The 53,954-nt window shown below is 67.7% G+C and carries 64 protein-coding genes (1 of these 64 running past the window's edge); 33 read left to right on the forward strand and 31 right to left on the reverse strand.

Features of this window, described 5'->3' with window-relative positions:
- Positions 1–313: 313 nt before the first annotated feature.
- The 10 genes from C1A30_RS07795 to C1A30_RS07850 all read left to right on the forward strand — a co-directional run bounded on the left by C1A30_RS07795 (position 314) and on the right by C1A30_RS07850 (position 10,830).
- Positions 314–1,246: a hypothetical protein gene (locus C1A30_RS07795; RefSeq protein ID WP_101947727.1), complete on the forward strand. Its 933-nt coding sequence runs from the start codon at positions 314–316 to the stop codon at positions 1,244–1,246.
- Between the two features lie 80 nt (positions 1,247–1,326).
- The gene (locus C1A30_RS07800; protein WP_101947728.1) at positions 1,327–1,713 is read left to right on the forward strand and encodes a nitroreductase/quinone reductase family protein; all 387 of its coding nucleotides are present in this window, start codon (positions 1,327–1,329) and stop codon (positions 1,711–1,713) included.
- Between the two features lie 227 nt (positions 1,714–1,940).
- Positions 1,941–3,704 (forward strand): beta-propeller fold lactonase family protein, encoded by a 1,764-nt coding sequence (locus C1A30_RS07805; RefSeq protein ID WP_101947729.1) that lies wholly within the window; start codon positions 1,941–1,943, stop codon positions 3,702–3,704.
- A 63-nt stretch (positions 3,705–3,767) separates the two neighbouring features.
- Positions 3,768–5,072: a glutamate-1-semialdehyde 2,1-aminomutase gene (gene hemL, locus C1A30_RS07810; protein ID WP_101947730.1), complete on the forward strand. Its 1,305-nt coding sequence runs from the start codon at positions 3,768–3,770 to the stop codon at positions 5,070–5,072.
- Positions 5,069–5,677 (forward strand): histidine phosphatase family protein, encoded by a 609-nt coding sequence (locus C1A30_RS07815; RefSeq protein WP_101947731.1) that lies wholly within the window; start codon positions 5,069–5,071, stop codon positions 5,675–5,677. Before hemL ends, C1A30_RS07815 begins: the two co-directional genes overlap by 4 nt.
- The gene (locus tag C1A30_RS07820) at positions 5,674–6,291 is read left to right on the forward strand and encodes a TlpA disulfide reductase family protein (RefSeq protein WP_101947732.1); all 618 of its coding nucleotides are present in this window, start codon (positions 5,674–5,676) and stop codon (positions 6,289–6,291) included. The genes C1A30_RS07815 and C1A30_RS07820 overlap by 4 nt, the downstream gene beginning before the upstream one ends.
- Positions 6,288–7,055 carry a cytochrome c biogenesis CcdA family protein gene (locus tag C1A30_RS07825; protein WP_101947733.1) on the forward strand — a complete coding sequence of 256 codons (768 nt, stop codon included), beginning with the start codon at positions 6,288–6,290 and terminating at the stop codon, positions 7,053–7,055. The genes C1A30_RS07820 and C1A30_RS07825 overlap by 4 nt, the downstream gene beginning before the upstream one ends.
- The gene (locus C1A30_RS07830; protein ID WP_101947734.1) at positions 7,052–8,629 is read left to right on the forward strand and encodes a cytochrome c biogenesis protein ResB; all 1,578 of its coding nucleotides are present in this window, start codon (positions 7,052–7,054) and stop codon (positions 8,627–8,629) included. The genes C1A30_RS07825 and C1A30_RS07830 overlap by 4 nt, the downstream gene beginning before the upstream one ends.
- Positions 8,626–9,726 carry a c-type cytochrome biogenesis protein CcsB gene (ccsB, locus tag C1A30_RS07845; protein WP_235009734.1) on the forward strand — a complete coding sequence of 367 codons (1,101 nt, stop codon included), beginning with the start codon at positions 8,626–8,628 and terminating at the stop codon, positions 9,724–9,726. Before C1A30_RS07830 ends, ccsB begins: the two co-directional genes overlap by 4 nt.
- 18 nt (positions 9,727–9,744) lie before the next feature.
- Positions 9,745–10,830 carry a MinD/ParA family protein gene (locus C1A30_RS07850; protein WP_101947735.1) on the forward strand — a complete coding sequence of 362 codons (1,086 nt, stop codon included), beginning with the start codon at positions 9,745–9,747 and terminating at the stop codon, positions 10,828–10,830.
- On the opposite strand, the gene C1A30_RS35760 is transcribed toward C1A30_RS07850, so the two are convergent.
- A complete protein-coding gene (locus tag C1A30_RS35760) occupies positions 10,831–11,004 on the reverse strand; it encodes a hypothetical protein (protein WP_200828211.1) in 174 nt (57 codons plus the stop codon).
- Between the two features lie 48 nt (positions 11,005–11,052).
- Here C1A30_RS35760 and C1A30_RS07855 point away from each other — a divergent pair, with 48 nt between their 5' ends.
- From C1A30_RS07855 to C1A30_RS07865, 3 genes are all read left to right on the forward strand, one after another.
- Positions 11,053–11,370: a DUF4229 domain-containing protein gene (locus C1A30_RS07855; RefSeq protein WP_101947736.1), complete on the forward strand. Its 318-nt coding sequence runs from the start codon at positions 11,053–11,055 to the stop codon at positions 11,368–11,370.
- Positions 11,367–12,404 carry an aminotransferase class V-fold PLP-dependent enzyme gene (locus tag C1A30_RS07860; protein WP_101947737.1) on the forward strand — a complete coding sequence of 346 codons (1,038 nt, stop codon included), beginning with the start codon at positions 11,367–11,369 and terminating at the stop codon, positions 12,402–12,404. Before C1A30_RS07855 ends, C1A30_RS07860 begins: the two co-directional genes overlap by 4 nt.
- Before the next feature lie 111 nt (positions 12,405–12,515).
- On the forward strand, positions 12,516–12,749 hold the full coding sequence (locus C1A30_RS07865) for a hypothetical protein (protein ID WP_101947738.1): 234 nt from the start codon (positions 12,516–12,518) through the stop codon (positions 12,747–12,749).
- A 16-nt stretch (positions 12,750–12,765) separates the two neighbouring features.
- Here C1A30_RS07865 and C1A30_RS07870 read toward each other — a convergent pair whose 3' ends face one another.
- The gene (locus C1A30_RS07870; protein WP_235010028.1) at positions 12,766–14,988 is read right to left on the reverse strand and encodes a DUF4118 domain-containing protein; all 2,223 of its coding nucleotides are present in this window, start codon (positions 14,986–14,988) and stop codon (positions 12,766–12,768) included.
- Positions 14,989–15,217: 229 nt separating this feature from the next.
- Here C1A30_RS07870 and C1A30_RS07875 point away from each other — a divergent pair, with 229 nt between their 5' ends.
- Entirely contained in the window at positions 15,218–15,595 is a 378-nt protein-coding gene (locus C1A30_RS07875; protein WP_101947740.1) for a response regulator, read from the forward strand.
- Here C1A30_RS07875 and C1A30_RS07880 read toward each other — a convergent pair.
- On the reverse strand, positions 15,573–16,226 hold the full coding sequence (locus C1A30_RS07880; protein WP_101947741.1) for a response regulator transcription factor: 654 nt from the start codon (positions 16,224–16,226) through the stop codon (positions 15,573–15,575). The genes C1A30_RS07875 and C1A30_RS07880 overlap by 23 nt on opposite strands.
- A 175-nt stretch (positions 16,227–16,401) precedes the next feature.
- Between C1A30_RS07880 and C1A30_RS07885 the strand changes: the two genes are divergently transcribed.
- The gene (locus C1A30_RS07885) at positions 16,402–17,031 is read left to right on the forward strand and encodes an aquaporin (protein ID WP_101947742.1); all 630 of its coding nucleotides are present in this window, start codon (positions 16,402–16,404) and stop codon (positions 17,029–17,031) included.
- An 87-nt stretch (positions 17,032–17,118) separates the two neighbouring features.
- Positions 17,119–17,463 (forward strand): ester cyclase, encoded by a 345-nt coding sequence (locus C1A30_RS07890; protein ID WP_101947743.1) that lies wholly within the window; start codon positions 17,119–17,121, stop codon positions 17,461–17,463.
- On the opposite strand, the gene C1A30_RS07895 is transcribed toward C1A30_RS07890, so the two are convergent.
- The 7 genes from C1A30_RS07895 to C1A30_RS07925 all read right to left on the reverse strand — a co-directional run bounded on the left by C1A30_RS07895 (position 17,460) and on the right by C1A30_RS07925 (position 23,322).
- Positions 17,460–18,176, reverse strand: a complete 717-nt coding sequence (locus C1A30_RS07895) for a hypothetical protein (RefSeq protein WP_200828212.1) — start codon at positions 18,174–18,176, stop codon at positions 17,460–17,462. The genes C1A30_RS07890 and C1A30_RS07895 overlap by 4 nt on opposite strands.
- Positions 18,170–19,075 carry a hypothetical protein gene (locus C1A30_RS07900; RefSeq protein ID WP_101947744.1) on the reverse strand — a complete coding sequence of 302 codons (906 nt, stop codon included), beginning with the start codon at positions 19,073–19,075 and terminating at the stop codon, positions 18,170–18,172. Before C1A30_RS07900 ends, C1A30_RS07895 begins: the two co-directional genes overlap by 7 nt.
- Positions 19,072–20,052, reverse strand: coding sequence for a hypothetical protein (locus C1A30_RS07905; RefSeq protein WP_101947745.1), 981 nt, complete (start codon positions 20,050–20,052; stop codon positions 19,072–19,074). Before C1A30_RS07905 ends, C1A30_RS07900 begins: the two co-directional genes overlap by 4 nt.
- Positions 20,043–20,516 carry a hypothetical protein gene (locus C1A30_RS07910; RefSeq protein WP_101947746.1) on the reverse strand — a complete coding sequence of 158 codons (474 nt, stop codon included), beginning with the start codon at positions 20,514–20,516 and terminating at the stop codon, positions 20,043–20,045. Before C1A30_RS07910 ends, C1A30_RS07905 begins: the two co-directional genes overlap by 10 nt.
- A complete protein-coding gene (locus C1A30_RS07915) occupies positions 20,506–21,378 on the reverse strand; it encodes a DUF58 domain-containing protein (RefSeq protein ID WP_101947747.1) in 873 nt (290 codons plus the stop codon). Before C1A30_RS07915 ends, C1A30_RS07910 begins: the two co-directional genes overlap by 11 nt.
- An 8-nt stretch (positions 21,379–21,386) precedes the next feature.
- A complete protein-coding gene (locus C1A30_RS07920) occupies positions 21,387–22,379 on the reverse strand; it encodes a MoxR family ATPase (protein WP_101947748.1) in 993 nt (330 codons plus the stop codon).
- 73 nt (positions 22,380–22,452) lie between these two features.
- The gene (locus C1A30_RS07925; RefSeq protein ID WP_101950047.1) at positions 22,453–23,322 is read right to left on the reverse strand and encodes a 1,4-dihydroxy-2-naphthoate polyprenyltransferase; all 870 of its coding nucleotides are present in this window, start codon (positions 23,320–23,322) and stop codon (positions 22,453–22,455) included.
- Between the two features lie 25 nt (positions 23,323–23,347).
- On the opposite strand from C1A30_RS07925, the gene C1A30_RS07930 reads away from it, so the two are divergent.
- Genes C1A30_RS07930 through C1A30_RS07940 form a run of 3 tightly spaced genes read left to right on the forward strand, consistent with a single transcriptional unit; the run spans position 23,348 to position 26,306 of the window.
- Entirely contained in the window at positions 23,348–24,133 is a 786-nt protein-coding gene (locus tag C1A30_RS07930) for an S-methyl-5'-thioadenosine phosphorylase (protein ID WP_101947749.1), read from the forward strand.
- Positions 24,130–25,161, forward strand: a complete 1,032-nt coding sequence (locus C1A30_RS07935; protein WP_101947750.1) for an NAD-dependent epimerase/dehydratase family protein — start codon at positions 24,130–24,132, stop codon at positions 25,159–25,161. Before C1A30_RS07930 ends, C1A30_RS07935 begins: the two co-directional genes overlap by 4 nt.
- 26 nt (positions 25,162–25,187) lie before the next feature.
- Entirely contained in the window at positions 25,188–26,306 is a 1,119-nt protein-coding gene (locus C1A30_RS07940; RefSeq protein ID WP_101947751.1) for a nitronate monooxygenase family protein, read from the forward strand.
- Positions 26,307–26,311: 5 nt separating this feature from the next.
- Here C1A30_RS07940 and C1A30_RS35580 read toward each other — a convergent pair whose 3' ends face one another.
- The 4 genes from C1A30_RS35580 to C1A30_RS07960 form a co-directional block, all read right to left on the reverse strand.
- Complete coding sequence (locus C1A30_RS35580) at positions 26,312–26,725, reverse strand: hypothetical protein (RefSeq protein WP_160112709.1); 414 nt, start codon at positions 26,723–26,725, stop codon at positions 26,312–26,314.
- A 36-nt stretch (positions 26,726–26,761) separates the two neighbouring features.
- Positions 26,762–27,199 (reverse strand): nitroreductase/quinone reductase family protein, encoded by a 438-nt coding sequence (locus C1A30_RS07950; protein ID WP_101947752.1) that lies wholly within the window; start codon positions 27,197–27,199, stop codon positions 26,762–26,764.
- A gap of 163 nt (positions 27,200–27,362) precedes the next feature.
- Complete coding sequence (locus tag C1A30_RS07955; protein ID WP_101947753.1) at positions 27,363–28,382, reverse strand: cell wall metabolism sensor histidine kinase WalK; 1,020 nt, start codon at positions 28,380–28,382, stop codon at positions 27,363–27,365.
- Positions 28,372–29,055 (reverse strand): response regulator transcription factor, encoded by a 684-nt coding sequence (locus C1A30_RS07960; RefSeq protein WP_101947754.1) that lies wholly within the window; start codon positions 29,053–29,055, stop codon positions 28,372–28,374. The genes C1A30_RS07955 and C1A30_RS07960 overlap by 11 nt, the downstream gene beginning before the upstream one ends.
- A 105-nt stretch (positions 29,056–29,160) precedes the next feature.
- Here C1A30_RS07960 and C1A30_RS07965 point away from each other — a divergent pair, with 105 nt between their 5' ends.
- From C1A30_RS07965 to C1A30_RS07975, 3 genes are read left to right on the forward strand one after another with little or no spacing between them, the layout of a single operon-like run.
- The gene (locus C1A30_RS07965; RefSeq protein ID WP_101950048.1) at positions 29,161–29,811 is read left to right on the forward strand and encodes a glycosyltransferase family 2 protein; all 651 of its coding nucleotides are present in this window, start codon (positions 29,161–29,163) and stop codon (positions 29,809–29,811) included.
- Positions 29,808–30,479 carry a DUF2064 domain-containing protein gene (locus C1A30_RS07970; protein ID WP_101947755.1) on the forward strand — a complete coding sequence of 224 codons (672 nt, stop codon included), beginning with the start codon at positions 29,808–29,810 and terminating at the stop codon, positions 30,477–30,479. Before C1A30_RS07965 ends, C1A30_RS07970 begins: the two co-directional genes overlap by 4 nt.
- Positions 30,469–31,104 (forward strand): class I SAM-dependent methyltransferase, encoded by a 636-nt coding sequence (locus C1A30_RS07975; protein ID WP_101947756.1) that lies wholly within the window; start codon positions 30,469–30,471, stop codon positions 31,102–31,104. Before C1A30_RS07970 ends, C1A30_RS07975 begins: the two co-directional genes overlap by 11 nt.
- A gap of 3 nt (positions 31,105–31,107) precedes the next feature.
- Here C1A30_RS07975 and C1A30_RS07980 read toward each other — a convergent pair whose 3' ends face one another.
- Positions 31,108–31,593, reverse strand: coding sequence for a carboxymuconolactone decarboxylase family protein (locus C1A30_RS07980; protein WP_101947757.1), 486 nt, complete (start codon positions 31,591–31,593; stop codon positions 31,108–31,110).
- Between the two features lie 96 nt (positions 31,594–31,689).
- On the opposite strand from C1A30_RS07980, the gene C1A30_RS07985 reads away from it, so the two are divergent.
- Positions 31,690–32,577 (forward strand): RNA polymerase sigma-70 factor, encoded by an 888-nt coding sequence (locus C1A30_RS07985; RefSeq protein ID WP_200828213.1) that lies wholly within the window; start codon positions 31,690–31,692, stop codon positions 32,575–32,577.
- Here C1A30_RS07985 and C1A30_RS07990 read toward each other — a convergent pair whose 3' ends face one another.
- Positions 32,578–33,933 (reverse strand): hypothetical protein, encoded by a 1,356-nt coding sequence (locus tag C1A30_RS07990; protein WP_101950049.1) that lies wholly within the window; start codon positions 33,931–33,933, stop codon positions 32,578–32,580.
- A gap of 46 nt (positions 33,934–33,979) precedes the next feature.
- Here C1A30_RS07990 and C1A30_RS07995 point away from each other — a divergent pair, with 46 nt between their 5' ends.
- The 3 genes from C1A30_RS07995 (at position 33,980) to C1A30_RS08005 (ending at position 36,625) form a co-directional block, all read left to right on the forward strand.
- Positions 33,980–34,816, forward strand: a complete 837-nt coding sequence (locus tag C1A30_RS07995; RefSeq protein ID WP_101947759.1) for a GNAT family N-acetyltransferase — start codon at positions 33,980–33,982, stop codon at positions 34,814–34,816.
- Between the two features lie 39 nt (positions 34,817–34,855).
- A complete protein-coding gene (locus tag C1A30_RS08000) occupies positions 34,856–35,446 on the forward strand; it encodes a TetR/AcrR family transcriptional regulator (RefSeq protein ID WP_101947760.1) in 591 nt (196 codons plus the stop codon).
- A 96-nt stretch (positions 35,447–35,542) separates the two neighbouring features.
- The gene (locus C1A30_RS08005) at positions 35,543–36,625 is read left to right on the forward strand and encodes an IS110 family transposase (protein ID WP_200828214.1); all 1,083 of its coding nucleotides are present in this window, start codon (positions 35,543–35,545) and stop codon (positions 36,623–36,625) included.
- Between the two features lie 303 nt (positions 36,626–36,928).
- Here the strand turns inward: C1A30_RS08005 and C1A30_RS08010 are convergent, their stop codons facing one another.
- The 3 genes from C1A30_RS08010 to C1A30_RS08020 are packed head-to-tail and all read right to left on the reverse strand — an operon-like array spanning position 36,929 to position 38,984.
- A complete protein-coding gene (locus C1A30_RS08010) occupies positions 36,929–37,543 on the reverse strand; it encodes a pyridoxamine 5'-phosphate oxidase family protein (RefSeq protein WP_101947762.1) in 615 nt (204 codons plus the stop codon).
- Positions 37,544–37,545: 2 nt separating this feature from the next.
- A complete protein-coding gene (gene menE, locus C1A30_RS08015) occupies positions 37,546–38,685 on the reverse strand; it encodes an o-succinylbenzoate--CoA ligase (protein ID WP_101947763.1) in 1,140 nt (379 codons plus the stop codon).
- A complete protein-coding gene (locus C1A30_RS08020) occupies positions 38,682–38,984 on the reverse strand; it encodes a DUF3349 domain-containing protein (RefSeq protein WP_101947764.1) in 303 nt (100 codons plus the stop codon). Before C1A30_RS08020 ends, menE begins: the two co-directional genes overlap by 4 nt.
- Before the next feature lie 188 nt (positions 38,985–39,172).
- Here C1A30_RS08020 and C1A30_RS08025 point away from each other — a divergent pair, with 188 nt between their 5' ends.
- From C1A30_RS08025 to C1A30_RS08035, 3 genes are read left to right on the forward strand one after another with little or no spacing between them, the layout of a single operon-like run.
- A complete protein-coding gene (locus C1A30_RS08025) occupies positions 39,173–40,420 on the forward strand; it encodes an inorganic phosphate transporter (RefSeq protein WP_101947765.1) in 1,248 nt (415 codons plus the stop codon).
- 4 nt (positions 40,421–40,424) lie between these two features.
- Positions 40,425–40,706 carry a hypothetical protein gene (locus C1A30_RS08030; protein WP_101947766.1) on the forward strand — a complete coding sequence of 94 codons (282 nt, stop codon included), beginning with the start codon at positions 40,425–40,427 and terminating at the stop codon, positions 40,704–40,706.
- Positions 40,707–40,716: 10 nt separating this feature from the next.
- Positions 40,717–41,022, forward strand: coding sequence for a DUF3349 domain-containing protein (locus tag C1A30_RS08035; RefSeq protein ID WP_101950050.1), 306 nt, complete (start codon positions 40,717–40,719; stop codon positions 41,020–41,022).
- A gap of 2 nt (positions 41,023–41,024) precedes the next feature.
- Here C1A30_RS08035 and C1A30_RS08040 read toward each other — a convergent pair whose 3' ends face one another.
- Genes C1A30_RS08040 through C1A30_RS08055 form a run of 4 tightly spaced genes read right to left on the reverse strand, consistent with a single transcriptional unit; the run spans position 41,025 to position 44,924 of the window.
- Positions 41,025–41,396: a VOC family protein gene (locus C1A30_RS08040; protein ID WP_101947767.1), complete on the reverse strand. Its 372-nt coding sequence runs from the start codon at positions 41,394–41,396 to the stop codon at positions 41,025–41,027.
- Positions 41,397–41,419: 23 nt separating this feature from the next.
- Positions 41,420–42,967: a long-chain-fatty-acid--CoA ligase gene (locus tag C1A30_RS08045; RefSeq protein WP_101947768.1), complete on the reverse strand. Its 1,548-nt coding sequence runs from the start codon at positions 42,965–42,967 to the stop codon at positions 41,420–41,422.
- Between the two features lie 2 nt (positions 42,968–42,969).
- On the reverse strand, positions 42,970–43,848 hold the full coding sequence (locus tag C1A30_RS08050) for an SDR family oxidoreductase (RefSeq protein ID WP_101947769.1): 879 nt from the start codon (positions 43,846–43,848) through the stop codon (positions 42,970–42,972).
- 44 nt (positions 43,849–43,892) lie between these two features.
- Positions 43,893–44,924: a hypothetical protein gene (locus tag C1A30_RS08055; RefSeq protein WP_101947770.1), complete on the reverse strand. Its 1,032-nt coding sequence runs from the start codon at positions 44,922–44,924 to the stop codon at positions 43,893–43,895.
- A gap of 238 nt (positions 44,925–45,162) precedes the next feature.
- Between C1A30_RS08055 and C1A30_RS08060 the strand changes: the two genes are divergently transcribed.
- Complete coding sequence (locus tag C1A30_RS08060; RefSeq protein WP_101947771.1) at positions 45,163–46,149, forward strand: TerC/Alx family metal homeostasis membrane protein; 987 nt, start codon at positions 45,163–45,165, stop codon at positions 46,147–46,149.
- Positions 46,150–46,160: 11 nt separating this feature from the next.
- Here C1A30_RS08060 and C1A30_RS08065 read toward each other — a convergent pair whose 3' ends face one another.
- The 6 genes from C1A30_RS08065 to C1A30_RS08090 all read right to left on the reverse strand — a co-directional run bounded on the left by C1A30_RS08065 (position 46,161) and on the right by C1A30_RS08090 (position 50,787).
- On the reverse strand, positions 46,161–47,072 hold the full coding sequence (locus C1A30_RS08065; protein ID WP_101947772.1) for a 1,4-dihydroxy-2-naphthoyl-CoA synthase: 912 nt from the start codon (positions 47,070–47,072) through the stop codon (positions 46,161–46,163).
- Positions 47,069–47,521, reverse strand: a complete 453-nt coding sequence (locus C1A30_RS08070) for a nitroreductase/quinone reductase family protein (protein ID WP_101947773.1) — start codon at positions 47,519–47,521, stop codon at positions 47,069–47,071. The genes C1A30_RS08065 and C1A30_RS08070 overlap by 4 nt, the downstream gene beginning before the upstream one ends.
- A 72-nt stretch (positions 47,522–47,593) precedes the next feature.
- A complete protein-coding gene (locus C1A30_RS08075; RefSeq protein ID WP_101947774.1) occupies positions 47,594–48,280 on the reverse strand; it encodes an HAD family hydrolase in 687 nt (228 codons plus the stop codon).
- Between the two features lies 1 nt (position 48,281).
- Positions 48,282–49,484 (reverse strand): RNA polymerase sigma factor, encoded by a 1,203-nt coding sequence (locus C1A30_RS08080; protein ID WP_101947775.1) that lies wholly within the window; start codon positions 49,482–49,484, stop codon positions 48,282–48,284.
- Positions 49,485–49,544: 60 nt separating this feature from the next.
- On the reverse strand, positions 49,545–50,198 hold the full coding sequence (locus C1A30_RS08085; RefSeq protein WP_101947776.1) for an enoyl-CoA hydratase-related protein: 654 nt from the start codon (positions 50,196–50,198) through the stop codon (positions 49,545–49,547).
- On the reverse strand, positions 50,170–50,787 hold the full coding sequence (locus C1A30_RS08090) for a TetR/AcrR family transcriptional regulator (RefSeq protein WP_101950051.1): 618 nt from the start codon (positions 50,785–50,787) through the stop codon (positions 50,170–50,172). Before C1A30_RS08090 ends, C1A30_RS08085 begins: the two co-directional genes overlap by 29 nt.
- Positions 50,788–50,888: 101 nt before the next feature.
- On the opposite strand from C1A30_RS08090, the gene C1A30_RS08095 reads away from it, so the two are divergent.
- Positions 50,889–51,098 carry a hypothetical protein gene (locus C1A30_RS08095; protein WP_067808567.1) on the forward strand — a complete coding sequence of 70 codons (210 nt, stop codon included), beginning with the start codon at positions 50,889–50,891 and terminating at the stop codon, positions 51,096–51,098.
- A 102-nt stretch (positions 51,099–51,200) separates the two neighbouring features.
- Here the strand turns inward: C1A30_RS08095 and fadD8 are convergent, their stop codons facing one another.
- Positions 51,201–52,835 (reverse strand): fatty-acid--CoA ligase FadD8, encoded by a 1,635-nt coding sequence (gene fadD8, locus C1A30_RS08100; RefSeq protein ID WP_101947777.1) that lies wholly within the window; start codon positions 52,833–52,835, stop codon positions 51,201–51,203.
- Positions 52,836–52,900: 65 nt separating this feature from the next.
- Here fadD8 and C1A30_RS08105 point away from each other — a divergent pair, with 65 nt between their 5' ends.
- On the forward strand, positions 52,901–53,146 hold the full coding sequence (locus C1A30_RS08105; RefSeq protein WP_101947778.1) for a DUF3253 domain-containing protein: 246 nt from the start codon (positions 52,901–52,903) through the stop codon (positions 53,144–53,146).
- A gap of 83 nt (positions 53,147–53,229) precedes the next feature.
- Here C1A30_RS08105 and C1A30_RS08110 read toward each other — a convergent pair whose 3' ends face one another.
- Complete coding sequence (locus tag C1A30_RS08110) at positions 53,230–53,688, reverse strand: YciI family protein (protein WP_101947779.1); 459 nt, start codon at positions 53,686–53,688, stop codon at positions 53,230–53,232.
- 132 nt (positions 53,689–53,820) lie between these two features.
- Between C1A30_RS08110 and C1A30_RS08115 the strand changes: the two genes are divergently transcribed.
- Positions 53,821–53,954, forward strand: partial view of an amidohydrolase gene (locus C1A30_RS08115; protein WP_101947780.1) — the beginning only. The gene runs 1,474 nt beyond the window's last position; only the first 134 of its 1,608 coding nucleotides appear in the window; the start codon lies at positions 53,821–53,823; its stop codon lies beyond the right edge, outside the window.

The following is a 53,954-nucleotide window of genomic DNA, read 5'->3' on the forward strand; positions in this document are numbered from 1 at the left end:
ACCGCCGGGCAGCCGGGAAGCGCGGGCCAACCCGGCAGCGCTGGCGGCGCCGATGGCGCGGGCGGTGCCGGCGGTGGCGGTGGTGCGGGCGGCGCCGGGGGCACGGGCGGACAGCCCTAGCAGCGGGTCGGCTGTCGCTGCAGCGCAGGCGGTTTCCGTCTTGCTTGGGTAGCGCTTCGGTGAAAGTTGCGTAGTCGACTACCCCAGTCGAGCCACGTCAGCGACCCTAGTTTGTTGGTAGGCAGATCGCGAACTCCCAACGGGGAGTGTGTGTTAGGGCTTCTGCCGCATCAATTCACCACAAGGGGTAATCATGGAACTGAAAGGCAAACTCCACCGCGTCACCGACTTGAAGAAGTTTGTGGCCAGTTTCGTCAAGACGGGCGGTAAACCGACGGAGGGCTTCGCCCCGATGGGCAAGACTCGCGTCCATCTGGCCACCGACTTGCCCGCAGGCAAGTTCGGCGGCAGCCTGCCCCCGTCCATGTCGTTCAAGACCGACTCGAATTCCGTTGGGGAGTTCTCGTTCTCGGTGCCCGACGGCTTCAAGGGGTTCCGTGGGCAGATCATCGCTTTCCGCACCTCCACCATGGCGGCGCCGCTGCCGGGAATGCCCCCGATACCTGTGCTTGATCCGATCTACCGGTGCGCGCCGTTCAAGTTCAGCGATGTGTCGTCGCAGGAACAGGCCACGGTGCAGAAGATCTACATTGCGCAGGAGACGACGCCGAACGATTCGGGCATCTCCCAGCAGGAGTTGAACGCCGAGATCTCGGGGCTCAAGAGCAAGCTGGCGCTGGACAGCTTGAAGGCCACCATCCTCAGTAACCGCGTGAGCGTCCATGCGACGAAATCCGGTGGCGATGTGAAGTTCTCGGCATTCGTCCGCGGCTCCACGTCGGACGATCTGGAGCGGGTGATCGAGGTCAAGGCGGGGGAGATCGACATCGACCTGCCGGGACCGGACTTCATCGTGGGCCTTTGTGTGGACGAGGACGAGATCGAGTCGCAGATCCGCAAGGGGCTGTCCGGGCTCTCCAAGAAGATCAGCCAGACGCTGCTCGCGGAATTCGAGAAGAAGGCGCCAGGCGTCGAGAACGTCGCGGCCGTCTCCGTGTGGAGAACACGGTTCGTCCAGACCGGCACGAAGACGATCAAGGTTCCTGGCACCAACCAGACGGTGCAGGTACCCGTGATGTCGGTGGTGCCGGACGCAGCGGCCGGTGTGCCGCGAAAGCTGTACTGACACAGCGAGGTGACGAGGCCGCTGCGGGCGAATCCACAGCGGCCTCGCCATCCAGACGGGCGCGGGTCAAACTGGTGGTCATGGCGTACCTCAAGCCTCCGTGGTTCACCCGCGCGGTGTTCAACAAGATCGCGATGGCGACCGGGATGAGTAACACCGAGAAGCTGACCGTGAGCAGGCGCCGAAGCAAGCGGCGGCAGGAAATCCCGGTCGTCACCGTGGATGTCGGCGGCGCCAAGTACCTCGTGTCAACCCGCGGCGAAGCCGAGTGGGTCAAGAATGTCCGGGCCGACCCGAATGTGGTGATCGGTGCGACGGCATACGTCGCGCGCGAGATTCCCGAACAGGACCGGCGACCGGTGCTCACCGCGTACCGCCAGAAGGCCGGCCGCGCGGTGGAAGGCTACTTTCGGAAGCTACCGCGCGACGTCGACCATCCCGTCTTCGTCGTCACACCGAAAGGATGACCCGACGGGTACGTCGAGGGCGTCGTTGAGGTAGTGCGCTACCCCATAGCCGGCGACCTGACGACGGACGCCGCGATGGCCGCGCGCCAGCGGCATGACCAAAAATCCGCTCCGGCAGCAACGTTCTCCGCGCCGAACCCGCCCAGAAGTCCGCAGCGACTGGGGTAGTCGTTTACGCCAGCCGCCTGGCCGCAGCAGACCTAGCGTCCCTGCTAGGAGGTGCCGTGATGGGTAACGCAAAATATGTCGGCCGCGTCGGTGCGCTGGCGGTAGCGCTGGGCATTGGGGCGGCAGTGGCCGCCACCCCGTGGGTAGCAGTCGCAGAGCCGTCGACCGACTCCTCGGCGGCGTCGGATTCCTCGCCTGCATCGGAGTCCGCGTCCAAAGACGACTCGAAACCAGCCACGTCGCGGGGCGTTTCGCGCAGCGTTGTCAAGAAGAAGCAGACAACCGGCGCCAAGGCGAACGCGTCGGCCAACGATGACGTCGCGGCTGACAAGGCGACACGGCACGCCACGGACCGCAAACCCGCCACGAAATCGAGGGGCGCCACCCGCCAAGCCAAGCGACCGCAGGCAGAGCCCGTCGCTGCCGCGCCCACGGAGGTCACACTGGCTGCGCCACCTTCGATGGGACAAGCGGATGCCGTTGAGAAGCAACTCCTTCCGACGGCACCCGCGCGACCCGCGCCGGCGCAGTCACCGCTGTGGGGCGTTTTGGAGTTGGCGCGTCGCCAGGTCCGGCACACGTTGTTCAACCGGACCCCGACCGTCGACTACCACCCGTTGGACAACAGCCAATTGACCGACGGGGTGATCACCGGAAACCTCCATGCGGTCGATCCCGACGGGGATCCGTTGGCGTTCAACGTCACCCAAGAGCCCGAACACGGCACCGTGGTGGTCAACCGCGACGGCACCTTCACCTACACCCCCGACGACGAGTTCGGTCGGATCGGCAGCGACTCGTTCACCGTCTCCGTCGACGACTCCGTCGCCTACCGGCTGGCCGGCCCGGTCGGGATCGTGCTGGACGCGCTGCACCGCGGCGCCCAGATCTTCGGCCTCTCCGGCCAGGACACCATCAATTCCCATCCGACGGTCAAAGCGACCCCGCAGGTGTTCATCGAAGTCGGGCCTCAACCCGCCGACGTTGCCGTCAGCCCCGACGGCGCCACCGCCTACGTCGTCAACCAGGGTGACAACACCGTTTCGGTGATCGACACGGCCACCAACACCGTCAGCCACACCGTGGCCGTTGGCGACAATTCGGTAGCTGTGGCGGCCAGCCCCGACGGTTCCCGCGTCTATGTGGTCAACCGCTTCGACGATTCGGTGTCGGTGATCGACACCGCGACCAACACCGTCACTGGCACCATCCCGGTCGGTTTCCTCCCCGGTGGTTTGGCGTTGAGTCCGAACGGCACGATCCTGTACGTCGCGAACAGCCAGGACCAGACTGTGATGAAGATCAACACCAACACCCAGACGGTTGTTGCCACCATCAGCGTCGTCGGCTTTCCGCAGGGCGTGGCCGTCAGCCCGGACGGCAGCCGCGTGTATGTCACCTGCGAGGGCCTCGGCGGTCAACAGGGTGTGGGCACGCTGGCGGTGATCGAAACCACCAACAACACGGTCATCGGCATCATCCCCGTCGGCGAATTCTTCCCGCGGGGCGTCGCGGTCACCCCGGACGGCTCCCGGGTCTATGTGGCCAACGACGACGGGCTGTGGGTGATCGACACGGCCTCCCTGACTGCCATAACGACCGTCCCCGTCGGTGCGGGCGCTGGCGTGGCCGTCAGCCCGGACGGCAAACGCGTGTACGTCGCCAACTACGACGAGGACACGATGTCGGTCATCAGCACTGTGAGCAACACCGTCACGTCCACGATCGCCGTTGGCAACTCCCCGCGTGGGGTCGCGGTCGGCTCCGACGGCCGCATCTACGTCACCAACGCAGGCGAGCACACCCTGTTCGTGCGAGGCTGACCCGAGCGCTGACCACTACACCCTGTAGTTGACCTGATCCGCGGGGCTGGAACACTAGAGGTCATGCACCGCACCGACCTGTCCGCGAAGCTGTTCAGCGACGCGTGCGCCGTGATCCCCGGCGGGGTGAACTCGCCGGTCAGGGCCTTTTCCTCGGTCGGCGGCACCCCGCGCTTCATCACCTCCGCGGCGGGCTACTGGTTGACCGACGCCGACGACAACCGCTACGTCGACCTGGTCTGTTCGTGGGGACCGATGATCCTCGGCCACGCGCACCCCGCCGTGGTCGAGGCCGTGCAGCGGGTCGCCGCCGACGGTCTGTCCTTCGGCGCGCCGACGCCATCGGAGACCGAACTCGCCGGGGAGATCATCAGCCGCGTCGCGCCGGTCGAACGGCTGCGCATGGTCAACTCCGGCACCGAGGCCACGATGAGCGCCATCCGGTTGGCCCGCGGCTACACCGGCCGCGCCAAGATCGTCAAGTTCTCCGGCTGCTACCACGGCCACAGCGACGCGCTGCTCGCCGACGCCGGTTCGGGGGTGGCCACCCTCGGCCTGCCGTCCTCACCGGGAGTGACGGGCGCCGCCACCGCCGACACCATCGTGTTGCCCTACAACAACATTCCGGCCGTCGAAGAGGTCTTCGGGCAGTTCGGCGACGAGATCGCCTGCGTCATCACCGAAGCCAGTCCCGGCAACATGGGCACCGTCGCGCCGCTGGGCGGTTTCAACGCAGCGCTACGCCGCATCACTGCCGCCCACGGCGCACTGCTGATCTCCGACGAGGTGATGACCGGCTTCCGGGTCAGCCGATCCGGTTGGTACGGCATCGATCCCGTCGACGCGGACCTGTTCACCTTCGGCAAGGTGATGAGCGGTGGCCTGCCCGCCGCCGCGTTCGGCGGCCGCGCCGAGGTGATGGAACGTCTCGCGCCGCTGGGCCCGGTCTACCAGGCAGGCACCCTGTCCGGTAACCCGGTCGCGATGGCCGCGGGCCTTGCCACACTGCGCGCCGCCGACGACGCTGCGTACGCCGCACTGGACGCCAACGCCGACCGGCTGACCGCGCTGATGAAGACGGCGCTCACCGAAGCCGGTGTGGCGCATCAGGTTCAGCGTGCGGGCAACATGCTCAGCGTGTTCTTCACCGACGAGCCCGTCCACGACTTCGCGTCCGCCCGCGCCACCGAGACGTGGCGGTTCCCGGCGTTCTTCCACGCATTGCTCGATGCCGGTGTCTACCCGCCGCCGAGCGCATTCGAAACCTGGTTCGTCTCAGCGGTTCTCGACGACGAGGCGTTCGAGCGCATCGCCGACGCCCTTCCCGGTGCCGCGCGCGCGGCCGCGGAAGCGAAGAAGCCTGCATGACGGAGAAAACCATCGTGCACGTGATGCGGCACGGCGAGGTGCACAACCCGGAGAAGATCCTGTACGGCAGGCTGCCGAACTACCATCTCTCCGAACGCGGGCGTGCACAGGCGCAGGCCGTCGCGGACTGGCTGGCGTTACGTGACGTCGTCTACGTCGTCGCCTCGCCGCTGGAGCGCGCGCAGGAGACCGCCGAGCCGATAGCGGCCGCCCGCGGCCTGTCGATCGACACCGACGACGACCTGATCGAGTCGACGAACATCTTTCAAGGGCAACGGGTCTCGCCCGGTGACGGTGCCCTGCGCGATCCCCGCAACTGGTGGTATCTGCGCAATCCGCGCAGCCCGTCCTGGGGCGAGCCGTACGCCGACATCGCCGCGCGCATGACGGCGGCGCTGCACAGGGCAAGGGCCAAGGCGGCCGGGCACGAGGCGGTTTGCGTCAGTCATCAGCTGCCGGTGGAGACCCTCCGCAGGGCGGTGACGGGCCAACCGCTGCACCACTTCCCGACCCGCCGGATGTGCAATCTGGCCTCGGTCACCTCCTTCTACTTCCACGGCGACGCCTATGTCGGCTGGGGATACTCGGAGCTGGCAGGGCAGTGAAGTGGCTGGTGGCCCTGGCAAGCGCGGCGGTGGTCGCGCTCGCTGGCTGCTCCACTGGTGACGACGCCGTCGCGCAGGGCGGCACCTTCGAATTCGTCGCGCCAGGCGGCAAAACCGACATCTTCTACGACCCGCCCGAAAACCGCGGCCGCCCAGGAGCGTTGAAGGGCCCCGAGTTGATGGACCCCGCCAAGACCGTGTCGCTCGACGACTTCGCAGGCAAGGTCGTCGTCGTCAACGTGTGGGGTCAGTGGTGCGGGCCCTGCCGCACCGAGATCACCCAACTGCAGAAGGTGTACGACGCCACCCGCGCCAAGGGGGTCGCGTTCCTCGGCATCGACGTGCGCGACAACAACCGCGACGCCGCACAGGACTTCATCGTCGACCGCAAGGTCACGTTCCCGTCGATCTACGACCCGCCGATGCGCACCATGATCGCGTTCGGCGGTAAATATCCCACCACCGTGATCCCGTCGACCGTCGTGCTGGACCGCCAGCATCGCGTCGCCGCGGTGTTCCTCCGCGAACTGCTCGCCGAGGATCTGCAGCCGGTGGTGGAAAGGCTGGCTGGGGAAAAGGACTCAGCACCGGAGCACCAAAAGGCCGGCGCATGACCGAGTTCACCGAGATCGCCGCGGCAGGACCGGTGCTGCTCGCCGTCGGTGTCAGCATCGCCGCAGGCTTCGTGTCGTTCGCCTCACCGTGCGTCGTGCCGTTGGTGCCGGGCTACCTGTCCTATCTGGCGGCCGTCGTCGGCGTCGAGGACAGGCCGGGTGACGTCGCCGCGGGCACCGCCCGACTCCGTGTCACGGGCGCGGCGCTGCTGTTCGTCGCGGGCTTCACCGCGGTCTTCTTGCTCGGCACCGTCGCGGTGCTGGGGATGACGACGACGCTGATCACCAATCAGCTTCTGCTGCAACGCCTCGGCGGCGTCATCACGATCGTGATGGGTCTGGTGTTCGTCGGGTTCATCCCGGTGCTGCAGCGCGAGGCCCGGTTCACTCCGCGCCAGGTCTCGACGCTCGGCGGGGCTCCGCTGCTTGGCGCGGTCTTCGGTCTGGGCTGGACGCCGTGCCTCGGGCCGACGCTGACGGGCGTGATCGCGGTGGCCTCGGCCACCGACGCGAGCGTGGCCCGCGGCGTGGCACTGGTGATCGCCTACTGCCTCGGGCTGGGAATCCCGTTCGTGCTGTTGGCTTTCGGTTCGGCCCGCGCCGTACAGGGCCTGGGCTGGCTGCGCAAGCACACCCGCGCGATTCAGATCTTCGGCGGCATCCTGCTGATCCTGGTCGGCACCGCGTTGGTGACGGGGCTGTGGAATGACTTCGTGTCCTGGGTGCGTGACGCGTTTGTCAGCGATGTGACGTTGCCGATATGACGAAACTGCTCGCGCTGATCCGGAACACCTGGCGGACCCTGACGTCGATGGGCACCGCGCTGGTGTTGCTGTTCCTGCTGGCGCTGGGCGCCATCCCCGGCGCACTGCTGCCGCAGCGCAGCCTCAACGAATCCAAGGTCGAGCAGTACCTCGCCGAGCACCCGACCATCGGCCCCTGGCTGGACCGCGTGCAGGCCTTCGAGGTGTTCTCGAGTTTCTGGTTCACCTCTGTCTACGTGCTGCTGTTCGTCTCGCTGGTCGGCTGCCTCACTCCACGACTGATCGAGCACGCCCGCAGCCTGCGGGCCACGCCGGTCGCGGCGCCCCGCAACCTGAGTCGGCTGCCCAAACACCACGCCGCCGAGATCAATGCCGACCCGCAACAGTTGACCGACCACGTCAACGGCCAACTGAAGGGCTGGCGCCGCGTCGTCCGCACAGAGGGCGAGGCCACCGAGATCTCTGCGGAAAAAGGCTATCTGCGTGAGTTCGGCAACATCGTCTTCCACTTCTCGCTGCTGGGTCTGCTGGTCGCGGTGGCCGCGGGCAAGCTGTTCGGCTACGAGGGCAACGTGATCGTCGTCGCCGACAAGGGGCCCGGGTTCTGTTCGGCGTCACCCGCGGCGTTCGACTCGTTCCGGGCGGGCAACACCGTCGACGGCACCTCCCTGTACCCGATCTGCTTGCGGGTCAACGACTTCCAGGCGCACTATCTGCCCAGCGGGCAGGCCGTCGGCTTCGCCGCCGACATCGACTACCAGGCGGGCGCCGACCTCGACAGCGACACCTGGCGGCCGTACCACCTGAAGGTCAACGAGCCACTGCGCGTCGGCGGGGACCGGGTGTACCTGCAGGGCCACGGCTACGCCCCGACGTTCACCGTCACGTTCCCCGGCGGGCAGACCCGCACCCAGACGCTGCAGTTCCGGCCCGAGGACCCGATCACCCTGCTGTCCTCGGGCGCGATGCGGTTCGACCCGCCCGGCGGCAGCTACCCCGACCCCGACCAGCGGCGCAAGAACCAGATCGCCATTCAGGGCCTGTTCGCGCCGACCGAACAACTCGACGGCACGCTGCTGTCGTCGAGCTTCCCTGCGATGAACGACCCGGCCGTCGCCATCGACATCTACCAGGGCGACACCGGCCTGGACACCGGCAAGCCGCAGTCGCTGTTCTCACTCGATCCGAAACTCATCGGGCAGAACCGGCTGACCAAGAAGGCCAGGGTGAACCTCAAGGTGGGACAAGAGGTCCGGCTCGACCCTGGTCCCGGGCCTGGCACTGTCGTCCGGTTCGACGGCGCCGTGCCGTTCATCAACGTGCAGGTGTCGCACGACCCGGCCCAGATCTGGGTGCTGGTGTTCGCGCTGACGATGATGGCCGGTCTGCTGGTGTCGCTGGTGGTGCGGCGCCGCCGGGTCTGGGTTCGGCTGACGCCCACGGGTGCAGGTACGGTAAGCGTCGAGCTGGGCGGCTTGGCGCGCACCGACAACTCGGGGTGGGGTGACGAGTTCGAGCGGTTGACGCAACGTCTGTTGGACGTCGACGCCCAGCGGTTGAAGGAGACCGTATGAACACCGAGCACATCGACATCGGGCTGGCGCGCTACTCCGACTGGGCGTTCACCTCGTCGGTCGTCGTGCTGGTGGCCGCGCTGCTGCTGCTCGCCGTCGAACTGGCCTACAGCCGCGGGCGCAAGGTCGAAGCCAGGGAACTGGTCGGAGCCGCAACGGCGGCGACATTCGGCACGGGAGCCGCAACGGCGGCGACGTTCGGCACGGGAGCCGCAACGGCGGCGACATTCGGCACCGGAGCCGCAACGGCGGCGACATTCGGCACGGGAGCCGCAACCGCGGCGACGTTCGGCACGGGGGCCACGGTGGGCGCCGACAGCGTCACCCCTGGGGTCGTCGCCGCGGCGCCGAAGCGCCCGCTCGACGAACGCGCAGGCACCGCCGGGCTGTCGCTGGTCTACGTCGGCATCGGGTTGCTGCTGGCGTGCATCGTGCTGCGTGGCCTGGCCACGTCGCGGGTGCCATGGGGCAACATGTACGAGTTCATCAACCTGACGTGTTTCTCGGGTCTGGTGGCAGGCGCCATCGTGCTGCGCAGGCCGCAGTACCGCGCGCTGTGGGTGTTCGTGTTGGTGCCGGTGCTGATCCTGCTGACGGTGTCGGGTCGCTGGCTCTACACCAACGCCGCCCCGGTGATGCCGGCCCTGCAGTCGTACTGGTTGCCGATCCACGTGTCGGTGGTCAGCCTCGGCTCCGGGGTGTTCCTGGTGGCGGGGGTGGCCAGCATCTTGTTCCTGCTGAAGATGTACCTGCCCGACAACGCTTTCGTGCAACGGCTGCCCGACGCGCAGACGCTGGACCGCATCGCTTATCGGACAACAATTTTCGCGTTTCCGGTGTTCGGGTTCGGCGTCATCTTCGGCGCGATCTGGGCCGAAGAGGCCTGGGGCCGGTACTGGGGCTGGGACCCCAAGGAGACGGTGTCGTTCATCGCGTGGGTGGTCTACGCGGCGTACCTGCACGCACGGTCGACCGCGGGCTGGCGCGACAGGAAGGCCGCATGGATCAACGTCGTCGGGTTCGTCGCGATGGTGTTCAACCTGTTCTTCATCAATCTGGTCACCGTCGGGCTGCATTCGTACGCTGGGGTCGGCTGATAGCGAGAGGGGTACGCGTTGTCTGACCAGTCGGGCGGGTTTCGCTCGCAGCAGCGGTTCAGCGATCCGGCGCAGTCGGTACCGGCCGAGTGGACCGCCCCGACACCGCCGAACGGTTTGCCGCTGGGGCACGCGTCACCTCCACTGGCCCCGCCGCCGGAGCAACCGACGCCGTACTTCGATCTGTCCACCGTCGCGCTGCTGGGGCAACCCAAGCGGGCGCCGTCGGAGGGGTGGCGCAAGTGGCTGTACTTTTCGACGTTCAAACTGCTCAACGTCGGCGAGAGCCCCAAGGTCACCCGCCGCAACGGCCTCGTCGCGCAGGTGCAGCGGCCGCTTCGTGGCTGCTACCGGATCGCGTTGCTGTCACTGAAGGGCGGCGTCGGCAAGACCACGATCACCGCGACGCTCGGGGCCACCTTCGCCTCTGTCCGCGGTGACCGCGTCATCGCCGTCGACGCCAATCCCGACCGCGGCACGCTCAGCCAGAAGGTGCCGCTGGAAACCCCGAACACCGTGCGGCACCTGCTGCGCGACGCCGAGGGGATCGAGGCCTACAGCGACGTCCGCGCCTACACCTCGCAGGGGCCCAGCCGGCTGGAGGTGCTCGCCTCGGAGAGCGATCCCGCGGTGTCGGAGGCGTTCAGTTCCGACGACTATGCGGCCACCCTGGAGGTGCTGGAGCGGTTCTACAGCGTGGTGCTCACCGACTGCGGCACCGGCATGTTGCACTCGGCGATGTCGGCGGTGCTGGACAAGGCCGACGTGCTCGTGGTGGTCAGCAGCGGTTCGGTCGACGGAGCCCGCAGCGCATCGGCCACCCTGGACTGGCTGGACGCGCACGGACATCAGGACATGGTGCGCAACTCGATCGCAGTCATCAACGCGGTGCGGCCCAGGTCAGGGAAGGTCGATCTGAAGAAGGTGGTCGATCACTTCTCGCGGCGGTGCCGCGCCGTCAAACAGGTGCCGTTCGACCCGCATCTCGAGGAGGGCGCGGAGATCAGCCTCGACCGGCTCAAGCCGGAGACCAGGGAGGCATTGCTGGAGTTGGCGGCGGTCGTCGCGGACGGTTTCCCGAGCGACGACCTGAAGCACGTCTGACTAGGGCCGCTCCGGTCGGGGATTGTTGTCCCCGTGGCCGAGCCGCCGCAGAAAATCGGGATCGTCGTCCGGGCCGATCACCCGCGTCTTCGGCCGAGCCGCAGTCATGCGGGTCAGCCGCCAACCGGCGTAGGCCAAACCGCCCAAGACGAGAACAAGGAGCAAATACGCCACCAAAAACCTCCTCTATCTGAATATACGCGCCGTGGGTAGGCTCGGGCCGTGTCTGATCGACCGCCTCGGTCCCGCCTGGTGCTCGACGTGCTGGCCTACGTCGCAGCCCGCCTGCTGCTTGTCGCCGTTCTGACGGCGGTGATCTTCGGTGCCGGACATCTGCTCGGCGTGCGCGATTTTCCGCTCGTGGTGGCGTTGCTGTTCGGTTTGGTGATCGCACTGCCGCTCGGCATCTGGTTGTTCGCCCCACTGCGGCGCCGCGCCACCGCGAGCATCGCCGTCTTCGACGAACGCCGCCGCAAAGACAAGGAGCAGTTGCAGGCCAGGCTGCGTGGTGAAGACACCGACGAACCCTCCGCCGGATGACGGCGCGCGAAGCGTTCGGCGCCGAATTCACCGGAGCGGATGGGTTTCTCAACTCACCCACCTACGGGTTGCCGCCGCAGTTCGTGGTCGACGCGCTGCAGGCCTGCATCGCCGAATGGCAAGCGGGAACCATGGATGTGCCGTCATTCGACGGCCGCGTCGGTGCCGGGCGTGCGGGTTATGCGGCGCTGGCGGGTGTTCCCGTCGCCTCTGTGGCGATGGCGGGCAACGTGTCCGCGGCACTCGGATTGGTGGCGGCGGCGATTCCCGACGGCAGTCGGGTCGCCACCTTGGCGGGCGAATTCACCAGCACCACCTTCCCGTTCGCCGCGCAGGCAAACCGCGGTGTCACGCTCACCGAGTTGACGCCCACGGACCTGATCGCGTCGGCCGCCGACTTCGACGTCGTGACGGCCAGCCTGGTGCAGTCCGCCAACGGCGCCGTACTCGACGTCGGCGCGCTGCGAAACACGTTGGCCGGCAAGGACACACTGACCGTCATCGACGTCACGCAGGCCCTCGGGTGGAAGCAGGTCGACCTCGGCTGGGCCGACGTCACCGTCGCCGCGGTCTACAAATGGTTGCTCGCGCCGAGGGGAACCGCGTGGATGTCGCTGAGCGACAGGGTCAGCCGGTTCGTCACACCACACGCGGCGAACTGGTATGCGGGTGAGGATCCCTGGCAGTCGATCTATGGCCTGCCGTTGCGACTGGCCCACGACGCCAGGCGCTTCGACGTTTCGCCGACGTGGTTCAGCGTGCTCGGGGCCGGGCTGACGTTGCCGTGGCTGGCGACGTTGGACAGCGCGACCGTCGAGTCGCACACGGTCGGATTGGCTCACCGAGCGCAGGCCGAACTCGGCCTCCCACAACATGATTCGGCCATCGTGTCGATACCCATCGCCGACGCGGCCGACAAGCTGGCCGCCGCGGGCATCCGCGCCTCGGTCCGGGCAGGTGCGGTGCGCGTCGGTTTTCATCTGTACAACACCGAAAACGACCTGGACCGGTTACTCGACGCGTTGCGTTCCTAGCCGGCGTCTGGGGGATAACTGCTACCCGCGGATGGGTGACAGCAGCGACGACATTCGCTCCTACCGGGACGATGCTGGATCGCAGATGCTGACAAAGGAGTAGCGCTGATCATGATGATTCGAAGGTTCGTACCGCTGGCGTTGGTGGCAGGTGCGGGCGCCGTGGCGATCGCGGTGGCACCGCTTGCCGAGGCGGCCCCGTCATGCACGTCCACCGGGCTGGCAAGTGTCTGTCAATCCGCCGGGAACACACAAGTCATCGCCACCCCGCCACCGGTCGACTATGGACCCGAGTATCCGTTCCTCGGGAACGTGCTGATCTTCCATCACGACGGCCGTCGCTGACGCCAGTGCGCGAGCGTCATTCGCACTGCAGCGGGATGGTCACCTCCAGGGTCGTCCCACTGCCGAGGGGACTGGAGATGGCCAGCGCACCGGCCAGCGCCTCGACCCGGTCCTTGAGGCCGATCAGCCCGGAGCCCGCCCCGGCCGTCGCACCGCCGATGCCGTCGTCGCTGATCTTCAGGTGCAGATCGAAGTCACCGGCGGTGGCGTACACCTTCACTTCGGAGGCCCGCGCGTGTTTGGCGGCGTTGGTCAGCGCCTCGGCGACGACGTAATAGGCCGCCACTTCAACCGATTCCGGTAACCGGCGATCGACGCTCAGGTCCAGTTCGACCGGCACCGCGGAGCGTCGCGCAAGTGTTTTGATCGCGGGTCCGAGCCCACCTTTGGAAAGGATCGCGGGATGGATGCCTCTGGAGATCTCCTGGAGGTCGGTAGACACCCCGACCAGCCCGTCGACGACGTGGGACAGCCGGTTGCGCAGTTCCTGCTGCTCGGCCGGCACCGCGGCCTCGACCGCACGCAGTTCGAGGCCCAGCGACACGAGTCGCTGCTGGGCGCCGTCGTGGAGGTCTCGTTCGAAACGACGCCTGGCCTGGTCACCGGCGGTGACGATGCGCGCCCTGGACGCGGTGAGTTCCGCGCGGGTCTCGGCGTTGGAGATGGCGGTCGCCACCAGATCCGCGAAATCCCCTATGCGGGCTTCGGTTTCGGCGGGCAGCGGCTCGGTCCGCACCGTCCCGATCACCAGCGCACCCCAGATCGTGCCGTTGATGATGATCGGCGCACCCACCGACGCGTGGATGCCGAGGTGACGCATGCGTTCGGCCGTGGGGCCGACGGCGGATTGGAACGAGTCGACTCGGGCCGGCTGCCCGGTCGCCAGGATCTTCGCCGCCGTGCTGTCACCTTCGAGCGGAAGACGTTCGCCGATGGACATTTTCGTCAGACCGCTGTCGTCGCGGGCGGCCAGCAGCACCAGCGCTTCGCCGGATTCATACCGCAGCAGCAACACATTGTCGATTCCGAGGCCGCGGGACAACTCGGTGACGGCGGCGGGATACACCTGGGCCGGTTCGACGCCGCGCGCCACCAGTGTCGCGACGCGCCGAAGCGCCGCTTGCTGTTCCGCCAGTGCGCTGACCTCGGCGTGGCTGGCCTCGACCATCCGTTGCGCCTCGCGCAACCGGTCCTGCTCGCGGCGGCGGTCGGTGACATCGCGCGCGGCGCCGTACAGCAGCCCGTTCACCGCCACGATGCTCCACTCCAGCCAGCGCACCGCACCGTCGGCGCGCAGACAACGGTTCTCGAATTGCGCCCTGCCGCCACTGCGGGCCAGCGTCTCCACCAACGACGTGGTGCGGTCGCGATCGTCGGGATGGACGAACTCGGTGTAGCGCCGGGACAGCAATTCGGTTCGCGGAGAACCGAATATGCGTTCTGCCGCCGGGTTGACCCTGCGGACTCGTTTGGCGTCGCCGATGAAGAACAGGTCCGAGGTCAGGTCGAAGAACCGTTCGAGTTCCGTACGGCTGGCTTCGAGTTCGGCATTGATGGCTTCGCGATCGCGGGCCGCGGCAAGCAACGCCTCCAGCGAAGGGACCATCCGTTGCACCCGATTTTGCGCCGCCTCCGGCAGGTCCGCGGGCACCGACAACGTGCCGAGCTCGGCGTGCCCGTCGCACAGCAGGAACACCACCGTGTGCTCGGTGGCGTCCACCCTCTCGGTCGCCAGCTTGACGAACGGCAGCCCGAGCACCTGCGCCATCCGCTTGCCCGCGGCGTCCAACGCAGGCCCCAGATCGCCCGCACGCAGCATCAGCCTGGCCAGATCGGCGGCCAGGTCGGCTTCCCGGCGACGCTGCTCCGACTCGGCGGCGCGCAACCGGGCCTGTCCGGCAAGGACGTTGGCCAGCAGCGCCACCGGAAGAAAGATCAGGATCGACACCGCATCCTGTGGATGTCTGGGGATCAGCGTCCCCATCGTCTCCATGTGGAAGTAGACGTAGACCACCGCACTGGCCAGCGACGTGGCCACGGCCAGGCGGAAACCCCACCCGGCCGACACCACCAACACGCCCAACAGGAACAGCGCGCCGAATGCGTTCTCAGGCGCGATCCGGTGCAGCTGTTTGACCAGCAGTGTTTCCGCGGTGATGAACGCGGCGGCCACCAATATGCCCAGCCACAGCGGAGGGGCCGTCGGCCGCACGACAAGCGCCAGCAGCCGCGCATACAGCGAACGTCCAGGTTCGGGCACGCGCGACCGCGGGGAAATGCACTGGTGATTCATCTGGTCTCTCCAACACAGGATGCCCCCCGGATTATTGCCGGTCCCAAGCGGTCCCGCGTTATGGGCGCTACGTTCGAGTTCCGGTTGGTTTCAATAGCAGGCATTCCGGCTAGCCGGAATGAAATGACGATTGACTTCTGCGAGGCTGAAGCAGTGTATTGCCGTGGGTTGCGATATGCGTTGTCTGATCGTTGACGACAGCGCCGACTTTCGCGATGCCGCGAGCGCCATGCTCGAGCGCGCGGGGATCGACGTTGTCGGAAAAGCATCGAATAGCGCTGAGGCGCTTCGATTTTACGAGGACATGCATCCCGACGTGGCGCTGGTCGACGTCGACCTCGGCGGTGAAGACGGCTTCGAGCTCGCAGAACTACTCGACCGCGTGAGCGCGGCGGCGAGCAGGCTGGCGGTCATTTTGGTGTCGACGTACGCCGAGTCGGACCTGGAAGAGATGATCCACGCCAGCCCGGCAGTGGGCTTCTTGCAGAAGTTCTCGTTGTCCCCCGACGCGATCCGAAATCTGCTGAAGGTCAGCGGGCCTCGAGGTAGGTGATCACCGCGCGGACGCGGCGGTGGTCGTCCCCGGTCTCCGGCAGATTGAGCTTGGTCAGGATGCTGCGGACATGCTTTTCGACGGTGCCCTCGGTGACCCAGAGTCGCCTGGCGATACCGGCATTCGACCGGCCCTCGGCCATCAGCATCAGCACCTCTTGCTCGCGCGAGCTCAGCACGGCCAACGGGTCGTCACGGCGGCGCGCCGACACCAATTCCTGAACCAGGGCGGGATCGACCACCGAGGCGCCCTTGGACACGCGTTCCAAGGTATCGACGAAGTCCGCGACATCGGTGACCCGGGTTTTCAGCAGATAGCCGATGGCGTGCCCGCTGGCCAGCAGTTCGGTCGCATGCTCGACCTCCACATGCGCGGACAGCACCAGAATGCCGGTATCGGGCAGTTCGGCGCGGATCACCTTGGCCGCGTCGAGCCCCTCGGTGGTGTGCGTCGGCGGCATCCGGATGTCGACGACGACGAGTTGCGGTTTGCGGTCGCGAACCAGGGCAAGCAATTCCGTCGCATCGGCGGCCTGCCCCACCACCTCGAAACCCGAACGTTCGAGCAGGCTGGCCAGTCCCTCGCGCAACAGCACGTCGTCGTCGGCGACGACGACCTGCACGGCAGACATGATGTTCCTTCCGGCGCCGGGATGTAACAGGGCGAACCCACCACTCTTGCACGGAACTCACAGTCCGGGCGGCAAGATTGGAGCTAGCAGGTACGGCGTTCTCGGGGTAGCGGGAATGCCGAATTGCGGTCAGCGTTGACGACTTCGAGGCACCCGGCCGCGAGAGTTGTACCCCATGACCACCGCCTCGCACTGGCTGGACGAGTCCCACACGACGAGCGCACTCGAAAATCCTCGCACGCTCGAAAGGTACCTCGTTGAGGCGGTCGGCACATTCGGGCTGGTCCTGACGGTCGGTGTGGCTCTGTGCCGCGGCCCATCCGTTGCGGCGCTGGGCCTCGGCGCGGTCGTGATGGTGCTGATCTACGCGGGCGGCTACCGCGTGGGCGCGCATCTCAATCCGGCCATCACCCTGGCCGCGACGTTGCGGGGCCGGATTCCGATCGGTGAGGCGGCCGCACGCTGGACCACTCAGCTCGCCGCCGGGTTGTGCGCGGCAATCGCCACCCGGCTGACTGTCGGAGCGGGGCAGTCGGCGGTGGGCATGATGTTGGGCGGTCGGGTGCTGGTGCTGGCGTTCGGCGCGGAACTGTTGTTCACTTTCGTCCTCGCATACGTGGTGTTCAGTTACGGCCAATCGCGGCCGGCGCCGAACAGTCTGTGGCACTTGAGTATTCCAGTGACGGTCCTTGCGGGCTCGGTGGACGTCGCGGCGTTGTTCGGCAGCGTCTACCTGGTCAGCCAGGTGATCGCCGGAGCGTTCACGGCAATCGCGTTTCTCGCCATCGGTGCGGCGGCCCGCTGATGTTTCTGGAGCTGCGCATCCTCGGCGCGACGATCGTCGTCACCTCGCAGCCGCATAATCGGCGTTGCCGCGGGGTAGTCGACGATCATGGATACCGCAAAGTCGCTGTACCAACGGTGGATCAACGAGTTGTGGGCGGGCAAGCCGGTCGCGGCTGAGCTGGTCTCCGACGACTTCGTCGGGCACTGGCCCAACCGCGAGGTCCGCGGCCCCGACGAACTGCAGTCAGTCGTCGACGAGACGCACGCGATGTTCACCGAGTTGCAATTCGTCATCGAGGTCGAACCGTTCGCCGAGCGCGATCTGGTCGCGGCGCGCTGGATCGGCACCGGCGCGACGGCACAGGGCCCCGCGCGGTTCACCGGAAACGACATCCTGCGCGTCGCCGACGACCGGTTCGTCGAGTACTGGACGGGCACGTCGACGGGCTAACCCGCCGCGTCCTGCAGCAGTTGACGCAACCGCTCGATCGGGTCCCCCGCGCCCGGGTTCAGCCGCAGCGGTCCGGTCGGCTCGTCGGGCCGCGGTGACGTCGTCGGGCCTCCCGGCGGCGCGGGTGGCGGCGCTGCGGGCGGGGGCGGTAGCGGTGCGGGAGGTGCCGTCCCGAGGTTCGCCATCTTGGTGTTCAGCCGGTTCGCCGCGTCGTCGCGGATGGCCCGGCGCTCGGGGTCCGGATCGGCGTTGCCGGCGAAGCACTCCTCCGGCGCGGCGCCGATGACGCCGAGCGCACCGCTGTAGAACGCATGTGCGGCGTCCGGTCGCCCCTCCCAGGCGGCCAGGTCGCCCTGGCGCTCGCGGACCAGTTCGAGGTTCACGCGTGCCTCACACGCCAGGCCGGAGTCGGCGCTGGCCAGCGTCTCGGAGAACTGGGTGTCGGCCTCGTCGAGGCGGCCCTCGAGCACAGCCAGCGTTCCCGCCGCGAACGACGCCTTCGCCGGTTCGATGACGTTGACGATCCGCATCGTCGCCACGTCCGTGCGAAGCGCAGGCACTTGGCCATCGGCGAAATGTGTGGCCGCGGCATGCCCCGCGATCACCGCCGAGATCAGCTTCGCGGCGGTCAGCAGCGCGACGACGACGACCGGCGCCGAGAACAGCAGCAGGCGCCGGCGCAACCGCAGCCGGGCGGGCACATGTCTCACCATGGCGTCGTCCGTGTCCTGCGAAGTTCGCGAACCGTGAGGAACAGTTCGAACAACAGCAGCACCGACGCCGGCAGCGTGAACACCCAGTACAGCTCCGTGGTCGCGGCCGTCGGGCTGACCGTATTCGGCTGTGTCCCGGCAGGATTCGATGTGACGGTGGTCTGGGGGAGCGGCTCACCGGGCTGCCGGTGCGCGTAGGGCACCCCGAGTTGTCCGGCGATGAGCTGCAGGCGGGCCTGGTCCAATCTCGGCGGGTCGCCGTAACCCAGTACCGCTCCGCCGTCGACCGTGCCCGCCACCGGCTCGAATTCGGCCTGCGGCGCACTGGATCCGCTGGCGCCCGACCCGAAGTAGAACACCAGGTTGGCCGAATCGCGGTACTGCTGTCCGGCGGCAATGAGTTGATAACGCAGCACATTCGCGGCGGCGCCCGCATCGGCGGTCGACTCCCCGTCCGGTTCGTTGTACGGCACCAGTCGGGCGGTCAGCGGCTGCAGGCTCCACACATCCTCGGAGAGCGGCCAATCCAGCGAGGCCCGCGACGAGAACGCGATCAGCGCGAACCGGGCGTGCGGGTAACGGGTGAGCAACCCGTTGATGTCGGAGCGGATGCCGTCCGTGTCGGCCTCCGGCGATCGGTCCACCACCAGGAACACATTGACGTTCTCACCGCCCGGCGTCGACGCCGCGGTCTGCTGACCGCCCGTCGCAAGGCTCGGCCGCATCGCGGCGATCATCATCAGCATGACCGCCAGCGTGAGTCCGCACCAGCGCCACACGGTGCCCCACCGCGCCCCCGCCGAGGTGTGCAACTGGTACATCGTGATCAGCCGAAGCGCGATCAGCGCCAACGCGATTGCGCCGAGCAGCGCCGGCGGCAGCACCGGGTCGAACCTCATCGCCGCAACACCGCCAACGAGACACACAGCAGCGCGGAGGCGATGACGGCGACGGCGAGCGGAAGGGCGGGCGCATCCGATCGCCACCCGAGCACCGTCGCGCCGCCGGGAAGGCCGGCCTCAGGTGGCCGCTGGCCGATGCGGTCCAAGTCAGCGGGCAGCGTGGATTCCAAGGGGTCGTAATAGAAGAACTGCCCGTTCGTGGCTTCGGTGATGGACCGCAGGCCGGCCTCTCGGCCGCGCGGCGAGGTGGTGACGGCGTTGATCTGAACGCCTGCCTTCGCCGCCATCTCGGTGACACGTTGGCCGACGAACAACGCGGGCCGACTCTCGTCGGGCGCCCGAATCGAACTGGGGCCCAGATAGATCACCGAACGGCCGTGGGTGCTCTTGGTATCGAACGACGGAAACCCGGTCATGCACAACGCGAGGACATCGTCGATGCTGGGCGCGTAGTCGACGTAGGACACCGTTGGGGCGAACGCGGCGGCGTTGGCTCGACCCGACGTGGCGAAGTTCCCGAATTGCCCTGCGGCGTACTGGTAGTCGCGGGTCAACGGCACCACGCGCCGCGTCGGTGAGGTCAGCCCGATGCGCTGGGTGCCGAACGTCTTGGCCTTGGCCGCGTAATAGGTGAGGAACTCGGAGGTGGCCGCGTCGGACAGCGGCGCCCCGACGCACAGCATGATGTCCTGCGGCACATCACCTTCCGGCGTCCACGACCATGCGGTGGGCCGCGCGCTTGCAAGCACAGCGGCGCAGAACACCGTCGACACCAGCCCGAGGGTGACGACCATGGCGAGCATTCGCATGCGCGCCAGCCGGGCGTAGTCCGGCAGCCGGGTCAACCGCGAGGTGTTGGCCAGCGGCCGCAACGTCCTGCGGGCATCCTCTTTCGCCGACAGCACCGCCAGGGCGACGGCCCCTGCCAGACAGCCGGATCCGACGACGGCGACCGGCCACCAACTCAGCTCCACGTCCGTATCAACTCCTCGGCCGTGTCCGCGAGATCGGCCATGTCCTCGCGTGACTGCGCGTTGAACCGGACATCGTTGAGCGCGGCGATCACCGGACCGGCGGCGGCCAGTTCGCTGGCCATGATCGCGCCGACGTGCATGTACTGGGCCGGTGTCCCGGTGGCCTGGTGCAGGAAGCTACGCAGCGAGGACCCGATCCGCGCGCCTGCCTCCGCTGCGGTGAGCGCGCCGGAGCGATGCCCGGCGACCGCTCGACGAATGCTGCGAGAGAACCTCCTGCGCAACACGTAGCCGTGCCACGACCGGATCACCGGGATCCGACGCAGCTGCCGTGACGGCAACGTCCAGACGAATACCACTGTGTACCAGGCGATCACCACCACGATCAGCGTCAGCGCCAACCACAGCCACCAGAGCGAATACGGCGGAGTGCCGCTGACGAACCGCAGCAGGTCATCCGGCACGGGCGAACACCTCCGTCATCTCGACGAGGCGGTGCCGGATATCCGTGCTGCCGGCGATGATGGTGTGCGGTATGGCGTTCGCGGTCATGAACTGGGTGAGCCGCTGGGCTCTTTCCCTTTCGGCGCGGCGATACGCGGCGATGATCCGGGGGCCCAGTGTGGCGCCGCTCATCACGAACTGCCCGGTGGCCACGTCGTAGCCGCTGCGGTCGTCGTCGGTGCCCGTCACCGCTGGCATATCGGCCACCATCGCCCACAACACGTCGTGGCGGGCACGCAGGCGCGCGACGGTGTCGGCGAGACGGTCGTCGACCTCGGGTTCGTCGGACACCACGACCAGCAGCAGCGGGTGCCGGTAATGCGTTGCGACATAGTCGAGTTGACACGCGATGTCACTGGGCCCCTGCTGTTCGCGGGTATGGGTTTGGAATCGGTGCAGCATGCTCTCGATGTGCGTTTCGCCGCGGCGCGCCGGGATGTTGACGCAGCCGCGACCGTCGCCGTACACCAGGCCGATCTGGTCGGCACGGCCGATGGTGATCAACCCGACCGCGCCCAGGATATTCGTGGCGACATCGCGTTTCGTCTCTCCGCTTGGCGTCGACGCCGACATGTTGCGGCCCGCGTCGGCGACAAGGAGGATCTTGTGGTGCTTCTCGGAGACGAAGCGCTTGATCAACACCGCGCCGGACCGGGCCGAGGCCTTCCAGTCGATGTCGCGGACGTCGTCGCCGGGGACGTACGGTCGCAACTCGTCGAATTCCATGCTGCGGGTGTGCAACAGGGCGTAGCGGCCGCCTTCCAACATGCCACGGGTGTCCGTGCCGAAATGCGCCTTGGCCCTGTTGAGATGCTTGCCCACCGCGACCTCTAGGGCACCCGCACCGCTTGCAGCACGGCATCGATGACCACATCCGGCGTGATGTTGGCGCTCACCGCCTCGAAGCCGAGGATCAGTCGGTGCCGCAGCACCCGGTGGGCGAGTCTGGCGATGTCGTCGGGGATGACGTGGGCACGACCGGAAAGCACCGCGAGCGCTCGCGCGGACTGGCACAGCGCAATGGTGGCGCGCGGGCTGGCGCCGTATTCCACAACGCGGCCAAGGTTTTTCGGCAGATATTGCTCGGGTGTGCGGGTTACGTTGACCAGTCTGCTGGCGTACAGCATCAAGGTTCGGTCCATGTGGACGTTGCGGACGACATGCTGCAGACGGCGAATGTCGTCGAGACCCACCACCGCGCGGGTGCGACGGTTGCGGTCGTACACACCGGCATCCATCCGTGCCATCACCTCGACCTCTTGCTCCGAGGACGGATAGCTCAGTACGTCTTTGAGCATGAACCGGTCGGTCTGCGCTTCGGAAAGCGGATAGGTGCCTTCCTGATCGACGGGGTTCTGGGTGGCGATCACCAGAAAGGGCTCCGGGATCGGATACACCCGGCCCGCGATGGTGGTCTGGCGTTCCTCCATCGCCTCCAGCATCGCGCTCTGCGTTTTGGCGCTCGACCGGTTGATCTCGTCGAGCAGCACGATGTTGCTGTGCACCGGTCCCAACTGCGTGACGAACGAATGCGTCTCGGCTTCGTACACCTGGGTGCCGATGATGTCGCTGGGCAGCAGGTCCGGTGTGCACTGGATGCGTTGGAATCCGCCGTGGATGGCTTCGGCGACGACCCGGGCCGCCGTCGTCTTGGCCAGCCCGGGAACGCTCTCGATCAGGATGTGCCCGCCCGCGAGCAGTCCGATCAGCAGCGACTCACGCAGGTGCTCCTGGCCGACCACCTTGGCCGAGAACGCGTCGGCGATCGCGCCGACGACGCGCTGGGCCTCGGCCACGTCGGACTGCACGCGTGCTGCGGTCATGGATGCCTCTCGAGGGGGGAACGAAGTGCGTTGAGTACCCGGGCCAGGGTATTCGCACACCGGCGTCAGGCGGTCAGCCGAACGCCAAGGCCAGCGCCACCGCCACGGCCCACACCAGCATCGTCAGGCCGGTGTCGCGCAACACCGGGATCAGGTCCTTATTACCGAGACCCCGCCGGACCGGACCGGACGCCCGAAAGGCGAACGGCGCCGCGATCAACCCCACCGCACACCACGGGGTCGCCAGCATCAGCACCAGCGTCAGCGCGAAGGCGACGAGCAGCAGCGCGTGGTACAGCACGCGGGTGCGGGCGTCGCCGAGGCGCACCGCGAGCGTGATCTTGCCGGACTCGGTGTCGGTCGGGATGTCGCGCAGGTTGTTGGCCACCAGCACCGCCGACGACAGCGAACCCATCGCCACCGCCAACGCCAACCCGACCCAGTCCACCCGCAGCGCCTGCGTGTACTGCGTGCCCAGCACCGCGACGAGGCCGAAGAACACGAACACCGCGACCTCGCCGAGACCGAGGTATCCGTACGGCTTGGACCCGCCGGTGTACAGCCAGGCCCCGGCGATGCATGCCGCGCCGACGGCGATCAGCCACGGCGCGGACAACCACGCCAGCACCAGACCGGCCACCGCCGCCACGCCGAGGCTCACCACCGCGGCCGTCAGCACCGCGCGCGGTGCGGCCAGTTTCGAGCCGACCAGTCGCAGCGGGCCCGCCCGGACGTCGTCGGTGCCGCGGATGCCGTCGGAGTAGTCGTTGGCGTAGTTGACGCCGACGATCATCGCGACCGCGACGACCAATGCCAGCAACGCCTTCCACCAGCACGCGGCATGCAGCCAAGCGGCGCCACCGGTGCCTGCGATCACCGGCGCGATCGCATTGGGCAACGTCCGCGGGCGGGCGCCCTCGACCCATTGCGCGAAACTGGCCACGAGCGTCATCGTCGCATGACGCAGAATGGTCGCCGTGTTAGGTGTCATCGGCGGCAGCGGTTTCTATACGTTCTTCGGTCCCGACGCCCGCAGCATCAATCTGGATACGCCGTACGGTCCGCCGAGCGCGCCGATCACGGTGGGCACCGTCGGCCAGCACGAGGTCGCATTCCTGCCGCGGCACGGCGTCAAGCACGAGTTCTCGCCGCACACCGTGCCGTACCGCGCCAACATGTGGGCGCTGAGGGCGCTGGGTGTGCGCCGCATCTTCGGGCCGTGCGCGGTCGGCAGCCTCACCGCCGAGTTGGGGCCGGGCGCCATGGTGGTGCCCGATCAACTGGTCGACCGCACCACGGGCCGCGCCGACACCTACTTCGACTCCGGCGGCATCCACGTGGCGTTCGCCGATCCGTACTGCCCGACGCTGCGGGCGGCGGCGGCCGATCTGCCCGGCGTGGTCGACGGCGGCACGATGGTGGTGATCCAGGGGCCCAGGTTCTCCACCCGCGCCGAGAGCCAGTGGTTCGCGTCTCAGGGCTTCACGCTGGTCAACATGACCGGTTATCCCGAGGCGGTGCTCGCCAGGGAACTCGAAATGTGTTACGCCGCCATCGCTTTGGTCACCGACCTGGATGCGGGCATCGATGCCGGGACGGCGGTGCGGGCGGTTGACGTGTTCGCCGAGTTCGAACGCAACTTGGTGCCGTTCAAGAAGTTGGTGCTCGAGGCCATCGAGAGTGTGACGACCGAACGCACCTGTACCCATTGCCTGCCGCATGAGGGTGTCGAACTGCCCTTCGAGCTGCCGTGAGGGTGCTGTTGACCGGCGCGGCCGGGTTCATCGGATCGCGGGTGGCCGCGGCGCTGACCGAGCAGGGCCACGACGTGGTGGCGGTCGACGCGATGCTGTCCGCCGCGCACGGGGCGAAAGCCGAGCTGCCGCAAGGTGTTCAGCGTGTCGACGTACGCGACGCCGCGGCGCTGGCGCCACTGCTCGACGGCGTCGACGTGGTGTGTCACCAGGCCGCGGTGGTCGGCGCCGGGGTGGATGCCGCAGACGCGCCGTCCTACGGCAGCCACAACGACTTCGGCACCGCGGTGCTGCTCGCCGAGATGTTCGCCGCAGGCTGTCAGCGGCTGGTGCTGGCGTCGTCGATGGTGGTGTACGGGCAGGGCCGGTTCGAATGCGCCGAACACGGACTCGTCGACCCGCCACCGCGGACCAGGGCCGACCTCGACGCCGGGATCTTCGAACACCGCTGCCCGATCTGCGGGCAGCAGGTGGGCTGGCGGTTGGTGGATGAGGATGCCCCGTTGCGGCCGCGCAGTCTCTATGCGGCGAGCAAGACCGCGCAGGAACATTACGCACTGGCGTGGGCCGAGTCGACGGGTGGCTCCGTGGTGGCGCTGCGCTATCACAACGTCTACGGCCCCGGCATGCCGAGGGATACGCCGTACTCGGGGGTGGCGGCGATCTTCCGCAGTCAACTCGAAGCCGGCGACGTGCCAAGGGTTTTCGAGGATGGCGGCCAGATGCGCGACTTCGTCCACGTCGACGACGTCGCCGCTGCCAACGTGGCCGCGGTCAACAGTGAACTGGGCGGGTTCTCGGCGTTCAACGTCTGCTCGGGGCGGCCGATCCCGATCCTGGAGGTGGCCACCGAACTGTGTGAGGCTCGCGGCGATGCGCTGCCGGTCGTCACCGGCCAATACCGCAGCGGCGACGTGCGCCACATCGTGGCCGATCCGGCCCGCGCCGCCGACGTGCTCGGATTCCGGGCGGCCGTCGATCCACGCGACGGACTGCGGGAGTTCGCGTATGCCCCGCTTCGGGCGTAGCAGTTTCACCTAGTACAACTGGTGGAATGAAGCCAGCGATCTGCGAGCAGTTCGGCATCGATTTCCCCCTGTTCGCGTTCAGTCATTGCAGAGACGTGGTGGCCGCGGTCACCAACGCGGGCGGGTTCGGCGTTCTGGGGGCGACGGCGTTCACCCCCGACTGGCTGGACAAGGAGTTGTCGTGGATCGACGAGCACGTCGGCGGCAAACCGTACGGCGTCGATCTGATCGTGCCCGCCAAGTTCGAGGGCAAGGGTGAGAAGCTCAAACCCGGCGAATTGGCGTCGCGGATTCCCGACGAGTACCGCGGGTTCATCACCGACCTGCTCTCGGCGCACGGCATCGAACCCGAGGAGGCGCCGCGGACCGGCCCTTCGTTCCTGTCGGGGGACACCGGTGCCGACCTGCTCGACGTCGCCTTCGGGCACCCGATCAAGCTGATCGCCAACGCGCTCGGGGTGCCGCCGGACTACATGATCGACGCGGGTAAGGAGCGGGGCGTACCGGTGGCCGCGCTGGTCGGCGCCAAGGAGCACGCGGCCAAGCAGGTGCAGGCCGGGGTCGACCTGATCGTCGCGCAGGGCACCGAGGCCGGCGGCCACTGCGGCGAGGTGACGACGCTGGTGCTGATCCCGGAGGTGATCGAAGCGATCGGCGGCGCGGTGCCGGTGCTGGCCGCGGGCGGCATCGTGACCGGCAGGCAGATGGCCGCCACCGTCGCGATGGGCGCCGACGGTGCGTGGACCGGGTCGGTGTGGTTGACCACGGAGGAGGCCGAGACCGCGCCGCACACCGTGCAGAAGATGCTGGCGGCCACGTCGCGGGACACCGTACGGTCGGCGGGCCGGACCGGAAAGCCTGCGCGACAACTGAAGTCGGAGTGGACCGACGCATGGCTGCCGAACGAAGGCGGTCAGAAGCCGCTGCCGCTGCCGCTGCAGTCGATGTTGAGCGAGCCGGTCATCCGCCGGGTCGACATGCTGGCGTCGCAGGGCCACGAAGGTGCCCAAGCGTTGGCCACCTACTTCGTCGGCCAGGGGGTGGGCCTCATGAACAAGGTGAAACCCGCGCGCGAAGTAGTGCGCGAGTTCATCGAGGACTACCTGGCGGCGACGGAGCGGCTGAGCAACTCGCTGCCGGACTGACCGCGTTACGGCACGCTGACGCAGCCCACACCTGGCACGCAACCGCCTCCGCCACCGGGGCCGCCGCCACCGGTCGGGCCGCCGGGAATCGAGCCGCCGCCGCCCCCAGGGCCACCGCCGCCGGTGGGACCGCCCGGAACGCCGCCGCCACCACCTTCTGGGCCGCCGCCGCCGGTGGGACCGCCGGGAACGCCGCCGCCGCCACCTTCTGGACCACCGCCGCCGGTGGGACCGCCCGGAACCGCGGTCCCGGTGGTCGTCGCCGGGGCGGGAGTGGTCGTTGAGGTGTCCGACGTGGTGGTCGTTGTCGTCGACGTGGTGGTCTCGCCGCCGTTGTCACCACCGCCGCAGCCGACCGCCAACACCATCGCCGCCGCGCCGCCGAACAGCGCCAGACTCGTTCTTGCACCCGATTTCATGGCGGCAGTGTTACCCGCTGCCACAGCGTCGAAACGCTAGTCGTCGAACGCGATGCGCACGGAGATCGGATCGCTCTCCATGGCGCGCATGGCCAGCGCGGAGGCCGTCTGGCTGAACTTGCTGTCGCCGCCGATGCTCCGGGCGCGGGCGCGTACGTCGTCGTTCGGCTCGAAAGTGGCTGTGCCGCTACGCCATTGGTTGTCGATCCGGACGCGTACCTTCGGATTGGCTGCGATGTTGTGAGCCCATCCGGCCCGGCGGCCGTGCTGCGAGATCACCCAGATGCCCTTGTCGTCGGCGCGTCCGGTGAGAGGTACGCGTCGCGGCTGGCCGGTCTTGGCGCCGGTGGTCTCCAATTCCACGACCAACGATGAGCGCAGTCCGATCCGGTCCATCGCCGCGACGAGCGGATTGACGACGGTGCGCCCCACCCGTCGCTCGAACTTGAACTTGCGCAGCCCTTTGCCGACCATGGGTACCGACGATAGTAGAACGATCACTCAAGTACAAGACGTGGCCCCGCGCCGGTGCCAAACCAGGTGCCGGATTGCCCGCGTACCGAGCGACAACGTAGCGACAACGAGATTGTCGCTACGTACGTGGGCAATTTGAGACGTGACCTCCGAGGACGCGGGCCTAGTCGGCCAGCGGCAACCGCACCTCGAAACGCGCGCCCGTGCCGAGGTTGTGCGCCGACAACGTGCCGCGATGTGCCTGCACCAACCCGGCGGCGATGGCAAGCCCCAACCCCGATCCGCTCGGCAGTGACGAGTCCGCCCGCGGCACCCGGTCGTTGGAACCGCGGTACGCGACGTCGAACACCCGCGGCAGATCGGCCTCGTCTATGCCAACCCCGGTGTCGTCGACGCGGGCCCATGCGCCGTGCTCGTCGGAACCCAGCGCCAGCAGCACCTTGCCGCCGGACGGCGTATGTGCGATCGCGTTCGCGACCAGATTGGACAGCACTCGCACCAGCGCCCGGTCGCTGCCGAGCACCTGCACCGGCTTGTCCGGCAACTCCGCCTTCAACAGCACCCCGGCCCGCTCGGCGGCGATCCGGTGTGCGGCAAGCACATCGTCGATAACCTCGTCGAGCGCGACCTTGTCGAGCACCGGTTCCACCGCGCCCGCATTGATCTTGGACATCTCGAACAGGTCGTCGACCATCTCGGAGAGCCGAATCGATTCCTGTTCAATGGTTTTCGCGTGTACCCGAACCTCGGAATCGGGAACCACGCCGTCGGCGATGGCCTCCGACACCGCCCGGATACCCGCCAGCGGCGTGCGCAGGTCGTGGCTGACGAACGCCACCAACCGGCGGCGGGAATGCTCAGCGGCGCGTTCGGAATCGCGAATCTCCTGCTCCCACACCGTCCTTCGCGCCTGATAGCGCGCCAGCATCACCGCGGCAGGAAGGGTCACCACCGACACAATGACCAGCACGACGGCGGTGCGCTCGAACGTCTCGGTGATCATGAACCCGCTGGCGCCCAGCACGCCGGTGAACGTCGCCAACACCGGGATCAGCACCAGTGCCACCATGCTGACCGCCAGCGACCACGACCGCGCCAACCGGATGATGATCGCCCCCGCGAGCACCACGGGCACCGAGCACGCCAGCGCCCACGCGGCGATCTCCCACAAGTCATTCGGCATTGTTGCCATCCCACAGGTATCCGCGGCCCCACACGGTCTGCACCCGATGGTGTTCGCCGAGTTTGGACCGTAGCCGCTTGACGTGCACGGTGACCGTCGACAGGTCGCCGAAGTCCCAACGCCACACTTCCTTCAGCAACTCCTCGCGCGAGAACACGGTGTCGCTATGGGTGAGGAAGAACGTCAGCAGATCGAACTCGCGGTTGGTCAAGCTGACGGGCTCGCCGGCGATAGTCACCGACCGCGCGGCGGTCGAGACGGTCATCTCGCCGACGGTGATGTCCATCTGCAGCGTGTTGACCGGTGAGGCGGCCCGCCGCAGCACCGAGCGCACGCGCAGCGCCAACTCGCGCGGGCTGAACGGCTTGGTGACGTAATCGTCCGCCCCGGCCTCCAGGCCCGCGATCCGGTCGTCCTCCTCGCCGAGCGCGGTCAGCAGGATCACCGGCATGGCGTAACCGCCGCGCTGCCGCAGGCTGCGGCACAGCGTGAGGCCGTCCGGCCCCGGCATCATCACGTCGAGCACCGCGACGTCGATGTGCTGGGAGCCGAGTAGCCGCATCGCCTCGGCGCCGTCGTGTGCGATCGAGACGTCCAGGCCGTCGCGCTCGAGGTACCGGCGCACGACATCACGCACGACCATGTCGTCGTCGGCGATCAGTACGCGCGTCATGGTTAAGACCTTAATCCGGCGATACCGCTACCTGCGCCTATGTCATTGTTCCGTCACTGTTCGCGCGTTGCCGACCGCAACCGCGACGGCCTAACGTCGGAAACCATGCCCGACGTCACGGTGGTGCTGCCCTGTCTCAACGAGGCGTCGTCGCTCCCGGGGGTCCTTGCCGCCATGCCCGACGGCTATCGGCCACTGGTGGTCGACAACAACAGCACCGACGGCACCGCGGACGTCGCGCGCAGGCACGGCGCCGAGGTGGTCGCCGAACAGCGGCCCGGCTACGGGTCTGCGGTGCACGCCGGGGTGGTGGCGGCCACGACGCCGATCGTGGCGGTCATCGACGCCGACGGCTCCCTCGACGCTCGCGAGCTGCCGGCCCTGGTGGACGAACTGGACCGCGGCGCCGATCTGGCCATCGGTCGCCGCCGCGCCGTCGCCGGGCTGCGCTGGCCATGGCATGCGCGCCTCGGCACCGCAGCGGTGTGCTGGCGGCTGCGCAACCGCTATGGACTCGCCGTTCACGACATCGCGCCGATGCGGGTGGTCCGCCGCGACGCGCTGCTGGCGCTGGGCGTCACCGACCGCAGGTCCGGCTATCCGCTGGAACTGTTGGTCCGCGCGGCGCAAGCCGGTTGGCGGGTGGTGGAACGCGACGTCGCCTACGGCCCGCGCACCGGAGGCAAGTCAAAGGTCAGTGGGTCGATACGGGGGAGTTTCATTGCTGCGCTTGACTTCTGGCGCGTGATCTCGTGATTCCGGTCGTGGTGCTGGTGGTGGCCAAGGCGCCCGTGCCTGGCCAGGCCAAGACCAGGTTGGCGGCCACCGTGGGAGACCGGGCAGCTGCGGACATCGCCGCGGCGGCACTGCTGGACACGCTGGACGCAGTGGTCGCGGCGCCCGTCGCCGCGCGGGTGGTGGCACTGACCGGCGACCTCGACAGCGCCGCCGCAGGAGCCGAAATACGTTCGCGCCTCGCCGATTTCACGGTGGTGCCACAGCGCGGCGAGGACTTCGCGGCCAGATTGGCCAACGGGCACGCCGACGCCGCGGCTGCGACCAACGGCTTGCCCGTGCTGCAGATCGGCATGGACACCCCGCAGGTGACCGGCGAACTGCTGGCCGAATGCGCCCGCGAACTGCTGGCCGCCGACGCGGTGCTCGGCCTAGCGCGCGACGGCGGTTGGTGGATACTCGGCGTCACCGATGCGGCAGCCGCCGACTGCCTGCGCACGATTCCGATGTCGCGATCCGACACCGGCGCGGTAACGCTGGCCGCGCTGTCCGACACCGTCGCGGATGTGAAAATCCTTGCGACGCTTGCCGATGTGGACACCGTCGACGATGTCGAGGCTGTCCGTGCCCGATGCGCGCTGGACAGTCGGTTCGCGCGCGCGACCGCCGGGGTCAGCCATGCTGGGTAACCTCTACGACCGCGCGCTGGACGGCGAGCGCTGCTGGCTTCGACACGACGACGGCCGCCTCGATCGGCTGCCGGTGCGCAGGTGGCTTGGCGGCCGGAACGCCGATGCACATTTCGATCGAACGCTGGTCGAGATGTGCAGCGGACCGACTATCGACTTAGGGTGTGGCCCAGGGCGTTTGGTTGCGACGCTGGTGCAGCGCGGAGTGCCCGCGCTCGGGGTTGATCAGTCGGCCACCGCGGTCACCCTGGCGCGCCGCAGCGGTGCTCCCGCCCTGCGCCGCGACGTGTTCGACCCATTGCCGGGGGCCGGGCGGTGGCACACCGTGCTGCTGGCCGACGGCAATGTCGGACTTGGCGGAGACCCGTGGCGGATCCTGCGGCGCGCTGGCGAACTGCTGCGTCAGGGCGGGCGCTGTCTTGTCGAATTCGATTCGGCTACCGAGGGAATCCACACCGGATGGGTTCGGCTCGAGTCGGCCCGTGCGATCGGCCCGTGGTTCCAGTGGGCATCGGTAGGTATCGACTGCGCAGCGCGACTCGCCGACGACGTGGGTCTCACGGTCGCGGGCATCCATCCGATCGGCCGCCGCGTGGTGGCCAGCCTGTCGGCGGGCGGGGCGTAGCACTCAACTGGTCATACCGGCGAACATCCCGGGCTGGTAGTTGCCTGCCGGATTCCGCACGATCACGTTCATCCGGTTGGCCGCATTGATCAGCGCGACCAGGCACACCAACGCCGCGATCTGATCGTCGTCGTAGTGCTTACGCACCTGCGTCCAGGTCTCGTCGGACACTCCCTCGTGAGCATCGGCAAGTCGGGTGCCCTCCTCGGCCAACGCCAGCGCCGCGCGTTCGGCGTCGGTGAACACGATCGCCTCACGCCACGCCGCGACCAGGTTCAGCCGCACCGCGTCTTCACCTGCGGCCGCCGCCTCCTTGGTGTGCATGTCGACGCAGACGGCGCAGCCGTTGATCTGACTCGCCCGCAGGCTGACCAACTCCTGGGTGGCCTTCGGCAGCGTCGACTGGTCGAGCACCAGGCTGGCGTTGACGAACCGCTTGGCGAACTTGCCTGCCACGTCGTTGTTCATCAGATCGAATCGGGCGTCCATTGCTTCCTCCTCTGTCGTGGTGCACATCAGATGTCGGCGGCCCGCCGTTTGTGACAACCGGGCCCGATGTCACAAATCGGCGGCCACTGGTGTCATATGGACATGTCCGACGTCGCAACCCAGGTCTTCCTGGCGCATCGCAACCTGCTTTTCACCGCGGCCTACGAATTGCTCGGCTCGGCCGCCGACGCCGAAGACGTGCTGCAGGAGACCTGGCTGCGGTGGGTGAACGTGGACCTCGACACGGTGCGCGATCAGCGCGCGTATCTGGTCCGGATCGCTACCCGGCAGGCGCTGGGCCGGTTGCGGACGCTGGGGCGCCGCAGGGAGGCCTACGTCGGGCCCTGGCTGCCGGAGCCGCTGCTGACCACGCCCGATGTGGCCGAGGACGTCGAATTGGCGGACAGCGTCTCGATGGCGATGTTGCTGGTGCTGGAGACGTTGACACCGACCGAACGCGCGGTGTTCCTGCTGCGTGAGGTGTTCGAATTGGAGTACGACGAAATCGCCGAGGCCGTCGACAAGACTCCGGCCGCGGTCCGCCAGATCGCCCACCGGGCGCGGTCACATGTAGCCGCACGCAGGCCGCGCGGCGTCGTGTCCTCCGACGAATCCCGGGATGCGCTGAAGGCGTTCCAACGCGCGATCGAAACCGGCGATCTGCAGGGTCTGGTCGATGTCCTCGCGCCTGACGTGGTGATGTTGAGCGACGGCGGCGGCGTCAAACAGGCGCTGCCGCGGCCCATCCGCGGCGCACACCGGGTGGCGCGCCTGCTGGGTGTGGGCCTGCCGAGGCTCGTCGGCGAGGTCTCTGTCGAACCGGTGCAGATCAACGGCGGGCCCGCGCTGATCATCCGGATCGACGGGGAGATCGACAACGTCGTCGCGGTGCGTATCGACGACGGGCTGGTCTCGGGGCTGTACATCGTGCGCAATCCCGAGAAGTTGTCGTACGTGAATCGCGAGACCGCGTTGGGCCGTTGACTACCAGTTCGTCAGGATGAAGTGGTTGAGCAGCAGTGCGCCGATGACGTTGAGTGCCAGCCACCAACGCTGTGACTGCGACGGCAACAAGGCGCCCGCGGCGGTGAGCCACACCATGAACGGCAACCAAATGCGTTCGGTCTCAGCCTTACTCAGCATCGACAGGTCTGCGCACAGGATCGACAACAGCGCGCCGAGCACCACCAGGTGCAGCCCGGAGCGGCGCTTGATCGCCGCGATGTCGAACACCCTGCCGATCCCGGCAACGCTGCCGAGCCCGATCGCGCACACCACCGACGCCAGGTTCGCCCACGACCAGTATTGGAACGGCCGGTCGTTCGCAATGCCCTGCCAATAACGGTGCTGCACCAGCGTGTAGCCGTCGAACCACCAGAATCCCGCCAGCGCGAACAGGCCGACGACCGCCAGTGCGGCAACCACCGCGGGCGCCAGGGCCGTGACTGCCGACCGCCAATTCGCCGCCGCGAGCAGCACGGCCACCGCAGGCAACGCCATCAGGCCGAGGCCATAGTTGAGGAAGATGCCCCAGCCGAGCAACAGTCCCGAACCAACCGCGGCCAGCACGGGCCATCGCACCGTGCGCCGGACCGCCAACGCCAGCAGCGCGATACCCCAGGCCGCCACCCCCGCGAAGTAGCCGTCCGCCGACACCGCGACCCAGATGGCCGTCGGCGCCACCGCGACGAACGGTGCCGCCGACCTGGCGGTGGCCTCGTCCGCCAACGTGCGCAGCGCGACGACGATCGCTGCCGCGGCACTCGAGCCGACGAGCAGGCACAGCAACCCCGCCCACGCACCACCGCCCAGCCCGATGCGGTCGAGCCAGACGAACGTCAACAATGCACCGGGCGGATGCCCGGACACGTGCGTGATCCACGAATTCGGTTGGAAGTCAGGGATTCTGCTCGCAAAAGTGCGCACCGCGGTTGGGATGTCGGTGATGGTGGGCACCTGGCGCAGGTATTCATTTTGTGCGGCGAGGCGATGCGCGAAGCCGCGGTACCAACCGTCGATCATCGCCAGCGAGAACGCCCACGCGCACGACGTGGCCCATGCGGCCCATGGCACAACACGCCACGGCAGACGCGCCGCGACGGCCTGCCCCCACAGCACCGCGGCGACGCCGATCACGATCGCCGGGCCGGTGCCCCACCCGATATGCGCGTTCCACCACCCGAAGATCGGCGCGGTGTCGGCGAAGCTGTGTAACCGGGCGGGCGACGCGCGGATCAGCGGCGTGACGATGCCCAGATGCAGATGCGGGACGACGAACGCCGCGACCACCAGAAGCGCGCCGACGGCGACCGCCACCGTCTCCTTGCGACCGATCCGCACGAACGCCAGCCTATTCGGCGCCCGCCGCAACTAATCTGACCATTCGATGACTACTGACGCGACGCCGCTCTTCGGCAGCACACGCCTGGCTGAACGCATCGAGCGCGCCGAGATGCAGATGATCACCAGCGCGACCGAGGTCGCCAGGCAACGCGTGGGCGCGACGGTGTTCGTGGTTCCGATCGCGGGCGGCGCCGCGTGCTACGCCGGGGACGGCTCGCCACTGAACAAGATCGTCGGTCTCGGCTTCGGCGGAGTGCCGGACGACGACGCGCTCGACGCGATCGAACAGGACTTCGCTGCGCGCGGCGCCGGGACACGGGTCGAACTGACCAACCTCGCCGACCCCGCGATCGGCGCGGCCATGACCGCTCGCGGCTACCAACTGGTGTCGTTCGAGAACGTGCTTGGGCGGTCGCTGGACGGCGACCTGGAGGCGGTCACGCCGCCTGGCGTCGAGGTCCGGCCCAGCGACGACCCTGCGGCGTGGCTCGAGGTCGTCGTCGATGGGTTCGCGCACCCCGACGACGAGGGCGTGCCCTCGCACGAGGACTTCCCTCGCGAGATCATCGAGAATGTGATCAGCGACACCGAACAGGCAGGCGCCAAACCGTATCTCGCGCGCCGCGACGGCGTGGTCGCCGGCGGCGGCAGCATGCGCATCTCCGACGGTGTCGCGCAGTTGACCGGTGCCGCGACGTCACCCGCGCACCGCAGACGCGGCGTGCAGACCGCGCTGCTGGCCGCGCGACTGGCCGACGCCGTGCGCGCCGGCTGCGACATCGCCGTCGTCACCACCGCGCCAGGGTCGAAGTCGCAGCAGAACGTTGCGCGCAGGGGCTTTCATCTGCTCTACACCCGCGCGGTGCTGGTCAAAGGCTGATTCGTACTAATCGGTCCATAACGCGCGTACACTGGCGGGATGCCTCGACCCCGCAAGTTCGACGAAGGCGACGTGATTGCCGCCGCACGCGACGAGTTCTGGTCGCGCGGGTACGCCGCGACTTCCGTCGACGACCTGACCTCGGCCACCGGTCTCGGCAAGGGCTCGCTCTACGGCGCGTTCGGCGATAAGCATGCGCTGTTCATGAGGGCTCTCGACGACTACATCGGCTCCGCGATGGACCGCGTTCGCGCTGCACTACGGGATCCCAGGTACAGCGCCTACGACCGACTGGTCCGGCACATCCGCGGGCAGGTTAAGGACATCAACGCAGACAAATCACGCCGCGGTTGCATGATGGCCAAGAGCGCGGCCGAACTGAGCGCCACCGACGACGTCGTGGGACATGCGATCGAAAACGCCTATGGGACATGGGCGTCCGAACTCGCTCAATGCATCGAAGAGGCCCAGCGCGACGGCGCCATCGACAAGAAGCAGAACCCGCAGGCGCTGGCCACCACGGTGCTGGCGTTCATGCGCGGCCAGGAGGCGCTGCACAAGGGCGGGGCCAAACCCGCTGCGCTCAAGGCCGCCGCCGAGCAGATGATCTCTCTGCTGTCGGCGGACTAGATCGTATGGGGAGGCTGGGGCCTCACTGCATGTGAACGTGGGTTGCCGACAGGAATCGGGTCCTGGCCGGTAGAGCCACAGATGTAGGAGGCCCCAGTGATACGTGAGCGTACGAGTGTTGGTTTGGATGTGCACGCACGTTCAGTCGTTGCGTGCGGTTTGGATCGGGAAACCGGTGAAGTCGTTGAGCGGCGGCTGACACCGGACCATCGCGGCATCCTCTCGTGGATCGAGGGTTTACCGGGACCGGTGGCGGTGACCTATGAGGCCGGTCCGACCGGATTCTGTCTGGCACGGGCCCTGGAGGCGGCGGGGATCGAGTGTCAGGTCGCGGCGCCCTCGAAACTGATCCGCCCGGCCGGGGATCGAGTCAAGACCGATGCTCGCGATGCCGCGCATCTGGCTCGGCTGTTGCATCTCGGTCAGATCACCGCGGTCACGGTGCCCACCGCTGAGCAGGAAGCGGCCCGCGATCTGGTGCGGGCACGGGAAGACTGCCGCGGCGATCTGATGGCCGCGCGGCACCGGCTGTCGAAACTGCTTCTGCGGCAGGGAATCGTGTATTACGACGGGAAGACCTGGACCGGACGTCATGAGGTGTGGTTGCGCCAGCAGCGTTTCGACAGGCCTGCATTGCAGTTGACCTATGACGCTGCGTTTGACGCCATGACGGCGTGTGTGGATCGACGGGAACGGTTGGAGGCAGCGATCGAGGCACTGGCCGCCGATAGCGAGTTCACCCCCGTGGTGCGACGGCTGGGATGTATCCGCGGGATCGCCACGCTGACGGCGTTCGGGTTGGCGACCGAGATCGGGGACTGGCACCGGTTGTCTGGCCGCACCATTGGTGCCTACCTGGGCCTGGTCCCGTCCGAATGCTCTTCCGGTAGCAGTCGAGTACAGGGCGAGGTGACCAAGACCGGCAACAAGCACGTACGACGGCTGCTGGTCGAAGCGGCGTGGCACCACCGCAGCCCGTACCGGCCGGGGCCGATGTTGCGTCGTCGTTGGGATCTGGCGTCCCCGGCGGCACGGGCTCGCGGACAAGCCGCCAACCGACGCCTGCATCAGCGGTGGACCAATTTCGATCAACGCCGGAAACGTTCCGTGGTCGCCAACATCGCGGTGGCCAGAGAACTGGCCGGCTGGTGCTGGTCGCTGGCGGTACTCGACCAGTAGCCAGCCCACGGCGTCCAGATGACGAACTCGGCCGGTGACGGCAAGCGTCTCGGAGTGATCCGCGTCTGTTCTATGAGCAATTGCGTTGCCCAGCAACATGATCACGCTCGACCCTAGATGGCGGCCAACTCCGACTCGAAGTCCCGATCCTGCGGTAACCAACCCGCGCATATCAGACTGACAACGCGTCGACACGACACGCTCGACACCACCGACACACTCATCTGGTCAACGAAGCGGCGGCCGCGGCGACGGTCGCGGCCGCCGCTTCACCCTGCCCATATTGACAATCACCACGCCATATCAGTACAGCACCTTGCGGACGGCGTCCTCGTTGTAGCGCGCCTCGAGTTCTTCCAGGCTCCAGTCGTAGCGGATGGCCTTGGCCAGTTGCGCGACGCTGGGCACCGCGGTCGGATTCCAGGTCGACGGGTCCCACGCGTCAGAGCGCAGAAAAGCCTTGGCGCAGTGGAAGAACACCTCCTCGACATCGATCTCGAGGGCGAGGATCGGTCGTTTACCCTTGACGGCCATCGCATCGAAGTAGTCGGCGTCGGAGAGGATGCGCGCGGATCCGTTGATACGCAGCGTGTCCCCGCGGCCGGGGATCAAGAACAGCGTGCCGACGTGCGGCTGCTGCAACACGTTGAGGTAACCGTCGACGCGCTTGTTCCCTGGCCGCTCGGGTATCGCGACCGTGGTGTCGTCGATGACGTGCACGAAGCCAGGTGGATCGCCCTTCGGCGAAACGTCGACGCGGCCCTGCGCATCGGTCGTCGCGACGAAGCCGAGCGGGGAGTGCGCCAGCCAGTCGCGGTGAATCGGCGACAGTCGGTCCCGCACCTTGTTCGCGACGTACTTGTCGGGCTCACCGACAATCGCCCGCAACTGGTCGACGGTGGTCACTTCTCGGCGCATGGCTAACCGTACCGCGCGGTCAGCGCGCGCCGGTCCACCTTCCCGATGCCGCGGTGCGGCAACTCGTCGACGATGTGCACCTCGCGCGGCGCTGCCGTGACGGACAGGGTGGCCGCGACATGCGTGCGCAGATCCGCCAACGTCGGTGCGTCAGCACCTGATGCGACGACGATCGCTGCCGCCACCCGCTGACCCAACCGGTCGTCGGCCACCCCGAACACCGCGGCCTCCGCGACCGCCGGATGCGTCGCCAGTGCGGCCTCCACCAACTGCGGCAGCACCGTCAGACCCCCGGTGCTGATCGCATCGTCCACCCGGCCCAGAACCTGCAACACACCCGAATCGTCAACGACGCCAATGTCATCGGTGCGAAACCAGCCCGGATCGGCGAACGGATCCGGCTGCACCGGGTTGCGATAGCCCTTGGCCAGCGTCGCCCCGCCCAGCACCACGCGACCGTCGTCGATGCGCACCCGCACCCCGTCGAGGGCCACTCCGTCGTACACGCATCCGCCCGCGGTTTCACTCATCCCGTACGTCCGCACCACCGAAACACCTGCCGCCGAGGCTCTTTCGGACACTCCGGCAGGCATCGGTCCGCCGCCGATCAACACCGCGTCCAGCGACGCGAGCGCCGCGGCCGCGTCCGGATCCCGCAGCGCCTTGTCCAACTGCGCCGCCACCAACGACGCATATCGGCGGCCCGGGCCCAATGCCGCCACGGCAGAGACCAATTCGGCGACATCGAACCCGGCGGACACCGCGACCGGTGTGGTGCCTGCGGCGACACTGCGTATCAACACCTGCAGGCCGGCGATGTGGTAGGCGGGCAGCGCGAGTAGCCACGTTCCCGATCCGCCCAACCGCCGATGAGTCGCATCGGCACTGGCTGTCAACGCCGCCGCGGTGAGCATCGCCCCCTTGGGCACGCCCGTTGTGCCCGACGTCGACACGACCACCGCTACGTCATCGTCGATCGGCTCGCCGGCCCGCAAAGACGTTGTCAGCAACGATGTTTGGCGCTCGTCGTCGGCCGGTACCGGCAGCATGCAGAACCGGCCGGCGAGCGCATCGGCCACCGCAGGCAGCAGTGACAGCGCGGACTGGCCTGACGGGACGGCGACGGGGCGTAGGTCGGCTATCCGGACTCCTCGTCGTCGCGCGGTTCGTCCAGCGGCCAGCCTTTGGCGGCCAACCGATTTCGCACCCGCTCGACATCTTCGGGTGCGGGCAGTTCGTCGGTGATCTGGGTGATGAGCACGCCGATGTCGACGGGATCGAATTCGTCGCGATTCGTCAGTTCCGCCGCGACCGTCTTCACCTCGTCGTCGGTCAACCGCCGCTTGAGGAGCGCGAACAGCGGGACCCGGTCCGGGCCCGGCACGCCCTCAGGATAGCCGGCGGTGATCCACGCCACGATCCTGGCGAGAAACCTGGTCACAGTGTCACCTCCATGCCGGATCGATCGTAGTGCTCGGACCTGGCAGCATCGCACGCCAACGGTTGCGGGCCAGCCGGTGAACACTTGGTGAACACCTGTGCGAGCGCGGCAAAATCACTGGTCGGACCGCACCCAACAGGCGGCGGGTCGTTAGGCAAATGCCAGCTTCGCAACGCAGAATTAGCGCCATGAGCGCAGAGACGATCATTCTGCTGCTGCTGATAGCAACAGCACTGGCGTTCGACTTCACCAATGGGTTCCACGACACGGGCAACGCCATGGCGACGTCGATTGCCACGGGCGCTCTCAAGCCGAAGACCGCCGTGCTGTTGGCGGGCGTCCTCAACCTGGTCGGCGCCTTCCTCTCGGTCGAGGTCGCCGTGACGGTGACCACCTCGGTGCTCAAGGTCCAGGACAGCAAGACCGGCCACCTGATCCCGACGATCACACCGTCGATGGGCCTGACGATCATCTTCGCCGGCCTCATCGGCGGCATCCTGTGGAACCTGCTGACATGGCTGTTCGGCATCCCGTCGAGTTCGTCGCACGCGCTGTTCGGCGGTCTGATCGGCGCGGGCCTCGCCGCGCTGGGCACCGCGGGTGTGAACTGGGCCGGCATCACGTCGAAGGTGCTCATTCCCGCAGTCGCCGCGCCGGTGATCGCCTGCGTCGTCGCCGCCGCAGGCACCTGGCTGGTCTACCGGATCACCCGCAACGTCATGGCCAAGCGCCGTGAACAAGGTTTCCGCTGGGGCCAGATCGCCACCGCGTCACTGGTTGCGCTCTCGCACGGCACCAACGATGCCCAGAAGACCATGGGCGTCATCGCGCTCGCTCTGATCACCACCGGCCATTTGACCGGCGACGTGAAGAAGGACGGCCTGCCGTTCTGGATCATCGTCAGCTGCGCCCTCGCCATCGGGCTCGGCACCTACATCGGTGGCTGGCGGGTGATCCGCACGCTCGGAAAGGGTCTCGTCGAGATCGAGTCACCGCAGGGCCTGGCCGCGGAAGCCTCCTCGGCGGCGATCATCCTGAGCTCCAGCGCCGCGGGCATGGCGCTGTCCACCACCCACGTCGCGACGGGCTCGATCCTGGGCGCCGGCGTCGGCAAGCCAGGCGCCGAGGTCCGTTGGGCGGTCGCGGGTCGGATGGTCGTCGCGTGGCTGATCACCCTGCCCGCCGCGGCTTTGGTTGGGGCACTTGCCTATTGGCTGTCCAGCGGAGTCGAATCGGTCACCGGTTCGGACCTGGCAGGCGATGGGTTGATCTTCGTCATCCTGGTCGCGTTGTCCGGTTACCTGTGGTGGCGGGCCCAGCAGCAGAAGATCGACAGCCGCAACGTCAACGCCGACTGGGACGACACGACGAACTCCGTCGTGCCTGCCGAAGTGCGGGAGCCGTCGAAGGAAATCAAGCGCAAGGCCGGGGTCTGAGTCGATGTCCTATCTGGAAGCCATCATCAAGGTCCTCATCGTGGGGATGATCCTCGGCGCCGGACTGCCCGCGGTCTTCGCGGCGGGCATGGTCGCCTTCTCGGCGGGCGAGGGCGGAGAACATCCGGACGGCACCGTCAGCGCGCCCAACCCGGCGCTGAAGTACCTCGGGCTCGCCTTGTTCGCGGTCGTCGGCGCCGTGGTTGTCATCGCGATCCTGTGGATCACGCGGACGACGATCATCCACCACTTCGGTATCGACCCGTTTCCCATGCTGAGCAAGTGAGTTGGAGCTGATGACCCAGAACCGCAGTGTCATGGACAACGTGCTCGGCTGGCTGCACGACGGCTACCCGGAAGGCGTTCCGCAGAAGGACTACTTCCCGCTGCTGGCGCTGCTGAAGCGGTCGTTGACCGAAGAAGAGGTCGTCAAGGCCGCGCAGGCCGTCCTGAAGGCCAGCGACTCCGACACCGTCACCGAGGGCGAGATCCGCGACGCAGTGCACGCGGTGATCGAAAAGGAACCCAACCCCGAGGAGATCCACCAGGTCGCGGCGCGGTTGGCGTCGGTCGGGTGGCCGCTGGCGGCGCCTGCCCGCTGAACTCAGCGCCTGCTGTCGCGTCGCAGCGGGTGATCCTCGGGCACCTGCACGAAGATCAGCAGCACCCCGTCGGGGTCGACGACGTGCAGTTCGTGCAGCCCCCACGGTTCCTGCTTGGCCTCGCGGGCGATGTCGACGCCGCGGCCGATGAGTTCCTGTTCGGTGGCGTAGACGTCGCGGACCTGAAGCCACATCGTGCCGCCCGCACACGGTGAGCCGTGGCCCGCGAGTTCGATCAGCGACTGCCCGGCGTAGAACACCGTGCCCGCCCCGTAGTCGCGGGCGATCGCCAGACCGAGTCGGTCGCGGTAGAACTGCAGCGACGTCTCGTAGTCGGCCGGCCGAATGAGCATCCGGCTGGCCAGGATCTCCATGGGTCCGTGTCTATCACGCCGACTCAGCCGATTCGGCGCCCGACACCCTCCCAATATGGTTCCCGCAGCGTGCGCTTGAGCAGTTTGCCGCTCGCCGTGCGCGGCAGCGTCTCGACGAAGTCGACCGATTTGGGCAGCTTGAAGCCGGCCAGTCGGGCGCGGGCGTAGCCGATGAGGTCGGCCGCGCTCACCGCGGCGCCCGCGGCGGGCACCACCACGGCCTTGACCGCCTCGCCCCATCGCGGGTCGGGGACACCGATGACCGCCACGTCGGCCACGGCCGGATGGGTCATCAGCACGTTCTCGACTTCGGCGGGCGAGACGTTCTCACCGCCCGACACGATCATGTCCTTCACCCGGTCGCGCAGGAAGAGGTAGCCGTCGTCGTCGACGTAGCCGGCGTCGCCGGTCTTCAGCCAGCCGTCGGGAGTGAGCGCGGCGGCCGTCGCATCGGGGTTGTTCCAGTAGCCGAGCATGTTCTGCGCCGACCGGGTCCACAACTCACCGACGGTGCCGCATGGCACGTCGACGCCCGATTTGTCGACGACTCTGACGTCGACCCACGGATACGGCTTGCCGCACGACCGCAACAGCTCCGGCCGGTGCACCGGGTCGTGATCGTCGAGTTGCGTTATGGAGCCGGTGGTTTCGGTCAACCCGTAGACCTGCAGGAACTCGCAGCCGAACCGCTGCAGCCCCTTCACCAGAACGTCGTCGGTGATCGGCGACGCGCCGTAGACGATCGCCCGCACGCTGGAGAAGTCGGCGTCGCCGGGGGTGGCAAGCAGCATCTGGATCACCGCGGGCACCAACAGCATGTTGGTGATGCGGTGGCGCGCAACGGCATCGAGGATGGCGGGCGGATCGACGTCGCGCAGCACCACCGTCGGGCAGCCCTCGGCGAGGCCGACCAGCGCCCACCCCGAGCCCGCCATGTGGAACATCGGCATCACCGCGAGGCTGACACTGTCGGCGTCGAACCGCCACCGCTCTGCGATGCCGGTGGCCTTGCTGAAATAGTTGTCGTTGCTCAGCATGACGCCCTTGGCCGGGCCGGTGGTACCCGAGGTGTACATCAGGAACGCGACATCGCCGGATTCCGTTGTGACGCCGGGGTCTTCGGCAGGACAATCGGCGATCCACCACTGGAAGTCGGGCCAGCGCGGATGCTCACCGATCGCGACGACGCCGGCCGCCAAATGGTCCTCGATGGCCTCGACATGACCGAAGAACTCCGCGCCGACGACCACGGCCTTCGCCTGCGCGTCGTCGACGATGTGCAGCATCTCGGGTGGGGCCAAGCGCCAGTTCACCGGCACACCGATGGCGCCGAGTTTGGCGAGCCCGAACACCACGTCGAAGAACTCGGCGCCGTTCTTCTCGATGAACGCCACCCGGTCCCCGACGCCGACGCCGGCAGCCGAAAAAGCCTGCGCCGCTTTATTGCTGCGGGCGTCGAGTTCGGCGAAGGTGATCGAGCGGTCACCCACCACGAGCGCGACCGCGTCGGGCCGCGTGCGGGCGTGCACACGGACGATATCGGCGATCGTGGTGACTGTCGGTGGCGGCATCGTCAGTCGGTCGGCTGTACTCGCTGCCGCTTCATGATCGCGTCGACAGCGTTGGGCGCGAAGCTGTTCACAGCGTGCGCGGTGACGGCCATCCTGGGCGCGATGCGCACCGGACGCGTGCGCGCGGCGGTGATCATCCAGTCCGCGGCCTCGGCGGAACTCAGTCCGGGCAGGCCGTCGTAGGCGCGGGTCGGCGCGATCATGGGCGTCTTCACCAGCGGGTAGTACAGCGTCGTGGAATGCACCCCCTTGTCGGCCCATTCGGTTTCGATCACCCGACTGACCGCCGACAGCGCGGCCTTCGACGCGTTGTACACGGAGAACAGCGGCGATGATTCGCTGAGCACGCCCCAGGTCGACACGTTGATGATGTGCCCGTCGCCGCGTTCGATCATGCTTGGCGCGATGCCGCGGATCAGGCGCAGCGGCGAGTAGTAGTTCAGCGTCATCGTCCGCTCGACGTCGTGCCAGCGGTCCAGCGACTCGGCCAGCGGTCGGCGGATCGACCGACCGGCATTGTTGACCAGAATGTCCACCCCGCCGAGGTCCTGCTCGACCTTGGCGACCAGTTCGTCGACGGCGTCCAGGTCGGACAGGTCCACGGCGTGCGCCTTCGCCTCGCCGCCCGCTCCGGTGATGCGGTCGACGAGCGCGTCGAGCAAGTCCTGCCTGCGCGCCACCACGACCACACGTGCGCCCCGCAGGGCGAACTTCTCCGCTGCCGCCTCGCCGATGCCCGACGACGCGCCCGTCAGCAGTACCCGCTTGCCGGTCAGGTCGATCGGGTTACGTCGACGGCGCAGTGCCTGCTCGGTCAACGCCGGTCGCATGCTGTTCAGCAGCAAACTCTCGGACAACCGGCGCAGCGGACTCTTGCTCACGAACCCTGAGTTTAGGTGGGCTATTTTCCTCGGCCCGCGCGCACTCAGCGCGAGCAGGTCTCGTATCGGTTGATCAGCGCCTGTTCCGGCGGGATCGGCTTGTACACCAGCGGGGCGTGCCTGGTGCAGCCGCCGATGGTCACCGAAACCCGCCCGCGGGCTATCCCGAGGGCGCCGATGTGGCCGGAGGGCTCGTCGCTGGCCGTGTACAGGACGGGTGCAGGCAGCGTCGCGACGATCGGCAGATGCCGCTGCGCCAACTGCAGAGCCACGGCGACGTCGCGTGAGCGCGTCGTCTCCTCGGAGAAAAAGACCGGCGGGGTGTTGGGCCGGTTGATCTGCAGCCGGACGAAGTGGGGGATGGTCTGGTCGGCGTTCAGGCGGTTCCACACGTCGAGTTCGGCGGGTGTCGGCAGCCGTCGCGATGTCACGATCTGTGCTGGATGGTCCTTACCCGCGTTCAGCGTCCAGTCGATTCCGGCCAGATGCGAAAACCGCTCGGCGAGCGCGCGCGCGGTTGCGGCGACGCCCGTGTAGTCGGCACCCCCGTTGAGGGTGATGGTGGCGTGATTGGAGTGACCGAACTCCTGGATCGGCATCTGACCGCCCGGATGCTCGATGGTTGCCCGGAAAGTCACTGTGGCGCCGGGGAATTCACGCCGCAACGCCACCCATTCGTTCGCCTGCCGTACGATCTGGTCGGTGTTGACGATGGGCAGCCGCCCGTTGTCGACGGCGAACCGGTTCCAGCCGCGCCGCACGTCCAACTCCGCGCGGTAGCCGGCGTACTTGCCGGTGCGAAGCTGCCGCAGATACCTGGCCGTGATCATCTTGAGTTGCTCGCCGGTGAGGTTCTCGGCGACGTCGAGGTAGACGGAGAAGTACACCAGGCCCTGCGGGCGGCTGTCGGCGAAGTCGAAGCTCGCATGGACGACGCCGGGCATCTCGCGTAACCGGTCGGTGAACGACGCGACGTCGGCGCGGCGGTCGGGCGGGTTGGTGCCGCAAGCGGCCAGCAGGACGGCGAGCAGCGCGACGACCCCGGCGAGCAGGCGGTTGCGGTGCGCAGTGAACATCGGCGCCGAGTGTAGGTGGAGTCCCTGGCGACGAGCATCCGGGCGCGCCATCGTCCCGTTCGACAAGATTCTGCATAGCGGACTATAGTTCTGCTCGTTCGTGGAGGGGAGTATTCCTCGCGCGGCACCGTCGTCATCACGGAAGGCCCCATGGCCGACCCGGCGGTGTCGGTCCCGGCCAAGGCCGCGGGCGGAAGAGACCTCCGGACTGTTGCTTCATGCCGTCCGGAGGTCGACTGTGGTTTCTGTTGTCTCACCGCTGGTTTGGGTCGTCACCGTGGTGGCGTTGCTCGCGATCATCGTGCTCGATCTGACCGTGATCGCCCGCAGGCAGCGCACGGTCACCACCGCCGATGCCGTCCGCTGGGTGCTCGTCTACGTCGGGTTGGCCGCGGCGTTCGCCGCGGGACTGTTCATCTTCCTACCGGGCGCCGCCGGCCAGCAGTTCGTCGCGGGCTACATCACCGAGTACAGCCTCAGCGTCGACAACCTGTTCGTCTTCATGATCATCATGGCCCGCTTCGGTGTACCCGCGCTGGCGCAGGACAAGGTGCTCTACATCGGGATCGTGCTGTCGCTGGTGTTCCGCGCGGTGTTCATCTTCGCGGGCGCGGCGGCGATCGCCGCGGCGAGTTGGGTGTTCTACATTCTCGGCGGTTTCCTGTTGTACACCGCGATCCAGTTGGCGTTGGAGGATCCCGACGAGGAACCGGATTTCCACAACAACGCGGCGCTGAAGTTCCTGCACCGGATCCTGCCGATCAGCGAGGACTACGACGGCAGGCGGTTACTCACGCGCGAGGGCAAGCGCCGCATGTTCACCCCGCTGGTCATCGTGATCGCGGCGATCGGCATGGCCAACGTCGTGTTCGCGCTCGACTCGATTCCGGCGATCTTCGGGCTGACCAGCGATGCGTACATCATCTTCACGGCCAACGCGTTGGCGCTGATGGGGTTGCGGCAGCTGTACTTCCTGATTGAGGGGCTGCTGGAGAAGGTCGTGTACCTGAGCAAGGGGCTGGCCGTCATCCTCGGGTTCATCGGCGTGAAACTCGTCATCGAGGCGCTGCACGGTTCGCATCTCGACGAGTTCGGCTCGTTCCATCTGCCTGAGATCGGCACGGTGACGTCGCTGCTGTTCATCGTCGCGACGTTGGCCGTCACGACGGTGCTCAGCGTGTTGAAGACGAACCGGGAGATCCGCCGCGCCGCCGAAGCCGAGTGATTTGTGCGCCCCTAGAAGTAGCGGGGGAACGGCGTCCAGTCCGGGTCGCGCTTCTCGAGGAACGCGTCGCGGCCCTCGACGGCCTCGTCGGTCATGTAGGCCAATCGCGTTGCCTCACCGGCGAACAGCTGCTGGCCGACCAGCCCGTCGTCGGTCAGGTTGAACGCATACTTGAGCATCCGGATCGCCTGCGGCGACTTGCCGTTGATGGCCGACGCCCATTGCAGGCCAATGGTTTCCAGGTCGGCATGGTCGACGACCTCGTTGACCGCGCCCATCGCGTGCATCTGCTCGGCGTCATAGGGCCTGCCGAGGAAGAAGATCTCGCGGGCGAACTTCTGACCGACCTGCTTGGCCAGATACGCGCTGCCGTAACCGCCGTCGAAACTGCCGACGTCGGCGTCGGTCTGCTTGAACCGGGCATGTTCGCGGCTGGCCAATGTCAGGTCGCACGTCACGTGCAGGCTGTGCCCGCCGCCGGCCGCCCACCCGTTGACCAGGCAGATGACCACCTTCGGCATGAAGCGGATCAGCCGCTGCACCTCGAGGATGTGCAGTCGGCCCGCGCGGGCCGGGTCGACCGTCTCCGCGGTTTCACCGGAGGCGTACTGGTAGCCGCTGCGGCCCCGGATGCGCTGATCGCCGCCGGAGCAGAACGCCCAGCCGCCGTCCTTGGGTGACGGCCCGTTGCCGGTCAGCAGAATGACGCCGACGTCCGACGACATCCTGGCGTGGTCGAGCACCCGATACAGTTCGTCGACGGTGTGCGGGCGGAACGCGTTGCGCACCTCCGGCCGGTCGAAGGCCACCCGCACCGTCGGCTGCGGCTTACCGTCGACCACATGCCGGTGATAGGTGATGTCGGTCAGGTCGAAGCCGTCGACAGCCCGCCACAGCGACGGGTCAAATGGGTTGTCGCTCATGCGGTTACCCGATCCAGCCGAAACACCGGACAGGTGCCTGCGAGCTTTTCGAACTCGTCGGGATTGGGGCCGGTGACCAGGCCCGCGTTCTTGATGAAGCTGACGCCGGTCGGCACCTTGATCGGGAATTCCCGCAGCAGCGGCCGGGCCTGTTCGGGCGTCATCTCGACCAGTCGCACCCGCTCGCTGCGGCGGCCGCGGTGCAGCGTGCCTTCACCGGCGGCCCTGGCGTTGGCCGTCCAGTCCGCGCCGGGCAGGCCGCCGACGATGTACTCCTCACCGTCGACGGTCATCGGCGTCACGGGCGTCGAGCGCAGCTTGCCGGTCTTGCGGCCGGGCACCGTCAAGACCACCGGGCCGAAGCTGACACCGAGCCGCTGCACCCCGATCATCACCTTGTTGACGTACTTCAACCACCATGGCGGCTGAATGCGCTCGCTCTTGGACATGCCCGTAACGCTACTCAAACGGGGTCGACGCGGAACTCGGGCAGGCGGCTCGCCACGATCAGCACACCTGGGTCATATCGTCACACCGTGGTCGGCGACGGCCGTGCGCAGACCGTCGGTCCGTAGAGCCGTCGGCAGCGGGTCGACGAGGCTGAACCGGCAGCCGATGGCGCGGGCGCCGCCGTCGGCCTCGTCGCTGTCGCCGACCATCACCGCGCGCTCGGCGTGGACGCCGAGGCGGGACAGCGCGGTCTGGAAGATCGCGGCGTCCGGTTTGACGGCGCCCACCTCGAAGGAGAGCACGAATTCGTCGACGAAGTCGGTCACGCCCAGTGCGGCGAACGCCGGTCGGACGTCGAACGCGATGTTCGACACGACGGCGGTCTTGATGCCCTGCCGGTGCAGGCCGGCGAGCACATCAGCGGTGTCCGGATACGGCGTCCAGTTCATCGGGTCGATGACCAGGCCGTAGAGCGCCTCGGCGTGGTGGTCGGCGAGTCCGGATTCCCGGAGCACGTGCAGGTAGGCCTCGCGGTGCAGGTGTGGTGCCAGGTCGCGGTTGACCCACGCGTGGTAGGCGTCGGGCGGCATGTCGACGTGCTGGCCGGTGGGCGCGGTCAGCCTGCGCATCAACTCGGCCTGTACATGACCGTCGATCTGACGCTCGTCGACCTCGATGCCGGCGAACCAGCTGGCGTCCTCTTCGAGGCGAAACAGGGTGCCCGAGTAGTCGAACAGAACGGCGTCCACCCGGCCCATCCTAACCACGGACCCGAGCCGCCTTGTCCTGCAATACTTCTCGTTCCCGCTCGTTGTCGGTCAGCGTGGCGGCCCGGGCGAACTCCTCGGCGGCCTCAGCGTATCGGCCCAACCGCGACAATAACTCTCCACGCACACTGGGCAGCAGGTATGAGCCGTCCAGCCCGTCGATGCCGTCGACGATCTGCAGCGCCTCAGCGGGATTCGAGGCCATCGCCACCGCCACCGCGCGGTTGAGTTCGACCACCGGGGACGGCGCCACCTGACGCAGCCCGTCGTAGAGCAGCACGATGCGCGCCCAATCGGTGCCGGCCGCGGTCGGCGCGACGGCGTGGCATTCGGCCAGCGCGGCCTGCAATGCGTACGGCCCCCAGCCGGTTCCCTTGCGCTGCAACGCATCAGCGGCGCGCTCCAAAGCGGCCACCCCACGCTGGATCTGCGCGCGATCCCAGCGGGCGCGGTTCTGGTCCTCCAGCAGAACCGGTCTGCCGTCGGCGTCGGTGCGGGCGGCGAACCGCGACGACTGGAACTCCATCAGCGACACCAGGCCGTGCACCTCGGCCTCGTCGGGCACCAGCGCGGCCAGCACCCTGCCGAGACGCAGCGCCTCATTGCACAACTCGTCGCGAATCCACCGCTGCCCGAACGACGCCGAATAGCCCTCGTTGTAGATCAGGTAGATCACGGCCAGCACCGCCGACAGCCTGCGCGGGTACTCCGAGGCGTCCGGCACCTCGAACGGCACCTTCGCCGCGGCCAGCGTCTTCTTGGCGCGGGTGATGCGCGCGGCCACCGTCGCCGTCGAGGTCAGAAATGCGCAGGCGATCTCGTCGGTGCTCAGGCCGCCCACCACCCGCAGCGTCAACGCGATCTGGCCCTCGCGGGACAGCACCGGATGTGACGAGATGAAGATCAACCGCAGCACGTCGTCGTCGATGCGGTCGGGATCGGCGCCTTCGGACACCTCGGTCTCCAGGTCGCGAGCCAGCACCGCGTATTTGGCGTCGAGGTTCTCCTGGCGGCGCCAATGGTCGATGGCCTTGCGCTTGGCGACGGTGGTCAACCACGCGCCTGCGTTGCGTGGCACCCCCGACGACGGCCACTGCGTGAGCGCGTCGACCAGGGCGTCGGCCGCCAGATCCTCGGCGAGGCCGACGTCGCCCACCACCCGCGTCAGTGTCGCGACGATCTTGGCGGCCTCCATCCGCCATACCGCGTCGACGGTCTGGTGTAGATCCGGCACGTGCCCATTGTGCCGACCGGGTCAGCCGCGCAGTGCCGCGGTGGCGCCGGCGAACATCGTCGACTTGATCGCCTGCAGGGTGCCGGGGTCCTTGCCCTTCAACGGCGCGACCAAGTCGACGGCCGTCGAGACCACCTTGTCCTCGGACGCGGTCGCGGTCACCAGGCCGATCGCCTCGGCATCGGCGCCGCCGTACCGGCGACCGGTCGTCATCGCCTCGACGGCCGCCGCGGGTGTCAGCTTGGCCTGGATGAGCGCGGCCATGCCCGGCGTGAACGGAATGTGGATGTCCACCTCGGGGAAGCAGAAGAAGCCGCGGTCGACGCGCATCACGCGGAAGTCGTGCGCCATGGCCAGCATCGAACCGGCGCCGAACGCGTGGCCGTTGATCGCGGCCACCGTCGGGACGGGTGCGACCAGCACGCGGGCGAGCAACCGCTGCACCTGGTCGACGTACCACTCGCCGCGGTCACTATGGGCGCCAAGCCAATCCAGGTCCAAACCGTTGGAGTAGAACTTGCCGTCGCCGGTGGTGACGAGCGCCTTGGCCGCGCCGGCGTCGACGCGGTCGAGGAAGCCGTTGACGGTGTCCAGCCACTCCGGCGAGAACCGGTTCTCATCGTCGCCGAGGTTCAAAACGGCGATGTCATCGGTGATTTCGAGATGTGCGGGCATCCTTCTCCTCCTTGAGGGACAAAATCGCCGCGACGGCTGCCGCGAGTCGGCGGCGGGTGGCGGCGGTCGGTGGCATCGGCCTGCGCAGCATCAGACCGGTCGGCAGGCCGACGACGCAGTCCTCGATCACCGCGACGGACGCGGCGTCCTTGCGATCCCACATCGCGACGGAAAGCCGAATCAGCATGTCGCGCAGGTCGTCCTGCAGCGCGGTGAGTTCGGTCTGCACGTCGGCGGGTGCGTCGCCCATCACCTCGTCGCGCGTGATGGCCAGCCACAGTCGCGCCGACGCCGGGTACTGCTCGCTGAACACTGCGGGCGCGTCGGCGGCGGCGATGACGGCGCGCACGGGGTCGGCCGCGGCGTCGACGGCCTGCTTCTGCAGGGTCAGGAAGCGGCGGGCGGCCCGCACCCAGGCGCGGCCGACGAGACCGCCGCGGGAACCGAATGCGTGATAGATGGCGCCGTTGGAGATGCCCGCGCGTTCCGACACCGCGCGGATGGTGACGGCGGTGAGACCGCCCTCGACGGCGAGGTCCTCGGCCGCGTCGAGCATCGCGTCGCGGTCGTACACCTGCGGCCGGGGCATGCGCCCGAACATAACAGAGCAGATGCTCTGTTATCAAATGGGTGCATGACACGCCGAGGCAAAACGGGCGCCGGCAACCATCGGAGGCGGACAGTAGTGCTATGGCACACAGGCTGGTCATCGCCTACCGCGAAGGGCGAAAGGCGTTCGGGCAGACGCTTCTCAACCCCTACGCGGGGATGGGTGATCGTGCCGTCGCGCGGATGTGGCGGCTCGGTTGGCAACGCGCCGCCGAGGAGAGTCGCGGCATCCCGCCCGAGGCCGAACGCATCGAGCGGTTGCGCGCCGAGATCGACGCGCTACTCGACTAACCCTTTTTCCGCGTGGGCCCACACGTCAGTAGCGGATGACCGTGTCTGTACGCCGACACGCCGCGTCTGCGTGTACAAAAGCGGTCGCTCGCGCAAGGGAAGTCAGCCGACGGCACGGTCGGCGCCCGCCCAGAACTGCGCGCGCACGGCCTTCTTGTCCGGCTTGCCGAGCGCGGTCACCGGCACGGAGTCGACGACGATCACCTGCTTCGGCGACTGCACCGAACCCTTGCGCTCCTTCACCGCGGCCTGGATCTCGGCGGTCATCCGCGCGACGGCCTCATCGGACCGGTCCGCGTCGGGTCGCAGCACCACCACCGCGGTCACGGCCTCGCCCCACTTCTCGTCGGGTGTGCCGATGACGCATACCTGCGCGACCGCAGGATGCTCTGCGACAACGTCTTCCACCTCACGCGGGAACACGTTGAACCCGCCGGTGACGATCATGTCCTTGGTCCGGTCGACGATGTACCAGAAGCCGTCCTCGTCCTCGCGGGCCAGGTCGCCGGTGTGCATCCAGCCGTCCCTGAACGTCTCCGCCGTCGCCTCCGGCTTGTTCCAGTACCCGCCGGAGACCAACGGACCAGACACACAGATCTCGCCGACTTCGCCCTGCGGCACCGGGTTTCCGTCACCGTCCAACAACGCGGTGCGGGCGAACACCGTCGGCCGGCCGCACGACGTCAACCGCTTTTCGTCGTGGTCGCCCTTGGGCAGATAGGTGATCACCATCGGCGCTTCAGACTGCCCGTAATACTGGGCGAAGATCGGGCCGAACCGGCGGATCGCCTCGGCCAGACGCACCGGGTTCATCGCCGAAGCGCCGTAGTACACGGTCTCCAACGACGACAGGTCGCGGGTGTGCGAATCCGGATGGTCCATCAGCGCGTAGATCATCGACGGCACCAGCATGGTCGCCGTGATCCGTTGCTCCTCAATGGTTTTCAGCACCTCGGCCGGATCGAACTTGGTGAGCACCACCAGCTGACCGCCCTTGATGATCGTCGGCACGAAGAACGCCGCGCCCGCATGCGACAGCGGCGTGCACATCAGGAACTTCGGCCGCTCCGGCCATTCCCACTCGGCGAGCTGGATCGTCGTCATCGTGGTGATCGACTGCACCGTGCCGATCACGCCTTTGGGTTTGCCGGTCGTGCCGCCGGTGTAGGCCATCCCGCCGATGTGATCCGGCGGCAGGTCGGCGGCCACCAATGGCTTGGGCGTGTACTTGGCGGCCTCGGCGGTCAGGTCCACCGCGACGTCCGACAACTCGGGCGGCACCGGGCCGATGGTCAGCACCTGCTTGAGGCCGGGCACCTTGTCCAGCAGGCCCTTGGCCCGCTCGACGAACATTGGATTCGGGTCGATGATCAGCGAGCTGACCCCGGCATCGTTGAGCACATAGGCGTGGTCATCCAGCGACCCGAGAGGGTGTAGTGCCGTGCGGCGATAACCCTGGGTCTGGCCGGCGCCGAGGATCATCAGCACCTCGGGCCGATTCAACGACAACAAGCCGGTCGCGACACCTGAGCCCGCGCCCAGCGCCTCGAAGGCCTGAATGTACTGGCTGATGCGTTCGGCCAGCTGACCGCCGGTGAGCGTGGTGTCCCCGAGGAACAGCACCGGCTTGTCCTTGTTGCGCTTCAGCGCCCCGACGGTGAGATGGCCCGAGTGGATGGGATAGCGCAGCAAGTCGTCCGACGAGCGCTCGCGCGAGGAGACATCAGCGTGGCTCATGCCTTCAGATTAGAACGTGTTACAGAAATGGTTTCAAGCGCCGCCGCTCCGGGCTTACTCAAGACGTGACCGAGCAGCGCCTGCGGGCCGCGATCATGAACCTCGCCCGTCAGCGAGGCCCGACGAAAACCATCTGCCCGTCCGACGCCGCGCGGGCCGTCGGCGGCGACGACTGGCGCGACCTGATGGAGCAGGCCCGCGACGCCGCGCGGGCGCTGGCCAAGGCCGGCGAGGTCGAGATCACCCAGCAGGGCAAGGTGCTCGACCCCGACGCGGCCTGGCGCGGACCGATCCGGATCCGCGCCACCTAGCCAGCCAACCCGCCGAAACGGCATTCCAGCACGCTGTTACTCGAACTTTCCGTGCGGGAATGCCGTTTCGGCGCACCCAAGACTCAGCGGCCCGCCGCCTTGGCCGCCTGATCGGCGATCTTCTGCGCCAGGTCGGCCCGCCACTGGATCTCCTTCTTGATCCACGGGTTGTCCGGGGCGAACTCCTCGGCCTCGGACACCCGCCGCACCTCGAGCTTGACGCCAGGGCCCAGCGGGCACTTCCGCGCCCACTGCTTGGCCTCTTCCTTCGACGACACGTCGATGATCCAGAACCCGTTGAACAACTCCTTGGCCTCGGTGTACGGGCCATCGGTGACCACCGGCGGGTCGGCGTCGAAGTCGACGACGAAACCCTCCTCGGGTCCCGTCAGACCCTCGCCGGCCAGCATCACACCGGCCTTGATGAGCTCCTCGTTGTAGCGGCCCATCGACTCGATGATCTGGTCGAAGTCGATGTTCTGCTCGGCCATGGCCTGCTCGGCCTCTGGGGTGGACCGCATGATCAGCATGTAGCGCGACATTGTTGTCTCCTTCTAGTCGGGAAGGGGCCCGTCTATCGTGCCCTCGCACAGACGTCGAACGGCCACCGACCAGAATCGACACGGCGGCCGAAATTCCTCAAGAAATTTTTCGCCCACTGCGAGGATGTCGGCATGCCCACAGCTGACCTGGTCTTTCGCGGAACCGTGCTCACCGTCGACGAACGCCGACCCACCGCGGAGGCGCTCGCGGTGGCCGACGGCCGCATCGTCGCGGTCGGCTCGCGCGCCGACATCGACAGCTGGAT

Source organism: Mycobacterium sp. 3519A, assembly GCF_900240945.1.
Lineage (GTDB): Bacteria > Actinomycetota > Actinomycetes > Mycobacteriales > Mycobacteriaceae > Mycobacterium.

What these genes read in the sequence shown, in the direction of transcription:
- C1A30_RS07795 (WP_101947727.1), top strand. Translation starts at nt 314, where the DNA reads ATGGAACTGAAAGGCAAACTCCACCGCGTCACCGACTTGAAGAAGTTT.
- C1A30_RS07800 (WP_101947728.1), top strand. Translation starts at nt 1,327, where the DNA reads ATGGCGTACCTCAAGCCTCCGTGGTTCACCCGCGCGGTGTTCAACAAG.
- C1A30_RS07805 (WP_101947729.1), top strand. Translation starts at nt 1,941, where the DNA reads ATGGGTAACGCAAAATATGTCGGCCGCGTCGGTGCGCTGGCGGTAGCG.
- hemL (WP_101947730.1), top strand. Translation starts at nt 3,768, where the DNA reads ATGCACCGCACCGACCTGTCCGCGAAGCTGTTCAGCGACGCGTGCGCC.
- C1A30_RS07815 (WP_101947731.1), top strand. Translation starts at nt 5,069, where the DNA reads ATGACGGAGAAAACCATCGTGCACGTGATGCGGCACGGCGAGGTGCAC.
- C1A30_RS07825 (WP_101947733.1), top strand. Translation starts at nt 6,288, where the DNA reads ATGACCGAGTTCACCGAGATCGCCGCGGCAGGACCGGTGCTGCTCGCC.
- C1A30_RS07830 (WP_101947734.1), top strand. Translation starts at nt 7,052, where the DNA reads ATGACGAAACTGCTCGCGCTGATCCGGAACACCTGGCGGACCCTGACG.
- ccsB (WP_235009734.1), top strand. Translation starts at nt 8,626, where the DNA reads ATGAACACCGAGCACATCGACATCGGGCTGGCGCGCTACTCCGACTGG.
- C1A30_RS07860 (WP_101947737.1), top strand. Translation starts at nt 11,367, where the DNA reads ATGACGGCGCGCGAAGCGTTCGGCGCCGAATTCACCGGAGCGGATGGG.
- C1A30_RS07865 (WP_101947738.1), top strand. Translation starts at nt 12,516, where the DNA reads ATGATGATTCGAAGGTTCGTACCGCTGGCGTTGGTGGCAGGTGCGGGC.
- C1A30_RS07875 (WP_101947740.1), top strand. Translation starts at nt 15,218, where the DNA reads ATGCGTTGTCTGATCGTTGACGACAGCGCCGACTTTCGCGATGCCGCG.
- C1A30_RS07880 (WP_101947741.1), bottom strand. Translation starts at nt 16,226, where the DNA reads ATGTCTGCCGTGCAGGTCGTCGTCGCCGACGACGACGTGCTGTTGCGC.
- C1A30_RS07885 (WP_101947742.1), top strand. Translation starts at nt 16,402, where the DNA reads ATGACCACCGCCTCGCACTGGCTGGACGAGTCCCACACGACGAGCGCA.
- C1A30_RS07890 (WP_101947743.1), top strand. Translation starts at nt 17,119, where the DNA reads ATGGATACCGCAAAGTCGCTGTACCAACGGTGGATCAACGAGTTGTGG.
- C1A30_RS07895 (WP_200828212.1), bottom strand. Translation starts at nt 18,176, where the DNA reads ATGGTGAGACATGTGCCCGCCCGGCTGCGGTTGCGCCGGCGCCTGCTG.
- C1A30_RS07900 (WP_101947744.1), bottom strand. Translation starts at nt 19,075, where the DNA reads ATGAGGTTCGACCCGGTGCTGCCGCCGGCGCTGCTCGGCGCAATCGCG.
- C1A30_RS07920 (WP_101947748.1), bottom strand. Translation starts at nt 22,379, where the DNA reads ATGACCGCAGCACGCGTGCAGTCCGACGTGGCCGAGGCCCAGCGCGTC.
- C1A30_RS07930 (WP_101947749.1), top strand. Translation starts at nt 23,348, where the DNA reads ATGGTCGCCGTGTTAGGTGTCATCGGCGGCAGCGGTTTCTATACGTTC.
- C1A30_RS07940 (WP_101947751.1), top strand. Translation starts at nt 25,188, where the DNA reads ATGAAGCCAGCGATCTGCGAGCAGTTCGGCATCGATTTCCCCCTGTTC.
- C1A30_RS35580 (WP_160112709.1), bottom strand. Translation starts at nt 26,725, where the DNA reads ATGAAATCGGGTGCAAGAACGAGTCTGGCGCTGTTCGGCGGCGCGGCG.
- C1A30_RS07950 (WP_101947752.1), bottom strand. Translation starts at nt 27,199, where the DNA reads ATGGTCGGCAAAGGGCTGCGCAAGTTCAAGTTCGAGCGACGGGTGGGG.
- C1A30_RS07955 (WP_101947753.1), bottom strand. Translation starts at nt 28,382, where the DNA reads ATGCCGAATGACTTGTGGGAGATCGCCGCGTGGGCGCTGGCGTGCTCG.
- C1A30_RS07960 (WP_101947754.1), bottom strand. Translation starts at nt 29,055, where the DNA reads ATGACGCGCGTACTGATCGCCGACGACGACATGGTCGTGCGTGATGTC.
- C1A30_RS07965 (WP_101950048.1), top strand. Translation starts at nt 29,161, where the DNA reads ATGCCCGACGTCACGGTGGTGCTGCCCTGTCTCAACGAGGCGTCGTCG.
- C1A30_RS07975 (WP_101947756.1), top strand. Translation starts at nt 30,469, where the DNA reads ATGCTGGGTAACCTCTACGACCGCGCGCTGGACGGCGAGCGCTGCTGG.
- C1A30_RS07980 (WP_101947757.1), bottom strand. Translation starts at nt 31,593, where the DNA reads ATGGACGCCCGATTCGATCTGATGAACAACGACGTGGCAGGCAAGTTC.
- C1A30_RS07985 (WP_200828213.1), top strand. Translation starts at nt 31,690, where the DNA reads ATGGACATGTCCGACGTCGCAACCCAGGTCTTCCTGGCGCATCGCAAC.
- C1A30_RS07995 (WP_101947759.1), top strand. Translation starts at nt 33,980, where the DNA reads ATGACTACTGACGCGACGCCGCTCTTCGGCAGCACACGCCTGGCTGAA.
- C1A30_RS08000 (WP_101947760.1), top strand. Translation starts at nt 34,856, where the DNA reads ATGCCTCGACCCCGCAAGTTCGACGAAGGCGACGTGATTGCCGCCGCA.
- C1A30_RS08010 (WP_101947762.1), bottom strand. Translation starts at nt 37,543, where the DNA reads ATGCGCCGAGAAGTGACCACCGTCGACCAGTTGCGGGCGATTGTCGGT.
- C1A30_RS08025 (WP_101947765.1), top strand. Translation starts at nt 39,173, where the DNA reads ATGAGCGCAGAGACGATCATTCTGCTGCTGCTGATAGCAACAGCACTG.
- C1A30_RS08030 (WP_101947766.1), top strand. Translation starts at nt 40,425, where the DNA reads ATGTCCTATCTGGAAGCCATCATCAAGGTCCTCATCGTGGGGATGATC.
- C1A30_RS08035 (WP_101950050.1), top strand. Translation starts at nt 40,717, where the DNA reads ATGACCCAGAACCGCAGTGTCATGGACAACGTGCTCGGCTGGCTGCAC.
- C1A30_RS08040 (WP_101947767.1), bottom strand. Translation starts at nt 41,396, where the DNA reads ATGGAGATCCTGGCCAGCCGGATGCTCATTCGGCCGGCCGACTACGAG.
- C1A30_RS08045 (WP_101947768.1), bottom strand. Translation starts at nt 42,967, where the DNA reads ATGCCGCCACCGACAGTCACCACGATCGCCGATATCGTCCGTGTGCAC.
- C1A30_RS08055 (WP_101947770.1), bottom strand. Translation starts at nt 44,924, where the DNA reads ATGTTCACTGCGCACCGCAACCGCCTGCTCGCCGGGGTCGTCGCGCTG.
- C1A30_RS08065 (WP_101947772.1), bottom strand. Translation starts at nt 47,072, where the DNA reads ATGAGCGACAACCCATTTGACCCGTCGCTGTGGCGGGCTGTCGACGGC.
- C1A30_RS08070 (WP_101947773.1), bottom strand. Translation starts at nt 47,521, where the DNA reads ATGTCCAAGAGCGAGCGCATTCAGCCGCCATGGTGGTTGAAGTACGTC.
- C1A30_RS08075 (WP_101947774.1), bottom strand. Translation starts at nt 48,280, where the DNA reads ATGGGCCGGGTGGACGCCGTTCTGTTCGACTACTCGGGCACCCTGTTT.
- C1A30_RS08080 (WP_101947775.1), bottom strand. Translation starts at nt 49,484, where the DNA reads ATGGAGGCCGCCAAGATCGTCGCGACACTGACGCGGGTGGTGGGCGAC.
- C1A30_RS08085 (WP_101947776.1), bottom strand. Translation starts at nt 50,198, where the DNA reads ATGCCCGCACATCTCGAAATCACCGATGACATCGCCGTTTTGAACCTC.
- C1A30_RS08090 (WP_101950051.1), bottom strand. Translation starts at nt 50,787, where the DNA reads ATGCCCCGGCCGCAGGTGTACGACCGCGACGCGATGCTCGACGCGGCC.
- C1A30_RS08095 (WP_067808567.1), top strand. Translation starts at nt 50,889, where the DNA reads ATGGCACACAGGCTGGTCATCGCCTACCGCGAAGGGCGAAAGGCGTTC.
- fadD8 (WP_101947777.1), bottom strand. Translation starts at nt 52,835, where the DNA reads ATGAGCCACGCTGATGTCTCCTCGCGCGAGCGCTCGTCGGACGACTTG.
- C1A30_RS08110 (WP_101947779.1), bottom strand. Translation starts at nt 53,688, where the DNA reads ATGTCGCGCTACATGCTGATCATGCGGTCCACCCCAGAGGCCGAGCAG.